This window comes from Paractinoplanes globisporus DSM 43857 (assembly GCF_000379645.1).
Lineage (GTDB): Bacteria > Actinomycetota > Actinomycetes > Mycobacteriales > Micromonosporaceae > Actinoplanes > Actinoplanes globisporus.
The window spans coordinates 341,987-398,387 of the sequence record NZ_KB903328.1; the positions used below are offsets into that span (position 1 = coordinate 341,987).

Below are 56,401 nucleotides of genomic sequence, written 5' to 3' on the forward strand. Positions count from 1 at the left end.
GACGACGATCGCAACCACGTGGCGCTGTTCGTCCGGTGGGCGGACGGCGCGCAGACGCAGCCCGTGGTCATGGAGCAGGCCGGGTCGGTCGGCACGGCCCGGCGCACCTGGAGCACCGAGACGGCCGCCCTCTACACGCCCATCCGCTACGACCGGATCCGCGAGAACGCGGCGCCGGTGGTGCATTCGCGGCCGGGGGTGGTCTACGAGGACGATTCGACGTTCACCCAGGCGTTCGGTCGCGGGGTGAACGGCGATCTCATCAATACGTATCGGCTGACGAATGGTTCGTGGTCGGCGTGGCGGACGATCGGGGATTGGAAGATCGCCGGTGATCCGGTGCCGGTGTACGAGCCGAACACAAAGTCGACCGAGGTGTTCGGCCGGGGTAATGACGGCCGGTTGATTCATACGTGGCAGGCGGCCGGCGGGGCGTGGTCGGCGTGGGCCGGGATCGGCACCTGGAAGATTTCGAGTGATCCGGTCGCGGTGTATGAGCCGAATGCCGGGGTGACCGAGGTTTTCGCGCGGGGTCTGGACGGCACGCTGGTGCATACCTGGCGTAATCCGAATGGGACCTGGGGTGCGTGGGATTCGATCGGCACGTGGCAGATCGACGGGGAGCCGGCCGCGGTCTATGAGCCGAACACCGGAGCGACCGAGGTGTTTGCGAAGGGCAACGATGGCCGGCTGATCCGTACCTGGCGTAATCCGGACGGGACGTGGGGTGCCTGGGGCGGTATCGGGACCTGGCACCTGACGAGTGATCCGGTGGCGGTGTATCAGCCGAATACGCAGGTCGCCGAGGTGTTCGCCCGGGGCAGCGGAGACGAGTTGATTCACACCTGGCGTAATCCGAACGGGACGTGGGGCGCCTGGGACGTGGTCGGTGAATGGGATATCGACGGGAAGCCGGCCGCCGTTTATCAGCCGAACACGCAGACGACCGAGGTGTTCGCCAAGGGCACTGACGACCGGCTGATTCACACCTGGCGTAATCCGAACGGCACCTGGGGCGCTTGGGGTGCGATCGGCGACTGGAAACTCAGCGGTGATCCGGTGGCCGTCTATCAACCGAATACGCAGTCCACCGAGGTATTTGCCCGCGGCAACAGCGGCATGCTGATCCACACCTGGCGCATGCCGAACGGCACGTGGGGCACCTGGGCCAATATCGGCTCCTATCAGATGAGCTGACCCAGGGCCCGCACCTACCAGGGCGCGGGGCCGGCCGACCCCCCCGGCCGCCTCGCGCCCTCCCTATCGGACGGCTTTTGAGCCGTGCCCATTCTTCCCGCTTTTCTCGTGCGCTGAAGCGCGCCCATTTTTCACCGCGCCGAAAGGGCGCCGAATTACAGGAGGCTCCATGAGACGACGACATCTTCGAGGACTGTCGGCGGGCTTGATGTTCGCCCTGCTCGGTTCGGCGGTCTCCGTCGCCGCCTTCGCCGGGCCGGCGATGGCCGAGACCACCGAACCCTGCGACCCGAAGGGAAGCACCAGCGCCGACGCGCAGGTGGCCCGGGATCTCAACGACCAGATGACCGGCTCGATGCGCGGCGCGATGACGGCCTATCGGGTGTCCTGCGCCCGCGTCGTGGCGGCCGCGATCCGTGCACGCGGGCTCGAGCGGCGCGCCGCCGAGATCGCGATCACGACCACCATCGTGGAGAGCACGATCCGCAACCTGAACTACGGCGACCGCGACAGCCTCGGCCTCTTTCAGCAGCGGCCCTCGCAGGGCTGGGGCACACCCGAGCAGATCATGAATCCGCAATACGCCACCAACCGGTTCATCGACAAGATGCTCAACGTCGACGCCGGCTCCTGGAAGACCGACGCGATCGGCAAGGTCTGCCAGGACGTGCAGGTGTCGGCCTTTCCCCAGCGGTACTACGACGCGACGGCCGACGGAACAGCCATCGCCGCCGCCGTGTGGACCCCCGTGGCGCCGGTCGTGCATTCGCGGCCGGGGGTGGTCTACGAGGACGATTCGACGTTCACCCAGGCGTTCGGTCGCGGGGTGAACGGTGAACTGATCAATACGTATCGGCTGACGAATGGTTCGTGGTCGGCGTGGCGGACGATCGGGGATTGGAAGATCGCCGGTGATCCGGTGCCGGTGTACGAGCCGAATTCGAAGACGACCGAGGTGTTCGGCCGGGGCAATGACGGCCGGTTGATTCATACGTGGCAGGCGGCGGGCGGGGCGTGGTCGGCGTGGGCGGCGATCGGTTCGTGGAAGATTTCGAGTGATCCGGTCGCGGTGTACGAGCCGAATGTCGGTGTCACCGAGGTCTTCGCCCGCGGCATGGACGGCACGCTGGTGCATACCTGGCGTAATCCGAATGGCACGTGGGATGCGTGGGATTCGATCGGCACGTGGCAGATCGACGGGGAACCGGCGGCGGTGTACGAGCCGAATACCGGGGCGACCGAGTTGTTCGCGAAGGGCAATGACGATCGGCTGATCCACACCTGGCGCAATCCGGACGGGACCTGGGGTGCCTGGGGCGGTATCGGGACCTGGCACATGACCAGCGATCCGGTGGCGGTGTATCAGCCGAACACGCAGGTCACCGAGGTGTTCGCGCGGGGCAGTGGAGACGAGCTCATCCACACCTGGCGCAACCCGAACGGCACGTGGGGAACCTGGGATGTGGTCGGTGAATGGGATATCGACGGCAAGCCCGCCGCGGTTTATCAGCCGAACACGCAGACGACCGAGGTGTTCGCGAAGGGCAATGACGATCGGCTGATCCACGCCTGGCGCAGCCCGAACGGTACCTGGAGCAACTGGGGCGCAATCGGCGACTGGAAACTGAGCGGTGATCCGGTGGCGGTGTATCAGCCGAACACGCAGACCACCGAGGTATTCGCCCGCGGTAACAGCGGCATGCTGATTCACACCTGGCGCATGCCGAACGGCACGTGGGACGCCTGGGCCAATATCGGCGCCTACCAGATGAGCTGACTTTCTGTTCCAGCCAATTCCCTTTTTGTCCGAGGAGGACGCATGCCCGTAACAACCGGCCCACCTCGGCGGCGCACCGCGCTGCTGACGGCTCTTCTGTTCGCCGCCGCCCTGTTCGCCGTGCCATTCATGGCGACGCCGGCGTCGGCGGCCACCATCCGGCAGAACATCGTCTCCGCGGCCACCGGCCAGCTCGGCGGCAAAGGGTGCAGCCCCGGCTACTTCGACAGTTGCGGGATGGACTGGTGCGCCGAGTTCGCCCGCTGGGCGTGGGACCGCGGCGGAGTGGAGGACATCAGCGGCCTGAACGGCTGGGCGCAGTCGTTCAAGAAGTACGGCGAGGACCGTGGCCTGTTCCACAGCCGCGGTAGCGGATACACGCCCCAGCCGGGCGATGCGATCGTCTTCGACTGGGACCACGACTCCGGCGACGACCATCCGATCGACCACGTCGCCATCGTCACCAGCGCCACCGACGACCGGGTCTACCTGATCGGAGGCAACCAGGGCGACGGCGGCATCTACAACACGACGGTCAGCCGCCGCGACTACTCGCGGTCGGCCGCCGACATCATCGGCTACTCGGAACCCAAGGTTCCGTCGGTACCCGGTCCGCCCGCCGCGCACTCCGAGCCGGCCGCCGTCTACGAGGACGACTCCACGTTCACCCAGGCGTTCGGTCGCGGCCTGAACGGCGAGCTGCTCAACACGTACCGGTTGACGAGCGGCTCGTGGTCGGCGTGGCGCACGATCGGGGACTGGAAGATGGCCGGGAACCCGGTCCCGGTGTACGAGCCCAACACGAAGACCACCGAGGTGTTCGCGAAGGGCAACGACGGCCGGTTGATCCACACGTGGCAGACCGCCGGCGGCGCGTGGGCGGCGTGGGCCGCCATCGGCACCTGGCAGATCACCACGGACCCGGTGGCGGTGTACCAGCCGAACATCGGGGTGACCGAGGTGTTCGCCCGCGGCGTGGACGGCACCCTGGTGCACACGTGGCGCAACCCGAACGGGACCTGGGGCGCCTGGGACTCGATCGGCGACTGGAAGCTCAACGGCAAGCCGTTCGCGATCTACCAGCCCAACACCGGGGCGATCGAGGTGTTCGCTCGCGGCAACGACCACCGGCTCATCCACACGTGGCGCAACCCGAACGGCACGTGGGCCGCGTGGGGCGGAATCGGACAATGGCACGTGACCAGCGACCCGGTCGCCGTGTACCAGCCGAACCTGCAGGTCACCGAGGTGTTCGTGCGCGGCACCATGGGCGAGCTGGTGCACACCTGGCGGAACCCGGACGGGACCTGGGGCAGCTGGGACGTGGTCGGCACCTGGGAGATCGACGGCACCCCGTCCGCGGTCTATCAGCCGAACACGCAGACGACCGAGGTGTTCGCGAAGGGCAACGACGACCGGCTGATCCACACGTGGCGCAACCCGAACGGCACGTGGGGGGCGTGGGGCGGGATCGGCGACTGGAAACTCAGCGGTGATCCGGTGGCGGTGTACCAGCCGAACACGCAGACCACCGAGGTGTTCGCCCGCGGCAACAGCGGCATGCTGATCCACACCTGGCGCATGCCGAACGGCACCTGGGACGCCTGGGCCAACATCGGCGCCTACCAGATGAGCTGACGCACACCGTGCCGAAGCGGCGGCCCGTCCGGTTCCAGCCGAACCGGACGGGCCGTCGGGCCATCAGGCGAGCAGCTCCGCGAGCGCGTCCGCGAAGACGGTGTGGTGGCGCTCCACGTCGTCGAGGGTGGTCACCGGGGACATCAGGGCCATGTTGTGGAACGGGGTCAGGAGGATGCCGCGGTTGGCCAGATAGAGGTGGAGGAAGTCTTCCAGCTCCGCGTCGGCCGAGGCGGCCGAGTCGGTGCCGTTCAGCGGGGCCGGGTCGGCGAAGCGGTACTCGACCCGGGCGCCGAGCTGGGAGACGGACCAGGGCAGGTTGTGGGTCTCGATGAGCTTGCGGATGCCGCCGGCGAAGGCGGTGGCTGTCGAGATCATCGTGGCGAAGGCGTCGGCGGTGAGGACCTCGGTGAGGGTGGCGCGGGTGGCGGCCATCGACACCGGGTTGCCGGCCAGGGTGCCGCCCACTCCGCCCATGTCGACCAGGTCCAGGTCGCCGCGCCCGAGCAGGGAGTCGGCCAGCTCGGCCGACAATCCGTACGCCCCGACCGGGATGCCGCCGCCGATGGCCTTGCCGATCGTCAGGACGTCGGGGGACAGGCCCCACGCGGCGGTCGCGCCGCCCGGGCCGGCCGAGAATGTGTGGGTCTCGTCGTTGATCAGGTAGGTGCCGTACTTGCGGGTCAGGTCCCGGACTCCGGCCAGATAGCCGGGCGTGGGCAGGACGATGCCGATGTTGGTGAGCGCCGGCTCCATCAGGACGGCGGCGACGTCGCCGTGTGCCAGCTGGCGCTCGAGGCCCGCGAGATCGTTGAACTCGGCGACCCGGCTGGTCGTGGTGACGTCGGTGGGAGCGCCGACATTGCCGTCGCGGCTGAGGCCGTTGCCGTCCGGTCCCACCACGATCAGGGACTCGTCGACCGAGCCGTGGTAGCAGTAGCTGTTGAACAGGATCTTCGGGCGGCCCGAGACGGCGCGCAGCAGGCGGATCGCCCACCGATTGGCGTCGGTCGCGGTCAGGGCGAAGCTCCAGTACGGCAGCCCGAACCGGGCGGCCAGCTCGGCGCCGACGGCCGACGCGTCCTCGGTGGGCAGCATGGTGCTCGCGCCACCCAGCTCGGCCAGCCGGCGGGTCACGGCCGACACCACCGGCTCCGGGGAGTGGCCGGCCATCGCTCCGGTGTCGCCCAGGCAGAAGTCGACGTACGAGTGGCCGTCGATGTCGGTCACCCGCGCGCCCTGGGCCGTGGCCACATAGACCGGGAAGCCGCCCGCCGTCTTGTTCATCCAGGTCATCGGAACCCGGCCGAACAGGTGGCCGGCTCCGGCGTAGGCCGCCGCCGACCGCGGATGCCGGTCGGCGAACAGCGCCCGTTCGCGGGCGGCGAGCTGGGACAAACGGGCGCGATCGACTCCGGAATCCGTCGGCATGGCGCGACGCTACCAACGATCACGACACCGCGGGAGGGGGAGCGCTACTGATTCCGTGTCAGGAGCCGGCGCAGAATGACCGGGCCGCCCGGCGAACCGAGCGCGAGCACCACGCGTACGCGGGAAACTGCGGAAGCATCCTCACGCACCTCGCCCACCGGGTCGACCCGCAGCGGCAGCTGCGGGGCGTCGGACGGCGTCAGCTCGCCCACCGCGATGGCGGCGGCCAGCGGATCGTGCAGCGGAATCTCGCGGACGCCGAGCTCGGGCTCGTACCAGTCGAAGTAGCTCTGGGTCATGTCGGCGAGCGCCTCGTGCAGGGCGGTTCCGCCGGCGCGCAACGCGGCCTGGTCGGCCTGGGTCCAGCGGTGCTGCATGGTCACGTCGAGCGGGACCAGGGTGACCGGCCAGGGCGCGGTGAGCACGGCGTCGGCCGCGGCCGGGTTGTCGTGGATGTTGGCCTCGGCGCGCGGCGTGACGTTGCCGGGCGCGCGGACGGCGCCGCCCATGACGGTCACGCCGGCGACAAGTCCCGAAATCTCGGGCATCTCGGTCAAGGCCGTCGCGAGGTTCGTGCACGGCCCGGTGGCGAGGATGTGCAGCTCGCCCGGATTGTCCCGCACGAGATCCCGCAGCAGCTGGGTCGCCGTCCGGGGATCGGGTTCGCCGCCGTGGGGCAGCGCCACGCCGCCCACACCGTTGTCCCCGTGAACCTCCGCCGCTCCGCGCCGGATCTCCCCCTCGCCGATCGCAACCGGAATGTCCGGAACATGCGACAAATCCAGCAGGCCGAGGGTGTTGCGGGCGGCCTGAACGGCGGACGTGTTCCCGTTGCAGGTCCCGATGCCCAGCAGGGAAACGGACGGGGTGGCGAGGAGATAGGCGATGGCCAGGGCGTCGTCGACCCCGGTGTCGCAGTCGAGATAGAGCTTCAGGACGCCGCCGCCTTCGTGCCGAACGCCGTGAAGAACCGATCGCGGAACGCGTTCATCGGCCACTCCGGCGTATCCCCGTGGGGCCGCAGCCCCTCCGCCCACTGCCAGTCGGCGATGTGCTCCATGACCGCCTTGTCCTTGCTCACGATCGTGATCGGGACGTCGTGGCTCGCGCCGGCGCCCGAGGCGATCGGCGACGGCTGGTGGTCGCCCAGGAAGACCATCACCAGGTTGTCGTCCCCGTACTTCGTGATCCAGTTCACCAGCGAGGTCACCGAGTACACGATCGATTTACCGTACTCCGGACGGACCTGTTTGGGGTCCGCCCACAGGGCCTTCGGCTTCTTGCCGTCGGCCGCCATCGGAGCGTAGATCGAGCCGTCGCCGATCGAGTCCCAGTCGTCGAGATAGTCCGGGATCGGCGCCCACGGCGTGTGGCTGGAGACCAGCGGCATCTCGATCATCAGGTTCTTGCGGTCCGGCTTCTTGTACTCGATGGTGTTCAGCTGCTTGAGCGTGTACTGGTCGGGCATCGGCGCCCAGCTGAACTTCGGGCCCTGGTAGCCGAGATTCCGCGAGTCCCACACCTGGTCGTAGCCGTAGAAGGCGCCCTCCGGCCAGGCGGCGGTCGCCCCGGGCATGACACTCACCGTACGGAAATCCTGGTTGTGGAATGCCCGGGTCAGGGTCAGCCGGTTGCTCGACACCAGGTTCCGGTACCGCTGCTGGTTGTTGATCCACAGGCCGGACTCGAAGGTGGAGTGGGCGAGCCAGCTGCCGCCGCCGAAGGTCGGCGAGGCCAGCCAGCCGCTGCGCTCGTTGTAGCCGGCGGCGTTCAGCTGCGCGGTGAGCTTGTCGAGGACCGGGTCGATCATCGGGGCCAGGGCGGGGTGCTCGATCGCGCTGCGCCCGTAGCTCTCCACGAACGTGAAGATGACGTCCTTGCCCTTGAGCGCGGTGAGCATCTGGTCGGCGGGCACGTTCGCGAACGCGTCCTGCTTGACCTCCTTGGCGAACTCGGCCTCGTCGCGCAGCCCGGCCCGCGCCTGGTGAGCCCGATCCCACGCGTACGTCGCCGTGCTGCGCGCCGCAACGGGAACGGCGCCCGTGATCGAGGCGCCGAGGGCGAACGTCGCCGCCCAGGCCACCGCGATGCCGCCGGCCGCGATCAGCGAGCGGCGCTGGTTGCGGCCGATCAAGCCGCCGATCCGCAGCACCGCCCAGGTGGTCAGCGCGAGGATGCCTGCGACCAGCGCGAGGATCGCCACGATCGCGCCGATGGCCGCCGCCCGGCCGTACGAGTCGACGACGAAGTGGTAGGCGTCGTCGAACAGCACCCAGTCCAGCACCGGGTCGAACGGCCGGTTCAGCTCCGCGAAGAAACCCATGTCCAGGCACTTCTCGATGACCAGCAGACCGAGGACGACGCCGGACACGATGCCGGCGATCCGGCGCGGCCTCGGCGGGACGAGCAGCAGGGCTATCAGGAACGCGCCCTCGACCGGGATCCGCAGGAAACCGGTCGGCGTCAGGCGCTCGATCACGTTCGGGAAGATCAGCGCGGCGAAGACGATGAATCCGGCGAGAACGTTCAGGAAACGGGCGATGGCGGGGCGGGCGAAGAACCGTTGCACGCCCGGTGACACGGAAACGGAAGCACGACGGTTCAAGTTATCCACAGGGTCAAAAGACTCTTACACCGCCGGTACCTGGGCACCTTAGGTTGGTCCTAGCCGACGAACCGCGAAAGGACATCGCCGTGAGTCCCGATCTCGCCCGCACTCTCGCCGAGCCCGACCAGGCCGACCTGGAGAGGCTCGACGCCTGGTGGCGCGCCGCGAACTACCTGACCATCGGTCAGATCTACCTGCAGGCCAACCCGCTGCTGCGCGAGCCGCTCACCGCCGAGCACATCAAACCGCGGCTGCTCGGTCACTGGGGCACCAGCCCGGGACTGTCCTTCGTCTACGCGCACGTGTCCCGGCTCATCCGCCACACCGGGCAGGAGGCCATCTACCTGGCCGGCCCCGGACACGGCGGCCCGGCCCTGGTCGCCGCCGGCTACCTCGAAGGCACCTACACCGACATCTACCCCCGGGCCACGCTGGACGAGGCGGGGATGAAGCACCTGTTCCGCCAGTTCTCCAGCCCCGGCGGCATTCCCAGCCACGTGTCGGTGACCACGCCCGGCTCGATCCACGAGGGCGGCGAGCTCGGGTACGTGCTGGTCCACGCCTTCGGCGCGGTCATGGACAACCCCGGCCTGCTCGCGATCGCGGTGGTCGGCGACGGCGAGGCCGAGACCGGCCCGCTCGAGGGCTCGTGGAAGGGCATCTCCTTCCTCAACCCGGCCCGCGACGGCGCGGTCCTGCCGATCCTGCACCTCAACGACGCCAAGATCTCCGGCCCGACCGTGCTCGGCCGGAAGGACCCGGCGCTGGTCCGCTCTCTCCTGCAGGGCCACGGGTACCACGTCATCGAGGTCGAGGGCCACGACCTGCCCGGCATGCACCACCGCTTCGCCGCCGCGCTCGCCGAGGCGTACCGGCGGATCCAGGCCAAGAAGGAGGGCGCCGACGAGCCCTGGCCGATGATCGTGCTGCGCAGCCCGAAGGGGTGGACCGGGCCGCACGAGGTCGACGGGGTCGTGGTCGAGGGCACGTGGCGGGCGCACCAGGTGCCGCTGTCCGGCGTGCGCGACAACCCCGAGCACCTCGCGATGCTGGAGCGCTGGCTCAAGTCGTACCGGCCGGAGGAGCTTTTCGATGACGAAGGCGCACCGGTCGAGCTGATCCGCGCGCAGGCGCCCCGGGGCGATCTGCGGATGAGCGCGTCGCCGCACGCGAACGGCGGCCTCGTCACGCAGGACCTCGACCTGGCCGACTTCCGCGACTACCAGATCGAGGTCAAGTCGCCCGGCACCGAGCGCGCCGAGTCGACCCGCAAGCTGGGCGAGCTCATGCGCGACATCTACCGCTCCAGCCCCGACCGGTTCCGCCTGTTCTGCCCCGACGAGACCAACAGCAACCGGCTCGGCGCCGTCTTCGAGGCCTCCGACCGCGCCTTCATGGAACCGACCGTCCCCGGCGACGTCAAGATCGGCCCCGACGGCCGCGTCATGGAGGTGCTGAGCGAGCACAACTGCCACGGCTGGCTCGAGGGGTACACGCTGACCGGCCGGCACGGGCTGTTCGCCACGTACGAGGCGTTCGCCATGGTCAGCGCCTCACAGACGGTCCAGCACGGTAAGTGGCTGCAGGAGGCGAACAATCTCGCGTGGCGGGCGAAGGTGCCCAGCCTCAACATCCTGCTGACCTCCACCGCCTGGCGCAACGACCACAACGGCTTCTCCCACCAGGGCCCCGGCCTCATCCAGGTGGTGCTCAACCAGCGCGGCCCGGTCGCCCGCGTCTACCTCCCGCCGGACGCGAACTGCCTGCTGTCGGTGGCCGACCACTGCTTCCGGTCGCGCTCCTACGTCAACCTGATCGTGCAGGACAAACAGCCCCAGCTGCAGTACCTCACGATGGACCAGGCGATCGAGCACTGCTCGCGCGGCGCCGGTATCTGGGAGTGGGCCGGCACCGACGACGGCAGCACCGATCCCGACATCGTGCTGGCGTCGGCCGGCGACATCGTCACGATGGAAACGGTCGCGGCCGCTCAGCTGCTGCGCGACCGGCTACCCGGCTTCAAGGTCCGCGTGGTCAACGTCGTCGACCTGATGACGCTGATCCGCCCCAAGGACCACCCGCACGGCATGAACGACACCCTGTTCACCGAGCTGTTCACCGACACGGTCGACGTGGTCTTCGCCTTCCACGGCTACCCCGGCGCGATCCACCAGCTGGTGCACGGCCGGCCCGACGCCGACCGCTTCCGCGTCCGCGGCTTCATCGAGCAGGGCACCACCACGACCCCGTTCGACATGACGGTCCGCAACAAGGCCTCGCGCTACCACCTGGTCATGGACGCCATCAACAACGCCAAGCGCCTGCCCCGGGGAGCCGCCGACCTCAAGGCCTGGTGCGAGTCCCAACTGGCCCGCCACGAGTCGTACGTGGTCGAGCACCTGGAGGACATGCCGGAGGTGCGGGACTGGGTGCTGCCTTCCTGAGTCACGCGCCGGCGAAAAACTCGGCGAGCGCGTCGACGAGGTGGTGCGGGGCACGGTTGAGGGCGTCGTGTCCCGCGCGCGGCACCACCAGGGTGCGAGCACGCGGCATCACCCGGGCCAGGGCCTCGATGGTCGGCGGGTAGTAGGGCGGTCCGTCGGCGCCGCAGGCCAGCAGCACCTCGGCGCCGACGCCGGCCCACTGCTCCGGCGGGCCGTCGTGGCGATGGATCAGCGCGGTCTCGTCGAGCGTGCTCGGCAGCAGGTCACCCATCGTGCGGCCGATGGGCGTCCGGAGGAACAGCCGGCAGAGGGCGACCTGCAGGCCCAGCGGCAGGCGCGACGCGGCCGACTGGGTGTTGATGCCGGCGCTGGTGAGTGCCAGGGCGCGGGCGATGTCGCCGGCGCGGGCCGCCTCCTGCGCGGCCGGCAGCCACCCGGCCGGGGTCAGCCCGTCGACCTGGACCGCCGGGTCGTAGAGGGCGAGCCGGCCGATCGGCAGCCCGCGCGCGGCGGCGCGCAGGGCGATGAAACCGCCACCGCTGTGGCCGATCACGTTGCGGGCTCCGGTGTGGGCCAGCAGCGCCGCGAGGTCGCCGATGTCCTGCTCGCCGTCGTAGGGCTCGGCGCGGGCGGCCGCGCCGGCCCGCCCGCGGCGGTTGTAGAGGTGCACGGTGAAAGGGCCGGCCAGCCGGACGGCAAGGCGCCGGTACATCTCGATGGTGACCCCGCCGCCGTGCACGACGACGATGCCCGGCCCGGTGCCGGTGGAGTGGAGCACGATCTCGGCGCCGTCGGCCGCCGGCACCCGTTGCACGGTCCAGTCCTGGTCCATCTCACCCGTCCGGCCCGCGGGATGCGTGGCCCGGCGCCGTCGCAGTCCCGGGACGAGATCGTGGACGCGGCGATCGCCATGGCCGACGCCGGTGGCATCGGTGCCGTCTCCATGCGGGCGGTCGCCGCCGCGCTCGACACCGGCGCCGGCTCGCTCTACCGCTACCTGTCCTCCCGCGACGACCTGCTCGACCTGATGGCCGACCGGGCGGCGGGGGAGTTGCGCCCGTACCCGGACGTCACCGGCGACTGGCCGGACGCCATGCTGGTGATCGCCCGCCGGCAGCTGGACCTGTACCGCGCGCACCCGTGGCTGGTGGAGATCCTGGCCCGGCCGGCTGCTCTCGGCCCGAACAGCCTGGCCTGGTTCGACCATTGCCTGGCGGTTCTGCGGCCGGTGCCCGCACCGGCCACCGCCAAGTTCGAGGCGATCGCGATGATGACCGGTGTGGTGTCGCTGTTCGCGCGCAGCGAGTCGGCCGGCCCGCCGCCCGGCTTCGACGGGATCGACCTGGCCGCGTTCCCGGACCTGGTCGCTGCGCTGACCGCGCCGCCGGCGCCGGCCGCACGGCGCGATCTCTTCGCGGTGACCGTACGGGGCGTCCTGCGCGGTCTGCTCGACGACGCCGGGTGAGGCCGTGACCGGTCGGCTCGTCTGGGCGTTCGTTGGGCGCTTCGGGACGGGAGGGCGGTGACCGGTTGCGGCCGCGGGACTACGTTGTGGTCATGCTGGAGAACGCCGAAGAGATCGCCGCGCTGCAGCTTCTGCTTGATCGGTCGCATGCGGGGGCCACCAGCCATCTGCGCAACATCGTGCACGCCGGGCGGACCCTCACCGCGGAGGATCTGGCCGGGCTGCTCACCGGCATGAAGGTGCTCAGCGTCGCCACCGTGACGGCCCGCGGCGAGCCGCGGATCAGCGCGCTGGACGGCCACTTCCTCCACGCCACCTGGACCTTCAGCACCTCGGGCACGGCCGCCAAGGCCCGGCACCTCGAAACCCGCCCGGCCGTCAGCGTCGCGCACATCGACGGCGAGGAGCTGGCCGTGTTCAGCCACGGGCGGGCCGAGCAGATGCTGCCCGGCGACGACGACTGGAAAGAGACCCTCGAGCATTGGACGAACCATTACGACAGCTCGCCGCTGAGCTGGGGTGAGGACGTCCGCATGTACCGGCTGAGCCCGCATTGGATGGTCGGCTACGCGGCCGACCGCCTCGAGGTGCTCAGCCGCCGCGGCATCGCCCCGTGAACCGGCGGCCTTCCGCCGGCCGCCCGCCCGGCCGGCCTTCCGAAGGCCGGCTGTGAGAAGCCTATGGACCTTCGTTGATCTAGTGCAGTAATCTCCGCTCGCCTGGTGATCGCGGGAGGGCGCAGATGGCGGAGAAACTCGGCGTTCGTGCGCCCCAACGAGGCCCGGCGCTCCGCCGATTCCGGGCGCGCGTCTATGCGTACACATCGGTGGTTTGTCTCATCGCGGCCGTGCAGGTCGTCATCGTGCTCGCCGTCGACGGCGCCGAGAATCCGTTGTGGCTCTGGGTGACCGGCCCGCTCGTGCTGGCCGCGGCCGGTGTCACCCTGGCCTACAAGTCGATCCCGTTCGAGCATGTGCAGTTCCGGGACTAGGTAGCTGTCCTGGCCGTGCCGTGGGCCGCGAACGAGCGGCGGTCACCGGTCCACGCCTCCCGGGGCGCGGCGGCCTCGAGCGCGGCCAGATCGGCGGGAGAGAGCACGATGTCCGCGGCCGCCGCATTCTCCGTCACCCGGGCGCTGTTGCGAGTGCCCGGGATCGGCACCACCTCTGGGCCCTGTGCCAGCAGCCAGGCGAGCGCGAGCTGCCCCGTGGTCACCCCGAGCCGGCGGGCGATGCGGGTCAGCTCGGCGACCAGGGTGAGGTTGCGGTCGAGCGCCTCGCCGGCGAACCGGCCGTCCGCCGCCCGGAAGTCGCCGGCCTCGAACGGCCCGGCCGGCAGCTTGCCGGTGAGGAGGCCCCGGCCGAGCGGGCTGTAGGGCACCAGCCCCGCCCCGGCCGTGCGCGCCGCCGGCACCACGTCGTCCTCCGGCTCCCGCCACGACAGCGACCACTCGAACTCGACCGCCGCGATCGGATGCACGGCCGCCGCCTCGGCGATCTGCTCAGGACTGACCTCAGACAGTCCGATGAACCGAACCTTTCCGGAATCGACGAGTAAGGCCATTGCGCCGATCGTGTCGGCGAGCGGGACCGACGGATCGACCCTGTGCAGGTAATACAGATCGATCACGTCCACACCGAGCCGCTTCAGCGAGGCGTCGCAGTAGCCGGCCACCCGATCGGGGTGGGCGTCCAGGCGTACCCCCTCATCGCCCCGCACGATGCCGAACTTCGTCGCCAGCGTGACCTCGTCGCGGCGCCCCTCGATCGCGCGGCCGACGAGCCGCTCGTTGTGCCCACCGCCGTAGCTCATCGCCGTGTCCAGCAGCGTCACGCCCGCGTCGATCGCCGCGCGGATCGCCGCCACCGACGCGTCGTCGTCGGCCGGCCCGTAGGCCTGCGACAGCCCCATGCACCCGAACCCGATCGCCGAGCACGCCAAACCACCAAGATTCCGTCGCTCCATGAATCCCAGCCTCGCCGCGGCGGGCGGCAGGGTCCAAAACAATTTCGCGTACGCATTCAGCGTGGCGCACGATGAATCCATGGAATTGCGCCAGCTGGACACGTTCGCCGCGGTGGCCCGCCAGGGCGGCTTCACGAGGGCCGCCGAACACCTGAGACTGGCCCAGTCGGCCGTCTCCGCCCAGGTGCGCGCGCTGGAGGCCGAGCTGGGCGTGGCGCTCTTCGCCCGCACCACCCGCCGCGTGACGCTGACCGAGGCCGGTTCGCTGCTGCTGGCCCGGTACGACCGCATCCAGTCCGAAGTGGCCGGCGCCCGGACGGACCTGACCGAGCTCACCTCGGTCCTGCGCGGCCGCGTCACCGTGGGCGCCACCGCCGTGCTCGGGCACCTCTCCCTGCCCGCGGCCCTCGCCGGCTTCCACTCCCTCTATCCCGGGGTCGACCTGTCGCTGCGCTCCGGCCTGATCGCCACCCTGGTCGCGGCGCTCGACGCCGGCGAGACCGATCTGGTGATCGGCCCCCGCCACGACGACCTGCCGCCCCGCTTCACCGCCCGCCGCATCGCCGACGAGCACCTGGTGCTGGCCCTCCCGCCCGGCCACCGCTCGGCCACGTCGCTGGCCGCGCTGCGCGACGAGCCCTTCATCTGCCTGCCCACCGGCAGCGGCCTGCACGGCATCCTGGTCGCGGCGGCTTCGGCGGCCGGCTTCACCCCGCGCATCCCGTTCGAGACCCACAGCGCCGCCGCGATCCGCGACCTGGTCTCGGCCGGCCTCGGCGTGGCCCTCCTGGCCGAGTCGGCCGCGACCCGCCCCGGCCCGGCGATCGACATCCACAAACCGCACCCGGCGATCCCGCACCCGCCGATCGCCGTGATCCACCGCCGGGACCGTCCGCTGTCGCCGGCCGCCCAGGCCCTGCGCCGCCACGTGATCGACCGGGCCGCTACTCCAGATAGCCGCGCAGTTCGCTGAGAGCGTCCGCGGCGTCGCCGCCCGGCGTGTGCGGGCGGCGAAGGTAGGACAGGTAGGCCGCGATGTCGTCGAGCTCCCACATGCGGCGGTAGAACTCCAGGGCGGCGGACGAGACCCGGTGGCCGGTCGCTGCGGCGTACCGGATCATCGCCTCGTCGTCCGGCGAGGTCTCGGCGAACGGATCGGCGGTCAGGTGCCACAGGTCGCGCTCGGGCGGCCCGATCCGGACCGTGTCCCAGTCGATGAGCAGCGGCCCGCCCGGGGTGCGCAGGATGTTCGCCGGATGAGGCTCGCCGTGGGTCACCACCAGCGGCCCGCCACCGATCTCGGCCGCCAGCCGCTCCAGCCCGGCCAGCCGCCGCCCGATCGCGACGGCCTGGGCGGCCAGGAGGGCGCGGGCCGCCTCGGCATAGGGCCCGGACGTCCAGGGAGTGCCGAGGTCGTCAAGAGCCGCGTTCAGCTCGTCGAGGCCGGGCAGCCGCAGGTCGACCGGCGGCGCGAGCCCGTCGGCGGCCGGGGTGGCCCGGTGCAGGGCGGCGATCAGGTCGACCACGGCGGCCCGGTCGGCGGAGTGCGGCCCGAAGTCCCCCGACTCGCCGTCGACCAGCGGAAACAGCGACAGGTTGTGCCGCACCCCGAGCGGCCGCAGCGGCGACCCGTCCACGGCCGGCACCGCGGCCAGGACGAAGGTGAGCCCGGCGTCGCGCAGCGCCCGGGCGGTCCGCAGCGCCCGCTCCAGCGGGCCGAATCGGGCATCCGTGACCGTGAGGAACCACCGGCCGTCGGCGGACCAGTGATAGCCGCCGGCACCCACCGGCAGGTAGCGGATCTCGCCCGCTTCGATGTCCCAGCCCGACTTCAAGGCCGTGACCAGGTCCGTCTCGGTTACGCCCGCAGGCCAGTCGCGCACAATCGGCGATTCTGTCGCCCGCAGACGCGTACCTCCATCCCTTTTCCTCGATGCGGGAGGGTGGCACCGCTCTCGCGCCCCATGGGAAGGTGCTGCCGTGGCGACCGAATGGGAACCGGCCGTGTCGAAGGCGGTCGGCCGAGTCATCGGCGGGCTGTCCGCCGAAGGGGCGGCGGCCCTGGCTCGCTATCTGGCCTCGCCCGACTTCGACCAGGTGGCTCGGCAGGTCCTTTTTGCCCGGGCATACGTCTCGGCCCGACTCCGGGCGGACCATTTCTCGGCCGTACGCGAGCAGATCCGGCAAGGGCTGCGGCTTGCGGGCGGCCGGCCCGAGGATCGCCTGCCCGGCCTGGCCGATGTCGTTCTCGACGCACTGCTGGTAGCGATCAAGGCCACCGGCAGGGAATCCATGCCGGTATCCGGGGCGGACGTCGCGCAACGACATGTCACGGGCGCGGCCGCTCGCAACGGCGCGCTCCTGGGCCGCCTCGCCGACCTTGGCGAGACGCACGACGAACTGCAGCTGCTGCGGTCACAGGTCGCGCGGCTGCACGCCGTCATGCGGATGGCGCACCTCGGCCAGGCGCGGAGCGTCCCGCTGGAGCAGTTGTACGTCGAGCCGCAGCTCCGTCCGGAGGCACGCGAGGACGCCACGATCGCCCCCGGCGCGCTGGCCGAGCCCGGCGCGAGGCACATCGTTCTCGGTGACCCGGGCACCGGCAAATCGACGCTCGCTCAGAAGCTGTGTCATGACCTCGCGGCCGATCGGGACGGCATGATCGTGCCGTTCCTGGTCGTGCTCCGTCACTTCTCGGACGCGCTGGAGGCGGGCGGCCGCACGCTGGCCGAGTACCTGGCGATCTCCGCCAAGGATCCCTACAACGTCGTGCTCGCGCCCGAGACCATCGAGTACCTGCTCCTCAACGGCCGGGGAATGATCATTCTGGACGGCCTCGACGAGCTGACCGACGTCGCGCTCCGCCGCCGGGTCGCTGACCTGATCGGGAGCTTCGTCCAGCTGTACCCGCTCGTGCCGGTGGTCGCCACGTCTCAGCGGGTCGGCTACGCGGACGCCGGTCTCGACCAGAGCCTCTTCCGGACGCTCGTTCTGGCGCCGTTCGATCGGGAGCGGGTCGAGGCGTACGTGAAAGGCTGGTTTGCCCTGGAGAGCGAGTCGTCACCCGCCGAACAGGACCGGCTCGCGAAGTCGTTTCTGCGGGAGAGCGCGTCGATCGAGGATCTTCGCGGCAACCTGCTGCTGCTCAGCGTGCTGTGCGCGATGTACTCGACGGATCATTACATCCCGCGGAACCGAGGGCAGATCTACGAACGCTGCGCTCTCATGGTCTTCGACCGGTGGGACCGGATGCGCGGTATCGGCCGGCGGCTGGGCTTCGAGGGCAGGGTCCGTGGCGCCGTGCAGTACTTGGCCTGGCACCTGCTCACCGGGCACCAGGCTCCGGAGCGGCCGCTGCGCGAGGTTCTGCGGATCCTCCAGTCGTACCTGATCGAGAAGGGTTTCGACGACGACAGCGCGGCGGAGGCGGCCGGCGAGTTCCTGGACTACTGCGCCGGGCGGGCCTGGATCCTCACCGACGTGGGGTCGACCGCGATCGAGCCGGTCTTCGGGTTCACGCACCGCACGTTTCTCGAGTACTTCGGTGCGGAGTACCTGGTTCGGAGTGCGAGGACGCCGGAGGGCGTGTGGGCGGCGCTGGCCGCGCACGTGCGGAACAACGAGTGGGAGGTCGTCGCCCGGCTGTCCCTGCAGCTCATCGACCGGAACGTGGAGGACGGCGCCGAGGTCGTGCTGCGCCTCGCGCTCGATGAGATCGCAGGCTCCCCGCCGGGGGACCGGGACGCTCTGCTCGCCTTCTGTGCCCGCTCGCTCGGCGACGTCAGCGTCTTGCCCGAGACCGCAATGCGGATCATCAGCGCCGCGCTGGAACGTGCTTTCGCCTTCGGCGCCGCGGAGCGCTTCCGCGTCGCACCCAAGGATGAGGACTTCGCTGCCTTGCGCGTGTCGGACGGCCCGCTCTACGAGGCGATGTATCACGCCCTCCCGAGCAACTTGCCGTTCGTGCACCGCGCCGTCACCGGAGCGCTGGCCGGACCGGTCGAGGCGGGTGACACCGTCGCGCGGGTTCTCGCCGCGAGCCTGGGACGTGCCGGCCCCACCGAGGACAAGGAACGGCTGGTGTTCTGGGAAAGGGTGCGTGCCGAACTGGAGCGCTAGTCATCTCGCGCGGGCGAGGCGGTGGGCAGGGGAGGCGTCGATGCTGGGGCGATGACCCGTGTGCGGTGGCTTGCCCTGCTCGTCGTGCCGATGGTGCTGGCCGGGTGCGGGGGCGGCGACGATCTGCCGGCCATGTCGCAGAAGGACGCGACCACGAAGGTCGAGAACTACGCGGGCATCACCCTCGCCGCCTCCGGGATCGCCGTGTTCAGTGAGTCGGCGGCCAACGTCACCGGGTGTCCGCGGGACAACGGGCGGGGGATCTCGGACCCGGACGACATGTTCTACGTGCAGGGGATCTACCGGCTTACGGTGCCGGCCGGGCAGGAGGCGGCCACGCTGGGGAAGGTGCGGGGCGAGTGGCAGCGCAACGGGTACACGCTCGAGTCCGCCGGAACGTCGGCCGAGGTCGGTGCCACGACCGGCGACACCTATCGGCTCGAGCTGAGCGCCGGCCAGCCGCCGGGCGTACGCCTGCTGATCTCGTCGCCTTGTTACCGGCCGGACTAGCGCGCGATCAGGACCGGGCACTCGGCCCGGCGGAGCAGGCCCGAGCCGATAGCGCCCAGCATGACGCCCTCGTAGCCGTGGCGGCGGGGGCCGACCACGACCAGCTGGGCCTGCTGGCAGCGCTGGACCAGGATCTTGTCGGGGCGGCCGGAGGCGTACTCGCGGTCGCACTGGACCATGGGGAACTTCTCGCGCCAGGGATCGAGCTGGGGGTCCAGCTCGGCGCCGAGGGCCTCGGCGGCGGGCGAGGGCGTGCCGTGGCCGTTGGCCTTCGCGGTCACGGCCAGCAACGTGGCCTTGCGCAGCGCGGCCTCCTCGAAGGCGCGGCCGATGATCGTCGCCGCGGTGGGACCGTCGTCCACACCGACCACCACCGGGCCCGAGTTGTCGGTGGCGCGGCCGCGGACCACGACGACCGACGCCTTCGCGTGGGTGGCCACCTGGCTGCCGACCGAGCCGAGCGGCTGGCCGGGCAGGCTGCCCCGGCGGCGGTCGCCGACGACCAGGAGCACGGCCTCCTCGGCGGCGTGCAGGAGCATCGGGGCCGCGTAGCCGGGCAGGGCGATGCCGCGCACCTCCACCCCGGGGGCGATGGTCCTGGCCTGCGTGACCGCCTCGTGCACGACGGCGCTGGCCGCGTCGTCGCCGTGCCGGCCCGGATCTCGGCGATGGTACGCGGTGAGCACCCGCAACTCCGCCTGGCGGAGCTGCGCCTCGGCGGCGGCCCACCGGACCGCGGCTGTCGCGCCGGGGGAACCGTCGGCGCCGACCACTATTCGCACCTTGAGCATGGCCGCCTCCTCGTCAACTGTGTGACGGATGCCGGGGCACAAACCCGCCGGGGCACAACCCCACAGTTGCTCGCCGCGGTGGCGGTTGGCAACACCGATTCGGGCGGTCAGTGAAGCAGATCGAGGACCTCGGCGGTGGGCCGCACGTCGCCGTACGTCCGGTAGATCGTGTACAGCGTCGCGTTGTGGTCCTCGTCACGGCGGGCCGCATTCGCGTCGGCGACCATCACGACCCGGTAGCCGAGGGTGCTGGCGTCGCGGGCGGACGCCTCGCAGCAGACGTTGGTGACCGTCCCGGTGATCAGCACCGTGTCGATGCCGCGCCCGGGCAGCAGCTCCGGCAGCGGGGAGCGGCCGGGGAAGAACGCGCTGGTGGCGGTCTTCTCCACGATCAGGTCGGCGTCGTCCACCTCGAACTCGTGCCACAGCCGGGACCGCGGCGAGCCCTCGCCGCCGCTGCGCCGGAACACCTCGGCCTGCTCCGGGCCGTAGAACTCCTGGGCCACCGCGGACGGCTCGGCGAGTCCGGGCAGCACCCACACGACGAGCCCGCCGGCGTTCCGCAGCGCGGTGGCGATCGTGGCGATGTTCGGCACGATCGCGCGGACGTAGGCGTTCTCCGTGCGAAGAACGGCACCATGTCGACCACGATCAGCGCCGTCCGGGCGGGGGCGAGCCGGGTGTACGCGTGTCGCCGGCCGCGACGCCCCTCCTGCCGGCGGTACTCACGGTCCTCGATGCGCCAGGCGTGGGTCATCCGCGCATCAAAGCGTCTTTGCCGATCGCGATCAAGGCGACATCCTCCTGCGGCGCGTGCACCAGGGCCGACTGCACGTCCCGGAAATGGCGCTCGAGCGGGTTGTCGCGGCTCAGCCCGGGGTTGCCGAGCAGCCGGGTGGCGAGGGTGACGGCGGCGACGGCGTGCCGGTTGGCGATGATCCGGGCGGAGAGCGCGTCGGGGACGGCCAGCCCGGCGTCGAAGCGGGTGGCGGCGTCCAGGAGCAGACGCTCGGCCGTGGACAGCAGGACCTCGATCTCGCCGGCCGCCGCGCGGAACCGGTCGGTCTCGGCGACCGGCCGGCCCAGGTTGGACGGCACGCGCTCGCGGGCGAAGCGGTGGAAATGCTCCTGGGCGGCCCGCCCGACACCGAGGTAGATGGCGGCCGGCGGCACGTGCAGGGCGGCCCCGGCGAGCGGGTCGCCGCCGGGCGGCCCGAGATCGACGACGTCGCCGGCCGGGACCGTGACGCCGGTGAGGATCACGTCGTGGCTGCCGCTGGCGCGCAGGCCCAGCTGGTTCCACGTGGGCACGATCTTGACGCCCGCGGCATCGGCCGGGACCACGAAATTACCGACCCTAGGTGACGGCTCGTCGGTGGTCGCGAAGACCAGGAGGTACGCGAGGCCGGCCGCCCCGGTCACGAAGCGCTTGTGCCCGTCGATCGTCCACCCTTCCGCCGTACGCCGGGCCGTGGTGGCCGGCAATCCGCCCCGGCTCGGAGAACCCAGGTCCGGTTCCACGCGCAGCGTGTTCAGCAGGGTCCGGGACACGGCCGACTCGGCGAGCACCCGCTCGTAGAGCGCCGCCGGCCAGGCCGGCCGGTGCGCCTGCAGCAGATGCGGGAGCTGCGTCATCGAGGCGATCAGCGCGACCGACGGGTCCCCGCGGCCGAGGGCGAGCAGGATGCGGGTCAGGTCGGCCACCCCGGCTCCCGGGCCGCCGTGCGACGTGCCGACCGTGGCGGTGAGCAGACCCGCCTCGTGGACGATCTCCAGCCCGGCACGCGGGAACGCGCCGCTCTCGTCGTACGCCCGCGCATGTGAGGCCAACGCCTGCGTGACGGACGGCAATGGGGCGAGGTCCACGGGTTTCATGTCTCAGAGCGCCTCGGCGATGACCGGTAGGGACGGGCCGAGCCGGAGGCGCTCGAGGAAGAGCACGATCGTGGCGGCGACGGTGCGGTGGCTGACGTCGTTGAGGACATCGTGCCGGCCGCCGGCGACGGCGACGAGGGTGCCGGGGTACAGCGGCCGCGCCTCGTCGAGCGGGCTGATCGGGTCGGCGTCGCCGTGCAGCCCGAGAGTGGGCAGGCTCGTCTGTTCCACGGCAGCGCTGAGAGCGGGCGGGATCGGGGCGAGCAGCGTCGACGCGCCGTCACCGAGCACGCGGCGGTGGTTCGGGCAGGCCGTGCGGGCCTCGATCTCGGCCTCCCAGCCGCCGAGCAGATTGATCCCCTCGGGACGGGCGACCGGCAGTCCGGCCAGGATCAGGGCGTCGGGGCGGGGACCCAGCGCCAGGGCGAACAGCGCGCCGGTGTCGGAGCCGGCGATCACCTTCGGCCCGGGCAGGGCGTCGTCGGCCAGCAGCTTTCCGGCGGTGTCGAACGCGGCGTCCAGGTCGGCGGTCACGTCCGGGAGGACCCGGACCCGGTAGCCGTCGGCGGAGATCCGCTTGCCGAACCGGGCGTACGCGCCGGCGTGCTCGCCCCGGCCCGCGGCCACGATCACGGTGCCGCGCGGGGCGATCCCGGCCGGCTCGTCGTAGACGTCAGTCATGGTCATCAGCATTCCGCCGGGCGGGAGACCGCGTCCAACGACGATCCGTGATCGGAACTGATGAGGCTCTAGAAAAATGGACGCTCGTTCATTATTCTCCGGGGTATGCAGAACAGGGCCAGCCGCACCGCCGAGCAGGTGGCGTTGTTCCGGGCGCTCGAGACGGCGCGCGGGCACGACCGGGTCTTCGACGACCCCCTCGCCGTGCGGTTCCTGCACGGGGGTTACCGGCTGCTCGCCCGGGCCGCGCGGGTCCGGCCGGTCGGGCTGCGCCTGTCGCGGTTCATCGACCGCCGGTGGCCGGGGCCGCGGCCGTCGGCGGTGGCGCGCACCCGGCTCATCGACGACCTGGTGATCGAGGCGCTGGGCCGGGGGGCGCGGCAGGTGCTGCTGCTCGGCGCGGGCTACGACAGCCGTGCCTACCGGCTGCCCGGCATCGCGCGGGTCGCGGTCTACGAGGCCGATCATCCGGCGACGCAGGCGGTGAAGCGGCGGCTCGTGCGCGGCGCGGTGCGGCCCGAGCGCCGCCGGCACGTCCGGTACGTGCCCGTCGACCTGCTCACCGAGGATCTCGGCGACGCGCTGTTCGCGGCCGGTTTCGGGGCGCTCGAGCCGACCGTGGTGGTCTGGGAGGGTGTCACCAACTATCTGTCCGAGCCCGCGGTGGACGCGACCCTGCGGCGGCTCGCGTCACTCACCGCCACCGGGAGCTCATTGATTTTCACGTACGTCGACCGGCGCGTCCTCGACGGCGAAGTGGACGCCGGCAGCTGGGCCGAGGCCGTGCGCCGCCAGGGCGAGCCGTGGACGTTCGGCTTCGACCCGGCCGCGCTGCCCGGCTATCTCGCGGCGCGCGGCATGCGCCTGGCGCTCGACCTGTCCACCCGGGACGCGGCCGAACGCTACCTCCAGCCGCTGGGCCGGATCGAGGACGCGGCACCCTTCTACCGCGTCGCCGAGGCGGAGATCCAGTAGTGCCGAAGGTCAGCGACGCCCATCTGGCCGCCCGGCGCCGGCAGATCCTCGACGCGGCGGCGGCCTGCTTCGCCCGCGACGGCTTCCACCGTACGAGCATGCAGGACATCGTGCGCGAGTCCGGGATCAGCGCGGGCCTGGTCTACCGGTACTTCGAGGGCAAGGACGACGTGATCGCCGCGATCGTCACCGAGTGGCACGACCAGCGCCAGGTCTTGGCCACGGGCACGGTCGACTCGCGCGTCGCGGCCTACCTCGACTACCTGCGCTCGGCCGGCGATCCCGCGGCGGCGGCCCGGCTGCGGCTCGGGGTGCAGATCTGGGCCGAGGCGGTGCGCAACCCGCGGATCCGCGAGCTGGCCCGGCGCAACGTGGACGATCCGCGGACGGCCGTGGCCGCGGCGCTGGCCGGCGTGCCGCTGGCCGCGGGCATCGACCCCGGCGCGCTGGCCCGGGTGCTGATCTCGATCTACCAGGGTCTGCAGCTGCAGACCACCTGGGACGAGACTCTCGACAACGAGGCGTACGTGTCGACCGTCGCCGCCGTCCTCATGGCAGTGGTCGATCCCGCACCACCTGCTTCATGACCAGGGTCGAGGTCAGCCGCCGTACGCCGGGAAGGGTGGCCAGCCGCTCGTCGTAGAGCCGCTGGAACGCGGGCAGGTCGGCGCTGACCACCCGCAGCAGGTAATCGGGATCGCCGAACAGCCGCTGGGCCAGCACCACGTGCGGGATGGCCGCGACCGCCTCCTCGAACGCCGCGACCGTGTCCCGGTCGCCCTGCTGCATCGTCGCGAACACGACCGCCTCGAAACCGAGCCCCAGCGCCTCCGGGTCGACGACGGCCCGGTAGCCGCGGATCGCCCCCGACCGCTCCAGATCGCGCAGCCGCCGGTGGCAGGGGGAGAGGCTGAGCCGCACCCGCGCGGCCAACTCGGTGACCGTCAGCCGGCCGTCCTGCTGCAGCTCGGCAAGAATCTTCCGATCTACGTCATCCACGAAGAAGATTCTTCCCCCGTACGCCCCGGACGGGGCAAGACTTGGAAGCACCTTTCGCCCCGATGAGCCTAATCTGCCGGGTATGGCGTTCGGTCTCGCCCTCGGCTTCTGGGCCATGTCGGCCCTGCTGGTGCTCGTTCCGGGCGCCGACTGGGCGTACGTGATCGCCGCGGGTCTCCGCGACCGCGCGGTGTGGCCGGCGGTGACCGGCATCCTGCTGGGCTACGTGGTCCTGACCGCCGTCGTGGCCGCGGGCGTGGCGGCGCTCGTGGCCCGCACTCCGGTCGTGCTGACCGCGCTGACCTTCGCCGGCGCGGCCTACCTGGTCTGGCTCGGCGCCGGGATCCTGGCCCGCCCGCCGGCCCTTCCGGCGGTGGCTGGCCGCGCAGTGGCCGGCCCCGCGGTGGCCGGCCCCGCGGCCTCTGGCCCCATGGCAGGCGGCTCGGTCGCGGCGACCCCCGGCCGGGCCCTGGTCCGCGGCTTCGGCGTCAGCGGGCTCAACCCCAAGGGCCTGCTGCTGTTCCTGGCCCTGCTGCCGCAGTTCACCGACCCCGGCGGCACCTGGCCGGCCGCCCTGCAGATCGCCCTCCTCGGCGCCCTGCACACCGCCAACTGCGGCGCCGGCTACCTGGGCGTCGGCGTCCTGGCCCGCTCGGTGCTCCGCGCCCGCCCCACCGCCGCCCGCCTGACCACGCGCTTCTCCGGCGCCGCCATGGTCATCCTCGGCGTCGCCCTGCTGGCCGAACACTGGGTCTAGACCCCTTTCCGGGTCCGCGTCCCCACCGGCCGCGACGGGCGGCACCGCGCGCGACCAGGCAGCGGCCCGGGCCATGGCACGCCGGCCCAGCCGCCGGCCGTGCGTGACCGGCGCGGAACGGCGGTTCAGCGGGTGGGACCAGCGCCGGGGGTGCAGCAGCCGCCCGCGCAACCGGCGCCCGGCTGCCGCGCCGTCGGCGCGCAGCAGGCATCGCCTCTCCACGCCGAACGGCCTTCCCTGACCGCGACGGCGGCGATGACCAGCGCGGCGAGCGGGTCGGCCCACCACCAGCCGAACATCCAGTTCACCGCGAGCCCGGCCAGCAGCACGGCGGACAGGTACGTGCAGAGCAGGGTCTGCTTGGAGTCGGCCACCGCCGACGCGGAGCCGAGCTCCCGCCCGGCCCGGCGCTGCGCGGCCGAGAGCACCGGCATCACCACCAGCGAGACGGCCGCCAGCACCAGCCCGGCCGGCGCGTGTCCCGCGTGCTCCCCGCCGAGCAGCGCCCGGACCGACTCCACCGAAACGTAAGCGGCGAGCGCGAAGAACGACACGGCGATGATCCGCAGGGCGGTCCGTTCCCGTCGCTCGTGGTCGGGGCCGGAGAACTGCCAGGCGACCGCCGCGGCCGAGGACACCTCGATGACCGAGTCCAGCCCGAAGCCGACCAGCGCCGTCGACGACGCGACGGTGCCGGCCGTGATCGCGACGACCGCCTCGACGACGTTGTAGGTGATCGTCGCGGCGACCAGCCACCGCACCCGCCGCATCAGGACGGCCCGCCGTCGCGCCGGCGGTCCGCCGAGGATCGGCAGCGCGGTCATCAGCAGCACCCGTCCTCGGCCGCGGACGGGCAGGCGGCCGGATCGACCGCCAGCACCAGGCCGAGCAGATCGCCGAGAGCGTGCGCGAGGCGGGGGTCGGCCAGCTCGTACCGGCTGCGGCGGCCCTCCGGCACCGCCACGACCAGACCGCAGCCCCGCAGGCAGGCCAGGTGGTTGGAGAGGTTCTGCCGGCTCGTGCCGAGCAGGTCGGCCAGCTGCGCCGGATAGCCGGGGCCGTCCCGCAGCGCCATCAGCAACCGGGCTCGCACCGGGTCGGACAGGGCGTGGCCGAACCGGGCCAGCACCTGGCCGTGCGTCAACGTCTCCACGCCGCGAAAGTACAGCGTCCGCTGAATAAAGGAAAGACTGAACTGTCAGCCGGCGAGCACGGATTTGAGGGCGGCCGTCAGCTCGGCGCTGGTGAAGGGCTTGGCGAGGATGGTCCGCCCCGGCTCCAGCGACCGCCCCTGATCGTCGATCAGCGCCTCGGCGTACCCGGAGATGAAGACGACCTTGGTGTCCGGGCGGTCGGAGAGGAAGCGGTGGGCCAGCTGGCGCCCGTCCATCCCCGGCATCATCACGTCGGTGACCAGGCAGTCGATGGCGTCCGCGTGCTGCTCGGCAACCCGCAGGGCCTCGTTCCCGTTGGCGGCGGTCAGCACCTGGTAACCGGCCTTCGCGATGAACCGGGCGGTCACCTCGCGCAGATCGCGCTCGTCGTCGACGAGCAGGACGGTCTGCGTCCCCCGCACGGCCGGCGCCGCCCCCGGCTTGGTCGCGTCGGCGGCCGTTCCGGTCGCGGCGGGCGCCGCCGGCAGCGTGATCAGCACGGTGGTGCCCTGCCCGGGGGCCGAGGTCAGCGTGAGCTCGCCGCCGGCCTGGGTGACGACCCCGTGGGCCGTGGCCAGCCCGAGCCCGGCCGTGCGGCTGCCGGCCTTCGTCGAGAAGAAAGGCTCGAAGGCCCGCGCCCGTACGTCGGCCGGCATCCCGCGCCCGTCGTCGGCGACGCTGATGGTGGCGTGGCCGGTGGCGGGGACCCGGCCGGTGGTCACGGTGATCGTCCCGCCGTCCGGCATGGCGTCGCGAGCATTGTGTACGAGGATGTGCAGCAGCCGTTCGAGCAGGCGCGGGTCGATCATGACCGGCGGGACGTCGCCCGGCCGGAGGTCGAGCTTGATGCCGGGGCCCGCCGCCTCGGCCAGCGCTCCGGCCGCGTCGGCCAGGAACTTGTCGACGTCGACGACCGCGGGCTGGCTGATCTCGCGGCGGCCGAACGCCAGCAGCTGTTCGGTCAGCTTGGTGGCCCGCTCGCCGCCCTTGGTCACCTGCCCGAGGTCGCCCAGCAGCGCCGCGCCCGCCGCCGGGGAGAGGCGGCCCGCCTCCATCTCCTCGGTGATCTGCTCGATGGCCAGCGTCAGGAAGCCGAGCATCGCGCCGAGCAGGTTGTTGAAATCGTGCGCCATGCCGCCGGCCATCCGCCGCAGGCTGTCGAGGCGCTCAGCGTCGCGCCGGCGGGCCTCGTCCTGCCGCTGGCGCATCTCCCGCGCCGCCCGTTCCTCGGCCGCGACCAGGTCGGTCACGTCGTCGACCATGACGACCGCGCCGGCCAGCCCGGTCTCGGCGTCGCCGATCGGGCGCAGGTGCACGCGCAGCCAGCGGGCGTCGCCGTCGTCGCGGACGAACCGGTTGCGGTAGCGGTGCTCGACCGCGTCGGCGGCGTGCGCCGGGCCGGCCCGTACGACCTCGACCGCCTCGGCGTGGGTGTCCGGCTCGAGGCAGGCCAGCCAGCCCCGCTCCAGCAGCCGGTCGGCGGGCAGGCCGGTGATCTCGGAGAGGCGGGGATTGGCGTACGTGGCGAAGCCGTCCGCGTCGAGCAGGACGATCCCGACCGGGGAGGAGGCGGCCATCGCCTCGAACCGGCGCTCGGTGTGCCGCAGCGCGCGCACCTTCTCGACGAGCTTGGCGTTGATGGCGCGGGCGTGCACGGCCGCGAACTCGTCGGCCGGCCGCGGGGTGATCTCGACCGGGCCGTTGCGCAGCGCGACGTCGACGGCGTCGAGCAGCTCGCGCGGGTCGGCGCTGCGCAGCACCACCTGTGAGACGCCGCAGGCCTCGGCGATCGGCCGGGTCTCGGGCTCGAGGTAGTTCGCGGTGTAGAAGATGACCGGGGCGTGCGCGGCCCGCTCGTCGGGGGCCGACCGCAGCCGGTGCACCAGCTCGAGGCCGTCGATGCCGGGCATGAGCACGTCGGAGACGACGACGTCGGGGTGGCGGCTCTGGGCGAGCGCGAGCGCGTCGGCGCCGTCCGAGGCCTCGATCACCTCGTGCCCCCGGTAGCCGAGCAGCATGGCCATGAGCTCCCGGTTGGCCGCCACATCGTCCACGACGAGCACCGTCGCCACGGCATCCCTCCTTCGGCCCGTGCGTCACCTCCTACAAAATTACCGCCACAAATCAGCAATCCAAGTGATATTCCGGATATATGTCATCGTCCCCGGCGGCAGGTGAGCGGCCGGCATCCCGGCTCGCCCGGTTCTTCTCGCAGGCCCTGGGTTCGCTGACGGTCGCGCTCGGCGTCGCGCTGCTCGCCGCGCCGGTCCTGGTCCCCGCGCTCTGCCTGATCCTGCTCGGGGCGGGCACGTTCCTGCGGCGCCGGGGGTCCGTCGCCGTGTTTCCGCTGCTGGCGGCCGTCACGGCGGTCGCCGGGATGTTCGACGACCGGTTCGGCGACGGGCTCGCGCCGCGGACCATGATCCTGCCGCTGATCACCCAGGCCGGCGAGATGCACCCGACCCCGGGCGCGATCACCGGGTTTCTCGTGCTCGCGGTGGCGCAGCTGCTGACGGAGCGCGGCCGGCCGCCGTGGATCGCGGCCGGGCAGGCGGCGGCCATCTGCGGCGGCGTGATCGGCCTGCTCGCCGTGTACGGCCTGGCCTTCCAGGCGCCCGCGCTGACCGGCTCGACCGGGTACCGGGCGCTGTCGCTCGCCACCGCGGCCGGCATCGTGGCGACCGCGGCCGCGGCGCTGGCCCCGTGGGGTCCCGGGTTCGCGGGTCCCGGGTTCCCGGCGGCGGGGGACGGGCCGCCCGGGGCCGGGCTGGTGTGGGTGCTCGCCGACCACACGGTGAGCGCCATGCAGACGCGGCGGATGCTTGCCGCCGCGCTGATCGTGCTGCCGATGACCGGCTGGCTGGTCGCCGCCGGCTGGTACGACGCGCAGCTGGAGGCCGCGTTCCTGGTCGCCGCGAACGTCGGGATCGTCTCGATCGTCAGCCTGGTCACCGGCTCGCGGGCGGCCCGGATGGAGAAGGCGACCATCGCCGCGCGTGTCGATCTCGGCCGGCACGTCCAGATGGAGACGATCCTGCGCAACACCCCGACCGCGTTCTCGATCAAGGGGCTGGACGGCTGCTACCGGATGGCCAGCGCGGCGTTCGAGGAGCTCTACGGCATCCCCCCGGGAACGACGACCGGCCGCTTCGACCGGGACGTGCACACGCCGGAGAGGCTGGCCGAGATGCGGCGCCGCGACCGGCTCGTGGTCGAGGCGGACGGGCCGCTGGTCTTCGAGGACGAGATGACCGGCGAGCACGGCACGCGGACGTTCATCACCACGCTCTTCGCGCTGCGGGAGGAGGGCGGTCAGGCGTACGCGGTCTGCGGTGTGACCACCGAGATCACCCGGCTGCGGATCGCGGAGAGCAAGTTCAAGGCCCTGCTGGACGCCTCGCCGGAGGCGATGCTCTGTATCGACACCGACGGCTCGGTGCTGCTCGCCAACGCGCGTGCCGGCCAGGTCTTCCGGCGCCGCCGGGACCAGCTCATCGGCATGCCGGTGGACGCGCTGGTCCCGCTGCCGCTGGACGAGCCACCCCCGCGGCCGGTACAGCTGACCGCACACTGCGGCGACGGCACCGAGTGCCCGGTGGAGATCAACCTGTCGGCGGTCGAGGGCGAGGGCGGCACCGTCGTGTTCGCCACCGTGCAGGACATCACCGAGCGGCTCGCGCAGGCCCAGTCCGACGCCCAGCTCGCCGGGATCGTGGCCGCCTCCAGCGACGCGATCGTCAGCAAGACCCTCGACGGCACGATCCTGACCTGGAACCCGGGCGCCGAGCGGCTCTACGGCTACACCGCCGAGGAGATGATCGGCCGGGACGTGACCGTGATCCTGCCGCTCGACCGGCCGGACGAGGAGAAGCGGCTGCTGGCCCGGGTCCGCTCCGGCGAGCTGATCAAGCACCACGAGACCCGGCGGATGCGGCACGACGGGAGCACGATCTACGTCTCGCTGAGCATGGCGCCGATCCGCGACCCGGACGGCACGATCGTCGGCGCGTCGACCATCTCGCACGACATCACCGCCGAGGTCGAGGCCGAGCGGCGGCTGCGCTTCGAGCGCGAGCAGTTCCAGACGATCATGACGGCGGCCAGCGACCCGTTCGTCAGCATGGACTACCGCGGCCTGATCACCGAGTGGAACCGGCAGGCCGAGCAGGTCTTCGGCTGGACCCGGGAGCAGGTGCTCGGCCGGCACGTGGTCGACACGATCCTGCCCCGCCGGTACGCCGCCGCGCTCGACCGGGTCCTCGAGGGACGATGGGCCTGGCTGCTCGACCGGCCGACCGAGATGGGCGCGGTGCGCGCCGACGGCACCGAGCTGCCGATCGAGCTGACCATGTGGCGGATCCGCCGGGACGGCCCGTCCACCTTCCACGCGTTCGCCCGCGACATCAGCGCCCGCCGGCAGACCGAGCTGGCCCTGGCCCAGGCCCGCGACCAGGCGGTGGAGACCGCCCGGCTCAAGTCTCAGTTCCTGGCCTCGATGAGCCACGAGATCCGGACCCCGATGAACGGGGTGATCGGCCTGAGCGGCCTGCTGCTGGGCACCGAGCTGACCGAGACCCAGCGGCGGTACGCGCAGGGCATCAACAGCGCCGGCGTCGCCCTGCTCGCGGTCATCAACGACGTGCTGGACTTCTCCAAGCTGGAGGCGGGCAAGGTCGTCCTCGAACGGGCGAACTTCGAGATCTGGCGGCTGCTCGACGAGGTGGTCGGTCTGGTCGCCGACGCCTCCGGCGCCAAGGAACTGACCGTGTCGTCGCGCTGCCACCCGGACCTGTCCGCCCTGGTCAGCGGCGACGCCGGCAAGCTGCGCCAGGTGCTGCTCAACCTGGCCGGCAACGCGGTGAAGTTCACCGCCAGCGGCACCGTCGCGGTGACCGCCGAGCCCGCGGTGGGCGACTTCCCGCCGGGCAGCGTCCCGGTGCGGTTCGAGGTGTCCGACACCGGCATCGGCATCGACGCCGACCAGCAGGCCGGGCTGTTCGAGCCGTTCATCCAGGCCGACGCCGGCACGACCCGGCGCTTCGGCGGCACCGGGCTGGGCCTGGCGATCAGCCGGGAGCTGGTCGGGGCGCTCGGCGGCGAGATCGGATTGCGCAGCGAGGCCGGGACGGGCAGCACGTTCTGGTTCACGGTGGCACTGTGGCCGGCCGTCGAGGACGCCGAGTCACCGCGCCGGCACGCTCTCGACGGGCTGCGGGTGCTGCTGATGGCCGGCGCCGAGACGGCCGCGATCGCCGACCAGCTGGGCGCCTGGGTGGTCGAGACCTCGGCCGTGCCCGACGAGGCGTCCGCGATCGGCTCGCTGGTGGTGGCGGCGGAGGCGGGCCGGCCGTTCGACGTGGCCATCCTGGACAGCGCCGACCTGCCGCCGATGATCGTCGGCGACCCGGTCATCCCCACGCCCAAGCTGGTGCTGGTCGGCGGCGAGCCGTCGCCGCCCGGGCGGGCCCGGTCGGCCGGCTTCAACGCGGTGCTCACCCGCCCGGTCCGGCAGTCCCAGCTGTACGACGCGCTGGTCGGCCTGTTCGCCCCGCCGGCCGAGGACCGCGCCCTGCGCATCACCCCCGCGTCGCCGCTGGGGCGCGGGCACGTGCTGCTGGTCGAGGACAACGACATCAACCAGACCGTGGCCCTCGGCATCCTGGCCAACCTCGGGTACAGCGCCGACGTGGCCGCCAACGGCCGCGAGGCGGTCGAGAAGGCCGCCATGCAGGACTACCAGGCGATCTTCATGGACTGCCTGATGCCGGAGATGGACGGCTACGAGGCGACCGCCGCGATCCGCCGCGCGGAGGGCACCAGCCCGCATGTGCCGATCATCGCGATGACCGCCGGGGCGCTGCCCGAGGACCGGGCGCGATGCCTGGGCGCGGGCATGGACGACCACCTGGCCAAGCCGCTGATGCCGGCGACCGTCGGCCTGGCACTGGAGCGGTGGGCGCGGCCGGTCGGCCCCCACCGGCAGATCGAGCGACGGCTGGACCAGCTGCGTGGCGCGGGCGCCGCGCTCGGGCCGGCCGAGCTGGCCGGGCTGCTGCGGCGGCTCAGCGCGCACGCCCCCGGCCACGTCGAGGAGATCCACCAGGCGGTGGCGGCCGATGACGCCGACCGCCTCCGCGAGCAGGCCCACCAGCTCAAGGGGGTGGCGGCCAACCTCGGCGTGCCGGATCTCGCCGCGGTCTGCGAGCGCCTCGAGCAGGTGGCCCGCGACGGCGACCTGGACGCCGCGATCGAGCCGCTCTCCCGGCTGCGCCCCCGCACCCGGGAGATGCTGGCCGCCATCGACGCGATCCTGGCCGGTCTGGAGGAGTCGAACGCCCTATCTCACCCATAGGATATCTGGGTAGGGTGTGGCCATGGAGTTCCACTGGTTCCTGCCCACCAACGGCGACAGCCGCGACATCGTCGGCGGCGGGCACGGCGTCCCGGTCGGTGCCGCCGGCGGCGTGCGCCCGGCCTCCGTCGGCTATCTCGGGCAGGTCGCCCGCTCGGCCGAGCAGCTCGGTTTTGCGGGGGCGCTCACGCCAACCGGGGCCTGGTGCGAGGACGCCTGGCTGACGACGGCGATGCTCAGCCAGGTCACCGAGCGGCTGAAGTTCCTGGTCGCGTTCCGGCCGGGACTGCTCTCGCCGACGCTGGCGGCGCAGATGGCGTCCACGTTCCAGCGGCTGTCCGGCGGGCGCCTGCTGCTCAACGTCGTGACCGGGGGCGAGTCCGCCGAGCAGCGCCAGTTCGGCGACTTCCTCGACAAGGACGCGCGCTATGCGCGCACGGGTGAGTTCCTCGGCATCGTCCGGGGCCTTCTTCAGGGCCAGACCATTTCGTACGAGGGTGAGCACCTGCACGTCGAGGGGGCGCGGCTCGCCCACGTGCCGGAGACGTCGCCGGCCATCTACTTCGGTGGCTCGTCGAAGGCGGCCGGCCCGGTCGCCGCCGCCCACGCCGACGTCTATCTCACCTGGGGCGAGCCGCCGGCTCAGGTCGCCGAGAAGCTGGCCTGGATCCGCACGCTGCGGCCGGACATGCGCTTCGGCATCCGGCTGCACGTCATCACCCGGGACACCGCCGGGCAGGCCTGGGCCGAGGCCGAGCGGCTGCTGCGCGGCGTGTCGGAGGAGGACATCGCCGCCGTCCAGGCGGGTCTGCGGCGCAGCGAGTCGGTCGGCCAGCGGCGCATGCTCGACCTCAACGGCGGCACCCGCGACGGGCTGGTCGTCGCGCCCAACCTGTGGGCCGGTGTCGGCCTGGTGCGCGGCGGCGCGGGCACCGCCCTGGTCGGCAGCCACCGGGAGGTCGCCGACCGCATCGAGGAGTACGCGTCGCTGGGCATCGACGAGTTCATCCTCTCCGGCTACCCGCATCTCGAGGAGGCGTACTGGTTCGGTGAGGGTGTGCTGCCCGAGCTCGCCCGGCGTGGCCGCTGGTCGCACCCGGCCGGCGTGACGGCCGGGCCGGCTCAGGTGCCGTTCGCGGGCGCTCCCCGGCCCTAGGGCCCGTATCAAAGTGGGAGACGGGCTGCGGCGTGGCCCAGCCGCCGTCTGGCCGCACGCCGCGAACACCCGAATACAACCCCGGTATTCGGGCGCCCGCGGCGCACACCCAGACGACACCTGAACCTCGCCTCGCTCCGGCCCCCACTTTGATACGGGCCCTAGCAGAAACGGCCGGTCCTGGGGGGACCGGCCGTTTCGGGGAGCTACTTCTTCTTTTTGCCCTTCTTGCCGCCGGCGTCGGGGGCCGGGGGCGGGTACTTCTGGTTGAACTCGCGGATCACCGGGAGGCCCACGCGGACCAGGTCGCGGGTGCGGTGCGCCACGTCGTCGGGGGTCAGGTGGTGCTTGGGCTGCGGGAACTGGGCGGCGATCGTGCCGGTGAAGATCAGCAGGTCGTCGACCGAGCCGGGGAAGGTGGCGCACATGCCGGCCGCCGCCTGCAGCTGGGACTCGGGCAGGAAGGCGACGTGCTCGGCCATGCCGGCGTTCCAGGCGCCCGGGTGGACCAGGTAGCCGGCCGGCAGGCGGCCGGGGCCGCCCATCGGGGCCAGGGCCTTGGCCCGCTGGACCGGGACCGGCTTGGCCTTGCTGATCATGTAGAGGGCGCCGGCCGCGAACAGGGCCGCCGGGATCAGGATGGCCACGGTGGCGGACTGGCCGGCCAGCAGCATCAGGACGGCCAGGACTATCAGGATCATCGCGCCGGCCATGTACTCGCGGACGCCGTCGCGGGAGGCGCCGGCCTCCGCGTCGGCGATGCAGCGCTTGATGATCGCCTCGAGGACCGGGTCGGTGGGCCGCCAACCGTCGGCCCGGACCGGCATCTCCCGGGTGGTCTGCGCCATCGGGGTCCTTTCTCGCGGGGGAAGTCGGGGTCGCCCAGCGGTATCGGCAATTGGCGCGCCCGGCTGAGGGATCGGCGGCGAGCGGGAGGCGGCGCGGTTACGCGGCCAGGGCGGCGTAGCGGCCGCCGGCGCCGACCAGGGCGTCGTGGGTGCCGGACTCGAGGACGCGGCCGTGGTCGACGACGACGATCTGGTCGGCGTCGCGGATGGTGGACAGGCGGTGGGCGATGGTGACCGTGGTGCGGCCGCGGGCCAGTTCGTCGAAGGCCCGCTGCACGGCCCGCTCGGTCTCGTTGTCCAGCGCGCTGGTGGCCTCGTCCAGCACCAGGATGCGGGGGTCGCGCAGCAGCGTGCGGGCGATCGCGATCCGCTGCTTCTCGCCGCCGGAGAAGCGGTGACCGCGGGAGCCGACCATGGTGTCGTAGCCGTCGGGCAGGCCGGCGATCATGTCGTGGATCTGGGCGGCGCGGGCCGCGGCCTCGATCTGCTCGTCGGTGGCGCCGGGGCGCGCGTACCGCAGGTTCTCCCGGACGGTGGTGTGCAGCAGGTACGTCTCCTGGCTGACCACGCCGACGATCGACGCGAGGTCGGCCAGCGACAGGTCGCGCACGTCGACCCCGTCGATCGTGACCCGGCCCGCGGTGGGGTCGTACAGGCGGGCGATCAGGGCCGCGATCGTGCTCTTGCCCGAGCCGGTCTCGCCGACCAGCGCCAGGGACGTCCCGGCGGGCACGTCGAGGGTGACGCCCGCGACGGCGGCCGCCTCGCTCCCCGCGTACGCGAAAGTCACATCCTCGAAGCGCAAGTGGCCGCGCGGAGCCGGAATGTGCACGGGCCGGGCCGGCTCCTCGATCTCGACCGGCAGGTCGAGGTACTCGAAGATGCGCGCGAACAGCGCGAGCGAGCTGGTCAGCTGGACCCCGACGTTGAGCAGGCCGAGCAGCGGGCGGAACAGGCCGGCCTGCAGGGCGGTGAACGCGACCAGCGTGCCGATGCTCAGCGTGCCGGCGGTGAACGGCATGCCGGCGGCCAGGTAGATCACGGCGGGGATGCCGGCGAAGACGATGGTCATCGCGGCCATCCGCCAGCGGCCGGCCAGCTCGGAGCGCAGCTCGAGGTCGATGAGGCGGCGCGACGACGCGGTGAAGCGGTCGATCAGGGCGGGCGCGGTGCCCATGGTCTTGGCGAGCTGGACGCCGCTGATCGACAGGCCCTCGTCGATGGTGACGTTGAGGTCGGCCAGCTCGCGCTGGCGCTGCGCGGTGATCTCGCGGCGCATGCGGGCGACCCGGCGGGAGAGCCAGACGGCCGGCGGCAGCACGACGAGCGACACCAGCGACAGCTGCCAGGACAGCGCGGCCATGGCGGCGAGCGTGGCGATCGCGGTGGTGAGGTTGGCGGCGATCGAGGTGGCGGTGGAGGTGACGACCGACTCCATGCCGCCGATGTCGTTGGTGATGCGCGACTGCACCTCGCCGGTGCGGGTGCGGGTGAAGAAGCCGATGGACTGGCGCTGCAGGTGGGTGAAGACGTCGGTGCGCAGGCGGTGCATGACCCTCTGCCCGACGGCGGTGGAGATCCAGGTCTGCACGACGCCGAGCGCGGCGGTCACGGCGGCGACGGCGACCATGCCGGTGACCAGCCAGACCAGCAGCGTGAGGTCGGCGTGGGGGAGCGCGACGTCGATGACCTCGCGCAGCAGGAACGGGGAGGCCATGCCGACGATCGACGAGATCACGATGATCAGGACGACGACGGTCAGGGACCAGGTGTGCTCGCGGAACAGTCCGCCGATGCGGCGCAGCGAGACCTCGCGCGCCTGCTTCTTCTCGGTGGCGGTGACTTTGCGCTCGGGCCTCGGCAAGGGCGCCTTCTCTCGGTAGGGGTTTACTGAGGTTACCTCATCATGAGGTAAGAACAGCAACCCCTGCTACCGTATTCCGCGTGGACGCGGCGGGCCTCTCGGAGGCGTTCTGGTCGGTGGCGCACGATCTGCGGCACCGCCAGCGGGTCGCGCTCGAGCCGTGGGACCTTTCCCCGTCGCTGGCCCGGGCGCTGAGCGTGCTGTCGAGGCACGGCGACATCCGGCTCAGCGGGCTCGCCGACCACCTGCGCATCGCGGCCCGGTCGGCGACCGAGGTGGCCGACGACCTCGCCCGGATGGGCCTGGCCGAGCGCCATCCCGACCCCGACGACCGCCGGGCCACGCTGCTGTCGCTGACCGGGAAGGGCCGGGAGACGGCCACCGCGATCAAGGCGGCCCGGCAGGCGGAGAGCGAGCGCTTCTTCGCCTCGCTCACCGATGCCGACCGTGCGGACCTGACCCGGCTGCTCCGGAAACTGCGGGAAGAGTAGAGCGGCGTGCCGGGCCGCCACCCGGCACGCCGCCGTCTCCCTGTATCTCTCCAGGTTTCTCTAGAGGTGATGCGCCACGTACGTGCCCGCCGCGGACCCGGCCGCGAAGGCTTCCGTGGCCGTGCCGGGCACCGAGCCGATGCCCTTCAGCAGCGGCGCGCCGGGGACCGTCTCGGTCGTCCAGCTCGTGCCGTTGAAGCGCAGGATCGCCCCGTCGCCGTCCGCCCAGACCGTGCCGGACGAGTTGGCGGTGACCGCGGCCAGCCTGGTGGTGACCCCGGCCGGCACGGTCGCCAGTGACCATGCCGTGCCGTTCCAGTGCATCGCGATCGGGCCGTTCGGCTGGAAGCTGCCGCTGACCGTGTCGACGGTGTTGCCGACCGCCCACGCGTCGTTCGCGGAGATCTCGACGACGCCGTTCAGCTGCTGCCGTACGCCGTTGATCGCGCTGCGGACGGCCGGGTTCGGGCTCGGCACGATCGACCAGGCCGTGCCGTTGTAGTGCATGGTCAGCGTGTAGCTGTTGGCGGCCGTGCCCTTGCCGGACTGGGTGTAGCCGGCCGCCCAGATGTCGGTCGCGGACCGCGCCGAGATCGCGTTGAGCGTGGTGCCGACGAACGTCTCGCCGGCCGGCACCGCCGGGACCGGCGCCGTCACGATCGACCAGGCCGTGCCGTTCCAGTGCTCGATCAGCGCCCGGTTGCCCTCGCTGCGGCCCACCGCCCAGGCGTTGGTGCTGCTCAGGTCCGCGACCCCGAAGAGGATCGACTTGGACCCGCCGGTGGTGGCCGGGGTCGGCACGATCGTCCAGCCGGTGCCGTCGTAGTGCGCGGCGATCGGGTCGGTGTGCTTGAACCCGGTCATGTTCTGCGAGCCGACGGCCCAGACGTCGGTGGCCGAGGACGCCGACACCGCGTTCAGCTTCTCGTCGACGCGGAAGATGTTCGGCGTGGGCGTCTGCGACCAGGCCGTGCCGTTCCAGTGCTCGGCCAGCATGACCAGGCCGTCGTCGTCGTTCGGGCCCAGGAAGTCGCCGACCGCCCAGGCGTCGGTCGTGGTGCGTGCCGACACCGCGTTGAACTCGTTGGTGACCGGCGACGGGTTGACGGTGGGAGTGATGGCCCAGGCCGGCGCGACCGGGGCCGCGAAGACCAGTGCCATCGCGATTTTGATCATGGGGTGCTCCTCAGACCCGGGCCGACGCCGTCGCCGGCGGCGAGCTGCCGGCGCTGTTGGTCAGGCTCACGGTGACCGTGCAGGTCGTGGTGCCGGACGGCACGCTGCCGAACCAGACGCTCGCGTACGAGTTGCTCTTCACGGTGCCGCAGCCGCTGCTGGTCACGGTCGAGCCGGACGCGATCGGCTGCCCGGCCGCCGGCGGATCCCAGCCCACGATGATGACCGGCAGGCCACCGGCCACGTCCCGGTGGAAGGTGAAGTGCGCCGGGGCGGCCGGAACCGCGCTCACCGACGCGACGGTGTGGTACGCCCAGCCCGAGGCGACCAGCTGGGACTGCAGGTCGACCAGCGCGAACTCGTTGGCCGGCAGGAAGCTGATGTCCATGCGGTAGTCGACCGCCTTGCCCGCGGGCAGGGTGATGTCGGCGCGGTACTGGGTGTTGGTGGCGGTGCCGCCGACCTGCACGAGGTGCCCGGCCGGGTTGTAGCCGCGTTTCGGGCCGTGCGCGATGACGTCACCGGTGCCGACGCCGGTGGCGTCGGGGTCGGAGACCGACATGGTCACGGTGATGTGCGCGTCCCCGTAGGTGACGTCGACGGCCGACGCGGACACCGAGAAGGCGGTGAGCTTCGGCACGGCGTCGGCGTGGGCCGGCCCCGCGGTCATGGCCAGCGCGGCGGCCACGGCGAAGCCGCACGCCGCCGTTCTGAGCATGGTGAATCTGCGCATGCGCGTGTTCCCCCCTTGCGGCACGGCGGAGTGTCGTGCCGTCGCGGGCAGCATGAGCGCGGGGTCTGACGTGAACCTGGAATCCGGCTGGAACGGGTCCAGTCTTCAGCCTGTACGCCTGGTCAGCGCCGTCGCGCAGGCCGCCGAGCCCGCGGCGCAGAGGACGGCGAGCATCAGCGCGGGCGGTACGTCGAGCGGGGTGAGCCGGTCGAGCACGCCGAGCACCAGCAGCGCGGCCAGGCAGACGGCGAACGCCACCGAGGTGAGGTGGGCCAGTGCCCCGCGCCCGTCCGGCTCGGGCCGGCGGCCACCGGCCGGGATCCGCAGCAGCTCGGCGAACTCGTCGGTCACCCGCAGCAGGCTCTCGGCGTCGACGATGCGCTGCTCGGCCGCGGCGAGGCGGCGCAGCTCGGCCTCCGCCTGCCGGTGGCCGGGGTCGAGCGCGAGGGCCCGCCCGTAGGCCTCCCGGGCGCTCAGCGGCCGGCCCGCCGCGAACAGCGCCACCCCGTGCGCGACCTGCAGGTCCGCGTCGTAGTGCGCGTACTCGGCGCCGGCCGCGAGGACCCGCTCGGCCTCGGCCAGGCGGCCGGCGGCGAGCAGGGCCCGGCCGTGCCGCTCGACCAGGCGCGGGTTGCCCGGGTCCTCGTTCCCGGCGGTGACCGCGGCCGCGACGGCCAGGTCGTGCCGCCCGTACGCGGTGTAGGCGGCGCTCACCCAGTACAGGGCCTCGAGCCCGTGCGGGTCGAGCCGCAGGGCGCACCGGGCCGCCTCCAGCGCGTCGGCGGGACGGCGCAGCGCCAGGTGGGCCCGGGCCAGCAGCAGCCAGGCGTCGACGTTGCCGGGCTCCTCGCCGACCACGGGCGCGAGCAGCGTGGCGGCCCGGCCGGCCCGGCCGGTGGTCAGCAGGTCGTCGGCCTGGCCGAGGAGGAGGTCGGTTCGCACCCCGGCCCATTCGGCCGCGCACCCGGCGACTTGTGAAAGCCGCCGGGTGCAACTCAGTCGTTGCGGGCTTGCTGAGGGCCGGTGACCCGGCGCAGCAACGGCATGGTCGAGGCGATCAGCCCCAGCGACACCGCCAGACCCAGACCGACCAGCACGTAGTACGACAACCCGGGCGGCTTGAGGTCGTAGTCGAGCTGGGAGCGCAGGAACAGCGCGGCCGCGGTGAACCCGGCCGCGATGGCCACGGCCGAGACCGCCAGCAGCGGCACCGCGCTCTCCAGGGTGATCACCCGGCGCAGCTCGGCCAGCCGCACCCCGGTCAGCCGCAGCAGGGCGAACGGCCGTTTCCGCTCGTTGATCCCGCCGGCCAGGCTGACCGCGAGGCTGCACCCGGCGATCACCAGGCTCGCCACGATCACCACGTCGGCCAGGCGCTGGAACTGCACCAGCGTGCGGGCGAAGTCGCTGCGCCACTCGTTCTCGGTGGACGGGAACCGGCCGTCGGGGAAGGTGGACTCGAGCAGCGTGCGGGAGTGTTCGAGCGCCGCCCGCGACCCGTCGGTGAGCACCACGAACGAGTTCACCGGCAGGCTCGGCAGCTGGGCGAGGGTCATCGGCGACGCCTCGTAGACGTCCGACCCGAAGTCCGGGCGCGACAGATCGGCGTAGACCGCACCCACCTGCGCTCCCGGCGGGCACTGGCCCAGGTCGGGGTGGCGGGTCAGGTCGGCGCAGCCGATCGCGCCGGTCGGCAGATTGCCGACGATCCCCTGGTAGCGAACCACCAGCACGTCCCGCACCCCGGGCGTAGTGGTCAGCCCGGCCGGGATCGGCGTGTCCGCGGCCGGCAGCTTCCCGCCGTGGTCCGGGTACCAGCCGATCGACAGATTGTCGTAGGTCGCGGTGCCGACCGGCGTCTCGCCGCGGTACGCCACGATCGAGGTGATCACGCCGGTCGCGACACTGGTCACGAACAGCGCGAGCATCAGGCCGCTGACCGCCCGGAACCCGGCTCGCGGATCGTCGGCGAGCCGTCGCCCGGCGATCAGGGTCGCGGGGCGCCGGGCGAGGCGGGCCAGCACCCGGGAACCGGCCATGGTCAGGTACGGCCCGGCGACGACCAGCCCGATCATGGTGAGGAAGATCCCGCCGAGGTACGCCTCGGTCTGCCCGTTCGTGGTCCGCGGGCGCCGGTCGATGAACCAGGCCAGCTCGCACAGCCCGGCCGCGACCGGCAGCAGCCGCCAGGCGCGCGGCGGTCGCGGGGTGACCCGCCGGGCGACGCCGAGCGGGGTGATCCGCACCCGGCGCAGCGCGGCCCGGGCGGCCACCGCCGCCCCCAGCGGCACCCCGGCCCCGACCAGCAGCACGTTGAACCAGGTCAGCGAGAGGTCGCCGAGGAAGAACCGCTCCCCGGTGAAGGTGATCCGGTCGAGCCCGAGCCGCAGCAGCGGGAACAGCGCGAAACCGAGCAGCGTGCCGGCGGCCGCCGCGAGCGTCGACTCGACGGTGGCGATCAGCGTGATCTGCCGGGGGGTCGCACCGACCAGGCGCATCGCGGCGAACCGCTGCTCCCGCCGGGCGGCGGCCAGCCGGGTGGCAGTGCCGATGAACATCAGCAGGGGGAACAGCAGGGCGGCCGCGACCACGGACAGGATCAGGGTGATCCCGTCGCTGCCGACGCCCACGTAACAGCCGCTGCAGTCCTGCGGCGAGACACTGACGATCCGGGTGATCTTCGTGGCGCCGATGATGCCGGCGACCTCCTGCGGCGTGCGCCCGACCACGGCGATGAGCGAGTCGGGCGAGGCGAGCCCGGCGTCGCCGATGACACCCACCTGGCGCCCCGGGAAGCGATCGCCGAGCTGGTCGGCGGGCGTCGACGCCAGCAACGAGGCCAGCGCCGGCGAGACGTAGTACTCCCCGGGCGCGGGCAGCCGGGTCATGCCGGGTGGCACCGGCGAGTCGGGGCCGGTGACCGCGACGTCGACGCGGGCCATGCGCCTGCCCGCGAAGTAGTCCTCGCGCAGTGCCCAGCCGGCCGCGTCGGCGGCTTCCGTCCCGGTGGCCGCCTCGGTGACGGCGCTGTTCAGCCACGCGTACCGCAGATTCTGGCTCTGTACGGCGTTGATGCCCGCGAACACGGCGAGAAGCAGGGCGACACCGAGCGCGACCGCGCCGCCGACCAGGGCGAGCCGGGCGATCGCGGCCCGCCCGCCGGTCACCGCGAGCCGCAGCCCCAGGCGGATCACGACGCCACCGCGGGCGAGGTGACCCGGCCGTCACGGACCATGATTTCCCGATCCGCGTACGCGGCGACGCGCGCCTCATGCGTCACGAGCACGACCGTCGCGCCCTGCCGGCGGGCGGAGTCGACCAGCAGGTCCATGACCTGCTCGCCGGTGAACGAGTCGAGCGCGCCGGTCGGCTCGTCGGCGAACAGCACGGCCGGCTCGCCGACCAGCCCGCGGGCCAGCGCGACCCGCTGGGCCTGACCGCCGGAGAGCTCGCCCGACCGCCGCCGCTCGAGACCGTCGATGCCGAGCCGGCCGAACCACTCCCGGGCGCGCCGCAGCGCCGGCTCCCGGCGCACGCCGCCGAGCAGCAGCGGCAGGGCGACGTTCTCCTCGGCGGTGAGCTCGGGCACGAGCTGGCCGAACTGGAAGACGAAGCCGAACCGGTCGCGGCGCAGCTCGCTCCGCTCGGCCTCGTTCAGGTTGTCGATGCGGCGGCCGAGCGCGTGGATCTCGCCGGCGTCGGGCACGAGGATGCCGGCCAGGCAGTGCAGCAGTGTCGACTTGCCGGAGCCGCTCGGCCCCATGACCGCCACGATCTCGCCGGTCTCGACGATGAGGTCGGCCCCGCGCAGCGCCGGCGTCTCGCCGAACGACAGCGCGACCCCGCGCGCCTCCAGCGCGGCACTCACGGTTTCACCCGCGCGACTCGCGGCTTCACCGGCGCGACTCACGGTTTCACCTGCGCGCGCAGCGCGTCGAGCCGGGCCGAGGTGGTGTCGATCCAGCGCAGGTCGGCCTCGAGGTGGAACAGGCCGTGGTCGGCGAGCAGGCCCTCGACCAGGCCGCCGGTGCGCTTGGCCTCGGTGAGCTCCCGCATCCGGGCCAGGTGGGCGCGGCGCTGGGTGTCGAGGTACTCCTCGGCCGGGCGGTCGAGCATCAGCGCGAGCACGACCTTGGCGAACAGCACCGTCTGCTGGTGAGGCTCGGGGGCGACCGGCTCGGTGAGCCAGGTGTCGACCTCGGTGGCGCCGCGGTCGGTGATCACGTACCGCTTGCGCTCGGGGCCCTCGCCCGGGGTGACCTCGTCCATCACCACCTTGCCGTCGCGGGCCAGCCGGGCGAGCGTCGAGTAGACCTGGCCGAACGGCAGGGCGCGGCCGTGGCCGAACCAGAGGTCGTAGTCGCGCTTGAGGTCGTACCCGTGGCTGGGCTGCCGTTCGAGCAGGCCGAGCAGGGTGAGAGGAACGCTCATGCCGCCACCATACCCCGGAGGTATACACCGCGTATATATCTCCGGGGGAGTGACCCAGGTCACGGTTGAGCGGCTCATGGTTGCGGAACGGTCGCCGATTATCGCGGTCGCATCACCCAAGAAGGGAGTTCAGGATGAGCATGCGAATCGGTGGCGCGGCCGGCGCCCAGTGGGAGAGCCACATCGCCGGCGTGCACCTGCGCACGGACTACCAGAGGCTCAACGCGGACCTCCAGGCCGGCGCCCCCGTCCAGGTCATCGCCGCGGACAAGGCCGCCGTCCTGGAAAGCCGCCGCGACGCCGCCGGCCGCCGCGGCCTGGTCGACGTCACCGTCTAGATCCGCGGCGGGTGCGGTCGCCGCCACGCCCGCCGCGTGCCGTACGTCGTTGATCCGACGGCGGTTCCGTCCGCCGCGTCGCTCGCGTCGGCCTCGCGGCCGCCGGCGGCTGAGATGCCACCGCCCGCGCGCACACCGGAGCCGGCCGCCGAGGGCTCGCACGACAGCGCGACCACCTCGACGCTGGGGCGGCTGCTGGCCGACGTCGGTGTGACGGTCGGGGCGGCCACCGCGGCTCTGTACTACTTCGGCTGGGTCCGCACCCGGTTCCAAGCTCGCCAGCTGGGCTTCGACGTCTCGGCGATGAACCTGACGACCACCGACTACCTGCTCAAAAGTCTCAACGTCCTGTTCCTGCCGCTGACCCTGACCGTGTCGGTCCTGCTCGCCGGTTACGGACGGGTGATCCGCCGAGCGGCGACCGGGATCGACCCGTGGCCGGTGTCCGTGCGGACAACCGTGGCCGCGCTGCTCACCCCGGCGATCTTCTGGAGCACCGAACGGGTCGCCCGCACGATGGGCGCAGCCTTCGGTGCCGACTTCGCCGCCGATCCCGGCCAGCTGCCGGCGGTCGTGGTGGTTCATCCGCTGGCTGCACAACTTCGCTCCGACCGGCGGAGGCGGAGGCACCGCGGAGGCCGCCTACACCAACTTCATGCAGGGGGACTGCTGGGCGACGCTCGAACTGGCTCGCGTGGCGCGGGCGGCCGAGGGCGTCGAGCCGTTGGAAGAACCGTTACGCAGCACCTACGAGGGGGCCGCGGCCGCCTGCCTGGCGGCTTTCCATGGGCGAGCCGATCTGTGGGGGCTGGCGGGGCGACGGCACGACCGAGTCACCGTGTCCGGTCTGGACTGCTGGGATCGCTCCGTCTACGCGATCCTGCACCAGTTGGTGACCGCGCACCGGGCGGATCCGGACGCGACCTTTGCGGTGGCGAAAGGTACGGCCTCCGCTTGTCCCCAGCTTGCGGAATGGACCTTCCCGCGCCAAGGCCCGCGCACCGGCGGATACTCGATCGAGATCCGCGGCCGGAACCTCCCGATGACGTTGGAGCTGCTGTGGAACTACGACCGTGTCGTGACGGCCAAGCGCGCGGGCCCTGGCCGTCCGATGAAGGTCGTCGTGCCGGCAGCCCGCTCCGACGATCACGACGTGACGATCAAGATTGCGAATGCTCCCCGGGATCGGGGCGTCGCACCCGTGATCGCACTGGTTCGTACCCTGGTCTGGGCATCGGCCTCTGTCGTTCTTGGAGATCCGCGTCGACACTGGGACGTGAGACGGGATCTCTAAGTCCGAGAGGAGATCGGCCATGACAACTGCGGATCCGGCGGATGCGTTGCGGGACAGCGCTCGGGCCGGCACGCGTGCCGTAACCGGGGCATGGTGGTGGTTCCTGATCCTGGGAATTCTGTGGACGATTCTGGGCCTGTACGTCCTGTCCTACCGGCCCGGAACCCTGGGCGTGGTGGCCGCGCTGGTCGGCGTGGCCTTCCTGTTCGGCGGGGTCGCCCAGCTGGTGGTGGCCAGCCGGGTGCGGGACTGGCGCTGGCTGTACATCGTGGCCGGCGTCCTCGGCGTGATCGCCGGCATTCTCACGTTCGTCTGGCCCGGGATCACGTTGTACGTGGTGTCCATCTTCGTGGCCTGGTACCTGGTCTTCTTCGGCATCTTCCACGTGATCGCGGCGCTGGCGGGGCCCAAGGTCTCGTGGTGGTGGACCGGGCTGCTGCTGGGCATCGCGGAGCTGGTGCTCGGCATCTGGGCGGTGCACTCCTGGCAGCGGTCGCTGTTCACGCTGCTGACGCTGGTCGGGGTGTGGGCCATCTTCCACGGGGTCAACGAGATCTTCGCCGCCTTCACGTTGCGCGAGGTCGGCAAGCGGGCGGAGCGTGTGCTGAGCTGAACGCCTGGCCGGGCGCGGAAACCGGTCGACGGAGGGCGGCCGGGCGCTGAGAATGAGGCGATGGCGACCTATGTCAAGAGCGTGACCTTCGACTGCCGGGATGCGCTCGTGGTCGGCCGGTTCTGGGCCGCGGCGCTCGGTGGTGAGCTGGAGGAGGACTCCACCTCCGGCAAGGCGTTCGTCGAGGCGGCCGGGTGGGGCGGGCCCAACCTGTGGTTCCAGCGGGTGCCCGAGCCCCGGACGGCCAAGCTGCGGATGCATTTCGACCTGCGCGCGCCGGACGGGGTGGCGGCCGAGGTGAAGCGGCTCGAGGCGCTGGGCGCGACCGTGTTCGACGACCAGGGTGATCTCGTCGTCATGCAGGACCCGGAGGGCAACGAGTTCTGCGTCGAGCTCTGAGGGTGAGTGGGCAGCTCAGCCCGGCGGCGGCGGCAAAGGCGTGAGCAACGACGGCGCCGGGCCTGAACCACGGGTACTTCGCGTCCCCCCGTACGGCTAAGGGGCCTGGAATTTGTCGTTGAACACGACCTCGTCGAGCGGGCGGCGTCTCGGCTCGGTCCAGCGGCCGCGGCTGGGGTAGCCGAGCGGGACCAGGGCCATGGTCAGCGCGTCCTCGGGGAGGCCCAGCAGGGCCTTCGTCTCCTCCTCGTGGCCGGAGTAGAGCGTGGTCAGGGTGGAGCCGATGCCGTAGGCGCGGGCCGCCAGCATCAGCTGCTGGACGGCGCCGTAGACGGAGGCGCCCAGGCGGGGATTGGTGGATTTCGCGGCGCCCAGCAGGACCGGGAAGATCCAGACCGGGGCCTCCTCGATGTGTGCGGCCAGGTAGTCGCCGGCGCGGAAGTTGGCGGGACCGCGGCCGTCGGTGGACTCGGGCTGGGCCAGCATCACGTCGCGGTGGACGCCGTAGAGCTTCTCCCAGCCCTCGCGGTAGAACGCGGCGATCTGCGCCTTCACCGCGGGGTCGCGCAGCACGATCCAGGCCCAGCGCTGCGTGTTGCCGCCGTTGGGACCGCGGATGGCGGCGTCGAGGAGCTTGCGGACGATGTCGTCGCCGATCGGCTGGGGCGACAGATAGCGGCGGGCCGGCGTGGAGTGCAGCGCCTCCAGGACCGTGATCTCCGGATCGGGCATGCCGCATACCCTATGCCGTCACATCCGGTGGCCGTGACATGACCTCGAGTGTTGTCTATGCTCGCAGGCGTGGAAAAAACGCCCAGGACGCCGCTCGACGAGGCCCGCACCGCGCCGATCGACCGCATCGACCGCGCCGCTTCCGCGCAGGTCGTGCGGCGGATCGTGCGCCGCGATCGCGGTGGGGTGACGCCGTTCTCCTCGGGAATCTGACGGGGAGTGAGTCAGCCGTGGCGCCCGCTGCGCCACTTCGTGCTGAAGGTCGCGAGCCGGTGCGACCTCGCGTGTGATCACTGCTATGTCTACGAGCACGCCGACCAGTCCTGGCGGGCGCGGCCGGCGTTGATGTCGGCCGAGACCGTGCGGGCCGCGGCTTCCCGCATCGCCGAGCACGCGGCGGCGCACGGGCTGTCGTCGGTGAGCGTGATCCTGCACGGCGGGGAGCCGCTGCTGCTCGGGCCCGCTCGCCTCCGCTCGCATCTGGCCTCGCTCACCGCAACGGTGACGGCTGTGTGCGGGCTCGATCTCCGGATGCAGACCAATGGGGTACGCCTCGACGCCGCGCATGCGTCGGTGTTGCTGTCGTTCGGCGTGAAGGTGGGCGTGTCGCTCGACGGGGATCGGTCCTCCAACGACCGTCATCGGATCTTCCGGAACGGGGCGTCGAGTCATCAGCGGACGCTCGGTGGGGTCGGTCTCCTGCGGTCGGACCGATATCGGCCGATCTATGCGGGATTGCTGTGCACCATCGACCTCGCCAATGACCCGATCGACGTGTACGAGGCGCTGATCGCCCAGGAGCCGCCGCGGATCGACCTGCTGCTGCCGCACGCCACCTGGGAGCATCCGCCGGCGCCGGGCTATGCGGCCTGGCTGCTGGCGGTTCACGACCGGTGGGTGGCGGACGGGCGGCCGGTGCCGATCCGGCTGTTCGACTCGGTGCGGTCCCTGGCGCTGGGCGGGCCGAGCGGCACCGAGGCCCTCGGGATCGACGCCGGCGACCTCGTGGTGATCGAGACGGACGGGTCGTGGGAGGAGCCCGACTCGATGAAGACCACCTGGGACGGCGCCGCGGCCACCGGGCTGGACGTCTTCGGCCACAGCGCGGACGAGGTGCTCGCGCAACCGGCGATGCGCCGGCGGCAGGGCGGGCTGGCCGTGCTTTCGGCGACCTGCCGGGCGTGCGAGGTGGTGCGGCAGTGCGGGGGAGGGCTGACCGCGCACCGCTACCGGCCGGGGAACGGCTTCGACAACCCGTCCGCGTACTGCGACGACCTGAAGGAGCTCATCATCGGGATCAACTCGCGGCCCGCGCCGCCCTCCGAAATAGGATCGTTGCCGCCGGAGGTCTTCGATTCGCTCGCGTACGGGGCGGGGAGCGCGGCGGCCGTCGGGGCGCTCGCCGCGGAGGAACTGGCGATCAACCGGGCGCTGGTGGGGGAGGTGATCGCCCGGTTCGGCGGGCGGGGGCTTCCGGAGCTGGAAAGTTCCAGCCTGGCGGCCTTCAACACGGCTCTCGGGCAGCCCTATGTGCGGGCGTGGGCCGTTCGCTGCCTGCAGGACCCCGAGCCCGACCTCCACCGCATGGACGACATCTCCGAAATATATGGACGTAAGACCTCGCTGGGTGGAGCGGCCGTGATGATCGACGACGTCGATCCCTACCGGGACGTCTACGGCTTCCCGGTCGCGGCGGCCGACTCGCCGTGGGAAGCGGCGCTCGCCGCCGCCTGGGAAGTGGTCCTCACGGATGCGCCGGAGTACGCCGCCGGTCTGCGCGCCGGGGTCAGGACCATCACGCCGCTGATGCCGCCCGCCGACGGCACCCGGCGCAGCGCCACCTCCCGCGACGCCTTCGGCGCGCTCGGCATCGCCTTCACGCCCGACCCCGAAGACCTGGCCGTCCTGCTCGTGCATGAGTTCCAGCATTCGAAGATGGGCGCCGTCCTGGATCTGATCGACCTCGTGGACCCGTCCTGCGACGCGGTGCTTCCGGTCGGGTGGCGGCCCGATCCACGCCCGATCGAGTTGGTGCTTCAGGGCGCGTACGCCCATCTGGCGATCGCCGACATCTGGCGGCGCCGCAGCGAGCGCGACCCGGCGCTGAGGCCGCGCTATGTGATGTATCGAGAGTGGACCGCCGCGGCCGTGGCTGCGTTGCTGGATGGGGAATGGCTGACGCCCGCCGGCCGGCACTTCACCGGGAGGATGGCCGAGACCCTCGACGGCTGGGCCTGACCGAAACACTGGGCCTGACCGGAAACAGCGGGGCTGACCGATAGTCTGGGCGCCGCCTCGGGGGACAGCGGGAGAGGGCAGCACATGATGGATCGCGCCGGCAAGGTGGTCACGTTCTACTCCTACAAGGGTGGGACGGGCCGCACGATGGCGCTGGCCAACGTGGCCTGGATCCTGGCCGCGAACGGCAAGCGGGTCCTGGTCGCCGACTGGGACCTCGAGTCGCCGGGCCTGCACCGCTTCTTCCGCCCGTTCGTCGACCCCGCGCGGTACGACACGGCCGGCGGCATCATCGAGCTGGTCCGCCGGTACGAGCAGGCCACGATGGTCGACGGGCCCCGGCCGGACGACTGGCCGATGGAGTACGCGCGGGTGGGCCGGCACTCGTTCCGCCTCTCCTGGGAGCATTTCCCGGGCGGCGGCGTCCTCGACTTCCTCCCGGCCGGCAACCAGAACCAGGACTACGCCCGCAGCGTCTACGAGCGTGACTGGGACGAGTTCTACACCCGCTACGGCGGCGGGCAGCTCTTCGACGCCATGCGCGAGGACATGAAGCAGAACTACGACTACGCCCTGCTCGACAGCCGCACCGGCTGGAGCGACGTGGCCGGCATCTGCACCGTCCACATGCCCGACGTGCTCGTCGACTGCTTCACGTTCAGCGAGCAGGGCATCGACGGCGCCGCCACGGTCGCGGCCGGGGTGGCCCGGCAGAAGGGGCGCCGCCCGATCCGGATCCTGCCGGTGCCGATGCGCGTCGACCTGGCCGAGAAGAAGCGCGCCGACGCGGGACGGCTGGCCGCGCGGCAGCGGTTCACCGGCCTGCCCAGCGGCATGACTCCGGTCGAGCGCGAGGCCTACTGGTCCACGGTCGAGGTTCCTTACCAACCCTTCTACGCGTACGAGGAGACTCTGGCGACCTTCGGGGACCGGCCCGGGTCGCGCACGTCGATGCTGGCCGCCTATGAGACGCTCGTCGGATACCTCACGGACGGCGAGGTCGGGTCGATGCCGCCGATGGAGGAGTCGCTGCGGGAGAGCACCGCGGCCCGCTTCGTCCGCCCGGCCGTGCTGCCCGAGACCGCCGTCGCGCTGCGCTTCGCCCCCGACGACCGGCTCTGGGCGGAGTGGATCTCCCGGGTGCTGCGGGCGGTCGGCGTCACGGTCAACCCGGTGCCGACCGGGCTCGACGCGGACAGCGCGCCGATGCCCGACGGCCGGCCGCTGACCATCGTGTCGCCGGCCAATGTGGACGCCGAGGAGGCGCGGGTGCCGCGCGACCGCGGTGACGCCCGCACCCCGCTGGTCGTGTACGTGGCCGACGTGCGCCCGCTGCGCGGCCAGACCGAGGCCGACTCGGTGTTCCTGGTCGGGCAGACCGAGGAGGTCGCGGTCGCCCGGCTGCTGCAGCTGCTCGGCCATCACGCCACGTTCGACCGGGAGCGGATCGGGCTGCGCTTCCCCGGCCGCAACACGCTGATCTTCAACGCGCCGATCCGGAACGTGCAGTTCACCGGCCGCGAGGACGACCTCGACGACCTGCGCACGCGGCTGCAGACCAGCGGCAGCCCGGTGGTGCTCTCCGGCGCGTCCCCGGTCGCCCTGCAAGGCATGGGCGGCATCGGCAAGACGCAGGTCGCGATGGAGTACGCGCACCGGTTCCGCAACGCGTACGACTTCGTCTGGTGGATCAACTCGGACCCGGTCACGTTCATCGACACCCAGCTCGCCGAGCTCGGCCGGGAGCTGGGCCTCACCGGCGGCGGCACGATCGCCGACCAGGCCCGCGCGACGCTGTCCACGCTCGGCCGCGGCGCCACCCTGCCCCGCTGGCTGGTGATCTTCGACAACGCCGAGGACATCGAGGCGGTCACCCGGTTCCTGCCGAAGGGGCCCGGCGGCCACGTCGTGATCACCTCGCGGGACGCGCAGTGGAGCGACCGCGCCGAGACCATCCAGGTCGACGTCTTCGACCGGCGGGAGAGCATCGCGCACCTGCGCCGCCGGGTCCCGGCCATGCGGCTCGACGACGCGGCCCGCCTCGGCGAGGCGCTCGGCGACCTGCCGATCGCGGTGGCGGCGGCGGGCGCGTGGCTCGCCGACACGGGCACGCCGGTGGGCGAGTACCTGACGCACATCGAGCAGTTCGTCCCGGACAACCTCGAACCGGTCTGGGACCTGTCGCTGCGGCGGCTCGGGGAGCGCTCGCCCGGGGCGTACCGGCTGCTGCAGCTGTGCTCGGTGCTGGCCCCGGAGGTGGCGCTCGACCTGGTCTACGGCGACCGGATGGCCTCGCTGCTGGAGCCGCTCGACTCGATGGTCAGCGAGCCGATGTACCGCGGCCGGCTGGTGCAGGACATCAACCGGCTCGCCCTGCTCAAGCTGGACGTCGGCACCGGCACGATCCGGGTGCACCGGATCATCCAGAGCGTGGTCCGGCAGCGGATGACCGCCGAGCAGCGCGACCAGGCCCGCCGGGAGGCGCACCTGGTGCTCGCCGCGGCCCGGCCGGCCGGCGAGGTCGACGATCCGGCGAACTGGCCGCAGTTCCAGCGGATCTGGCCGCACCTGGAGGTGTCGCGGGCCTGGCAGTCGCGCGAGGAGGCCGTCCGGAAGCTGATCATCGACCGGCTGCGGTACCTGTGGACCTCCGGCGGCCTGGCCGAGGGGCAGCGCGCGGGCGAGGAGTTCGAGGAGCGCTGGGTGCGGATGCTGGCCGAGGTCACCGACCCCTCTCTCACCGGCCGCGCCGAGCGGCTCGCCCTGCATCGGCAGCTGCTGCAGCTGCGGTACAACCTGGCGAACATCCTCTGCGACCGGGCCGACTTCGAGCGGGCGCTGCGGATCGACGAGGAGACCGTCGCGGCCCAGCGGGAGCTGCTCGGCGAGCACCACCCGCACACGCTGATCACGGCGGCGGGGCTCGGGCGGGACCTGCGGGCGCTGGGCCGGTACGCGGACGCGCGCAAGCTCGACGAGCAGACCACGGCGGCGTGGATCGAGTACTTCGGGGAGGACTATCCGCGCACGCTCAACGCGCAGAACAACCTCGCCACCTCGCTGCGGATGGCCGGCGAGATCCGGGCCGCCCGGGACCGGTCCCGGCAGGTCTACGACCGGGCGATGCTGATCGTCGGGCGGACGCACACGCTGACGCTGACGGCGGGCTCGAACTTCGGGCGGGACCTGCGCGAGGCGGGGGAGTACGACGAGTCGATCACGCTGCTGCGGGACATCCTGCAACGGCACCGGGAGGTGCTCGGGGACGCGGCGCCCCGGACGTACGGCGCGATGACCAACCTGGCGGTGTCCGAGCGCAGCGCCGGGCGGGCGGCCGAGGCAGCCACGCGGCTGGAGACGGCGTACGAGAACCTCAACCAGTTGCTCGGGCCGGAGGCGCCGGAGACGCTGTTCTGCCGCCTCTCGCGGGCGGTGAACCTGCTCGCGATCGGGGAGCCGCGCAGCGCGGGCAACGAGCTGGCCGAGGTGGAGCGGCACTACCGGGCGCGGTTCGGCGATCTGCACCCGTACACGGAGGTCTGCGTGGTGAACCGCTCGGCGGTGGTCCGGGCGATGGGCGATCCGCTCGCGGCGGGGGAGCTGGCGCGTCAGGGGGCGGCCGGGTTCGAGATGGCGCTGGGGGAGAACCATCCGTACTCGCTCGCGGCCCGGATGAACCAGGCCATCTGCCTGGCCGAGGCGGGGGACGTGGCGGGCGGGCTCGAGCTGCTGGAGCCGGTGGCTGCGCGGACCGAGCGCGTGCTGGGTGTGGAGCATCCGGACGCGGCGCGGTCGGTGGCCAACCTCGTGCTGATGCGGCGGAGGCTGCTTCAGTCGGGCTCGGCCGGCTCGGCGGGCTCGTCTCGCGCGTCGGGCTCGTCCGGTACGTCGGGCTCGTCCGGTACGTCGGAGGAGGAGCAGGAGGCGGTGCGGCGGCTGGCCGGGGCGCTGGGGGCCACTCACCCGGCGGTGGAGGCCATGCGGGAGCGGCGGTTCCTGCACCGGACGCTGGATCCGCACGCTTTCTGATCCTCATTTCGCTACGGCGCGGCGATACCGGTCGGCGAGGACGGTCAGTGCCTCGGCGAGCTCGGTGCCCTCCTCCACGGTGAAGTCGGCGTCGAGCAGGCCCAGGTTGAGGGCGAGCATCAGCGGGTGGTCGGAGCCGGGCGTGAACTCGCAGCGGTCCGGGCCGTGCTCGATGACCTCGACCGGGATCGGCATGTGGTCGCGGACGTGCTGGGCGGGGGCGTGGACCACGACCCGCGCCTGATAGCGCCAGGGGCCGCGGGTCGCCATCGCGGTGATCTGCGGCTCGGGCGGCAGTGGGCGCGGGGTGAATCGGGGGCCGCCGGGGACCCGCGGGGTGATGCGGTCGGCGCGGAACGTGCGCCAGTCCGCGCGGCCGGTGTCCCAGGCGAGCAGGTACCAGCGGCGGCGGTCGTGGACGAGGCGGTAGGGCTCGACGTCGCGCCGGGTCTCGCCGCCGTCGTGCGCGCGGTAGTCGAACCGGAGGCGCTCGTGGTCCCTGCAGGCGGCGGCGATGGTGGTCAGCACATCGGCGTCGACGGTCGGATCGGGGGAGGGGGTCGGCATCGCGTACGCCTGAATGGCCTGGACGCGGCGTCGCAGCCGCGAGGGAAGCACCTGCAGGACCTTTGCCAGGGCCCTGATCGAGGTCTCCTCGATGCCGGTCACCGAGCCGGAGGCGGCCGTGCGCAGCCCGACGGCGACGGCGACCGCTTCCTCGTCGTCGAGCAGGAGGGGAGGGAGGGTGCCGCCGCTGCCGAGGCGGTAGCCGCCGGAGACGCCGGGGCGCGCGGTGACCGGGTAGCCGAGGCGGCGGAGGCGGTCGATGTCCTTGCGGACGGTCCGGGTGGTGACGCCGAGCTTGTCCGACAGGTCGGCGGAGGTCCAGTCGCGGCGGCTCTGCAGCAGGGAGAGCAGGCGTAGCAGGCGCGCGGAGGTCTCGAGCATCCGTCCATCGTGGCCGTCAATGCGGAACGAAACTGTCCGCGATCGGTCCTAGCGTCCGGTGGTATGAGCATTCTTCCCTTCCGCATCGAGATTCCTTCGTCCGACGTCGCCCGCCTTCGTGATCAGCTGGCGGCGGCTCGCTGGCCCGTTTTCTCCGACTCCTCCGCCGGCTTTCGGGGCATATCGGACGCTCGCCTTCGTGCTCTGGCCGCCCGCTGGCAGGGCTTCGACTGGCCCGCGGCCGAGGCGCGGCTCAACTCGTATCCGCAGTTCACCACCGTGATCGACGGGCAGACCGTGCATTTCCTGCACGTGCGGTCGGCGCGGGACGACGCTCCGGCGCTGATCCTCACGCACGGCTATCCGAGCTCGCCGGCCGAGTTCCTGGGCCTGTTGCCACTGCTCGACGACTTCCATCTGGTGGTGCCGTCGCTGCCGGGGTACGCCTTCTCGACGCCGCTCTCGTCGCCCGGCTGGACCATGACGCGGACGGCCCGGGCCTGGGTGGAGCTCATGGAGCGGCTCGGCTACGACCGCTACGGGGTGCACGGCGGCGACATCGGCGCCGGCGTGTCGGGCGGAGTCGCCTCGCTGGCGCCTTCCCACGTGACCGGCGTGCACGTCGTGGCCGATCCGATGACGGCCGCGGCCACCGCCACCTTCCTGCCCGGCATGGCCGACCGCCTCGACGCCAACGACCCGGTCGACAAGCTGATCCTCGACCGGATGGAGGCGTTCCGCCGCGAAGGGTCCGGCTATCTGGCCATTCAACAATCCAGACCACAGACCATTTCGTACGGCCTGACCGACTCACCGTTGTTCCAATTGGCCTGGATAGCCGAGAAGTTCGACGAGTGGACCCGCCTCCCGTTCGACGACGACCAGCTGCTGACGACCGTGAGCCTTTACTGGTTCACGGCCTCGGGCGGGACGGCCGCGCACACCCTTTACGACCAGGCACACTCGATGGACTGGGGCGGCCCGGTAACGGTGCCGCAGGCCTTCGCAGTCTTCGGCGCCGACGAAACCGTCCGCCGCCTCGTGCCGGCGCCCGCTTCCGCTCGATGGACGGAGTTTCCGGCCGGCGGTCATTTCCCGGCCATGGAGGCGCCGGCCGAGCTCGCGTCCGACCTGCGAGCCTTCTTCGGCGCCCTCTGAGCCCCCGCGGACGGCTTGCAGCGCCGCGGGCCTTGCGGCGCGGCGGGCCTGCGGGACGGCGCGCTTTGAGGTGGCGTGCGGGCCTTGCGGCGCGGCGGGCCTGCGGGACGGCGCGTCCTGAAGCGGGGCGGGGTGCCTTGTGGCGCGGCGAGTTTGTGGCGCGGCGCGGTCTGAGGCGGCGCGGCGGGGCCCGCCCCCGGCGAGTGGCGGGACTTAGGCGTGGGCCATCGCGAGGAGGTGGGCGCTTGCGTTGATCAGCAGCGGGTCCTGCTCGACGAGCCGGGCGCAGCGCAGCGCGCCGTCCACCAGGTCGTCGAAAGCGTCCAGGCCGGCGGCGTCCAGGGCCGGCCAGGCGGGGCCTTCGATGCCGTAGACGGCCACGTTGTCCAGGCCGGTGGCGGACACCTCGGCCCTCAGTTCGTCGGCGGTGTGGAAGTGGGTGCGCATGAAACCCACGTGGCCGTCGTAGTCGCCGGTCGCGATCAGTTGCCGGATGGCCGGCTCGAGCTCGTTCGTCAGCTGCCCGTCGCTGCCGGCCTCCAGCAGCGACAGGTAGCGGCTGATTCCGGCCGCGGCCAGCAGCCCGCCCGGGCGCAGCACGCGCACGGCCTCGGCCAGGGCGCGCGCCCGGTCCTCCGCGATGGTCAGATGGTAGAGCGGCCCGAACATCAGCACGACGTCGACGCTGCCGTCCGGGACGTGGAGCTGTCGCGCGTCGCCGACCTCGGCCGTGACGCCGGGCAGGGCCGCGGACGCATCGACGTGAGCCGGCACCGGGTCGACGACGTGAACATGATGGCCGTCCGCGGCGAGCCAGGCGGCATGAATGCCGGTGGCACCGCCGACATCGAGCACACTGGCGCTGGATTCCGGAAGCCGGCGGCGGAGCAGCTCCCGCGTCCGGAGGAACTCCAGCCGGCCGTGCGCCGACCGCCGCAGCCGCGTGTCCTCGGCCCGCTCGGCGCCGTAGTGATCGACAAGCTCGCTGTCCATCGGGCCAGCATGATCAAGAACGGCCGTGCCCGCCACCCCATTTCGGGAGACCGGCCGGAACGGCTGGGCGGAGCGGGTGATACCGCGGGTGGCCGGCACGGTCCACGATGGAGTGGTGGCGGCAGGTGATCGTGTGGGCAAGTGGGCGGTGGCGTTCGCCGGTGGGGTGCTGGTCGCCGGGCTGGGTGTGTTCCTGGCGGTGCAGGGGCTGGACAAGGCCGA

At 72.1% G+C, this 56,401-nt stretch carries 51 protein-coding genes and 1 pseudogene (2 of these 52 cut by a window edge); 25 read left to right on the forward strand and 27 right to left on the reverse strand.

Annotation, left to right across the window (positions count from 1 at the left end; genetic code table 11):
* The 3 genes from A3CQ_RS0138660 to A3CQ_RS0138670 form a co-directional block, all read left to right on the forward strand.
* On the forward strand, nt 1–1,197 hold the 3' portion of the coding sequence (locus A3CQ_RS0138660; RefSeq protein ID WP_245577536.1) for a DUF8189 domain-containing protein. The gene continues 123 nt to the left of window position 1, outside the view; 1,197 of the gene's 1,320 nt are visible here — the last part of the coding sequence; its start codon lies off the left edge, out of view; its stop codon occupies nt 1,195–1,197.
* 208 nt (nt 1,198–1,405) lie between these two features.
* Nucleotides 1,406–2,974: a PLL family lectin gene (locus A3CQ_RS58145; RefSeq protein ID WP_020516336.1), complete on the forward strand. Its 1,569-nt coding sequence runs from the start codon at nt 1,406–1,408 to the stop codon at nt 2,972–2,974.
* 42 nt (nt 2,975–3,016) lie between these two features.
* Nucleotides 3,017–4,612, forward strand: a complete 1,596-nt coding sequence (locus A3CQ_RS0138670) for a DUF8189 domain-containing protein (RefSeq protein ID WP_020516337.1) — start codon at nt 3,017–3,019, stop codon at nt 4,610–4,612.
* A gap of 63 nt (nt 4,613–4,675) precedes the next feature.
* Here the strand turns inward: A3CQ_RS0138670 and A3CQ_RS0138675 are convergent, their stop codons facing one another.
* Genes A3CQ_RS0138675 through A3CQ_RS0138685 form a run of 3 tightly spaced genes read right to left on the reverse strand, consistent with a single transcriptional unit; the run spans nt 4,676 to nt 8,612 of the window.
* The gene (locus A3CQ_RS0138675) at nt 4,676–6,043 is read right to left on the reverse strand and encodes a transaminase (protein WP_020516338.1); all 1,368 of its coding nucleotides are present in this window, start codon (nt 6,041–6,043) and stop codon (nt 4,676–4,678) included.
* A gap of 44 nt (nt 6,044–6,087) precedes the next feature.
* Complete coding sequence (locus A3CQ_RS0138680) at nt 6,088–7,041, reverse strand: nucleoside hydrolase (protein WP_020516339.1); 954 nt, start codon at nt 7,039–7,041, stop codon at nt 6,088–6,090.
* Nucleotides 6,975–8,612, reverse strand: a complete 1,638-nt coding sequence (locus A3CQ_RS0138685) for a sulfatase-like hydrolase/transferase (protein WP_245577537.1) — start codon at nt 8,610–8,612, stop codon at nt 6,975–6,977. The genes A3CQ_RS0138680 and A3CQ_RS0138685 overlap by 67 nt, the downstream gene beginning before the upstream one ends.
* A 125-nt stretch (nt 8,613–8,737) precedes the next feature.
* On the opposite strand from A3CQ_RS0138685, the gene A3CQ_RS0138690 reads away from it, so the two are divergent.
* Entirely contained in the window at nt 8,738–11,095 is a 2,358-nt protein-coding gene (locus A3CQ_RS0138690; RefSeq protein ID WP_020516341.1) for a phosphoketolase family protein, read from the forward strand.
* A 1-nt stretch (nt 11,096) separates the two neighbouring features.
* Here the strand turns inward: A3CQ_RS0138690 and A3CQ_RS0138695 are convergent, their stop codons facing one another.
* Nucleotides 11,097–11,927, reverse strand: a complete 831-nt coding sequence (locus tag A3CQ_RS0138695) for an alpha/beta fold hydrolase (protein ID WP_020516342.1) — start codon at nt 11,925–11,927, stop codon at nt 11,097–11,099.
* 21 nt (nt 11,928–11,948) lie between these two features.
* On the opposite strand from A3CQ_RS0138695, the gene A3CQ_RS0138700 reads away from it, so the two are divergent.
* The 3 genes from A3CQ_RS0138700 to A3CQ_RS61345 all read left to right on the forward strand — a co-directional run bounded on the left by A3CQ_RS0138700 (nt 11,949) and on the right by A3CQ_RS61345 (nt 13,551).
* Complete coding sequence (locus A3CQ_RS0138700) at nt 11,949–12,560, forward strand: TetR/AcrR family transcriptional regulator (RefSeq protein WP_020516343.1); 612 nt, start codon at nt 11,949–11,951, stop codon at nt 12,558–12,560.
* 92 nt (nt 12,561–12,652) lie between these two features.
* Nucleotides 12,653–13,177: a pyridoxamine 5'-phosphate oxidase family protein gene (locus tag A3CQ_RS0138705; RefSeq protein WP_026206685.1), complete on the forward strand. Its 525-nt coding sequence runs from the start codon at nt 12,653–12,655 to the stop codon at nt 13,175–13,177.
* 230 nt (nt 13,178–13,407) lie between these two features.
* A complete protein-coding gene (locus A3CQ_RS61345; protein ID WP_020516345.1) occupies nt 13,408–13,551 on the forward strand; it encodes a hypothetical protein in 144 nt (47 codons plus the stop codon).
* Here the strand turns inward: A3CQ_RS61345 and A3CQ_RS0138715 are convergent.
* Nucleotides 13,548–14,525, reverse strand: coding sequence for an aldo/keto reductase (locus A3CQ_RS0138715; protein WP_040433792.1), 978 nt, complete (start codon nt 14,523–14,525; stop codon nt 13,548–13,550). The genes A3CQ_RS61345 and A3CQ_RS0138715 overlap by 4 nt on opposite strands.
* Nucleotides 14,526–14,604: 79 nt before the next feature.
* On the opposite strand from A3CQ_RS0138715, the gene A3CQ_RS55595 reads away from it, so the two are divergent.
* Complete coding sequence (locus A3CQ_RS55595; RefSeq protein WP_020516347.1) at nt 14,605–15,498, forward strand: LysR family transcriptional regulator; 894 nt, start codon at nt 14,605–14,607, stop codon at nt 15,496–15,498.
* Here A3CQ_RS55595 and A3CQ_RS0138725 read toward each other — a convergent pair.
* Nucleotides 15,470–16,408, reverse strand: coding sequence for a phosphotransferase (locus tag A3CQ_RS0138725; RefSeq protein WP_020516348.1), 939 nt, complete (start codon nt 16,406–16,408; stop codon nt 15,470–15,472). The two genes, A3CQ_RS55595 and A3CQ_RS0138725, sit on opposite strands and share 29 nt — an antisense overlap.
* A 97-nt stretch (nt 16,409–16,505) precedes the next feature.
* On the opposite strand from A3CQ_RS0138725, the gene A3CQ_RS0138730 reads away from it, so the two are divergent.
* Nucleotides 16,506–18,644, forward strand: coding sequence for an NACHT domain-containing protein (locus A3CQ_RS0138730; protein ID WP_020516349.1), 2,139 nt, complete (start codon nt 16,506–16,508; stop codon nt 18,642–18,644).
* 51 nt (nt 18,645–18,695) lie between these two features.
* A complete protein-coding gene (locus A3CQ_RS0138735; RefSeq protein WP_020516350.1) occupies nt 18,696–19,154 on the forward strand; it encodes a hypothetical protein in 459 nt (152 codons plus the stop codon).
* Here A3CQ_RS0138735 and A3CQ_RS0138740 read toward each other — a convergent pair.
* From A3CQ_RS0138740 to A3CQ_RS0138755, 4 genes and pseudogenes are all read right to left on the reverse strand, one after another.
* Nucleotides 19,151–19,945, reverse strand: a complete 795-nt coding sequence (locus A3CQ_RS0138740; RefSeq protein ID WP_020516351.1) for a universal stress protein — start codon at nt 19,943–19,945, stop codon at nt 19,151–19,153. The two genes, A3CQ_RS0138735 and A3CQ_RS0138740, sit on opposite strands and share 4 nt — an antisense overlap.
* Nucleotides 19,946–20,052: 107 nt before the next feature.
* A pseudogene (locus A3CQ_RS55600) lies at nt 20,053–20,547 on the reverse strand (isochorismatase family protein); the annotation flags it as partial.
* A gap of 151 nt (nt 20,548–20,698) precedes the next feature.
* Complete coding sequence (locus tag A3CQ_RS0138750) at nt 20,699–21,820, reverse strand: acyl-CoA dehydrogenase family protein (protein WP_040433794.1); 1,122 nt, start codon at nt 21,818–21,820, stop codon at nt 20,699–20,701.
* A gap of 3 nt (nt 21,821–21,823) precedes the next feature.
* Entirely contained in the window at nt 21,824–22,501 is a 678-nt protein-coding gene (locus tag A3CQ_RS0138755; RefSeq protein WP_211216757.1) for an alpha/beta hydrolase, read from the reverse strand.
* A 105-nt stretch (nt 22,502–22,606) separates the two neighbouring features.
* Between A3CQ_RS0138755 and A3CQ_RS0138760 the strand changes: the two genes are divergently transcribed.
* A complete protein-coding gene (locus A3CQ_RS0138760) occupies nt 22,607–23,476 on the forward strand; it encodes a class I SAM-dependent methyltransferase (RefSeq protein WP_020516355.1) in 870 nt (289 codons plus the stop codon).
* Nucleotides 23,476–24,063, forward strand: coding sequence for a TetR/AcrR family transcriptional regulator (locus A3CQ_RS0138765; protein ID WP_020516356.1), 588 nt, complete (start codon nt 23,476–23,478; stop codon nt 24,061–24,063). The genes A3CQ_RS0138760 and A3CQ_RS0138765 overlap by 1 nt, the downstream gene beginning before the upstream one ends.
* Here A3CQ_RS0138765 and A3CQ_RS0138770 read toward each other — a convergent pair.
* Entirely contained in the window at nt 24,026–24,475 is a 450-nt protein-coding gene (locus A3CQ_RS0138770; protein WP_020516357.1) for an Lrp/AsnC family transcriptional regulator, read from the reverse strand. The two genes, A3CQ_RS0138765 and A3CQ_RS0138770, sit on opposite strands and share 38 nt — an antisense overlap.
* An 82-nt stretch (nt 24,476–24,557) precedes the next feature.
* Between A3CQ_RS0138770 and A3CQ_RS0138775 the strand changes: the two genes are divergently transcribed.
* Nucleotides 24,558–25,232, forward strand: coding sequence for a LysE family translocator (locus A3CQ_RS0138775; protein WP_020516358.1), 675 nt, complete (start codon nt 24,558–24,560; stop codon nt 25,230–25,232).
* A 125-nt stretch (nt 25,233–25,357) separates the two neighbouring features.
* Here A3CQ_RS0138775 and A3CQ_RS0138780 read toward each other — a convergent pair whose 3' ends face one another.
* From A3CQ_RS0138780 to A3CQ_RS0138790, 3 genes are read right to left on the reverse strand one after another with little or no spacing between them, the layout of a single operon-like run.
* A complete protein-coding gene (locus A3CQ_RS0138780; protein WP_040433880.1) occupies nt 25,358–26,056 on the reverse strand; it encodes a cation efflux transmembrane domain-containing protein in 699 nt (232 codons plus the stop codon).
* Nucleotides 26,056–26,385 (reverse strand): ArsR/SmtB family transcription factor, encoded by a 330-nt coding sequence (locus A3CQ_RS0138785; RefSeq protein ID WP_026206687.1) that lies wholly within the window; start codon nt 26,383–26,385, stop codon nt 26,056–26,058. Before A3CQ_RS0138785 ends, A3CQ_RS0138780 begins: the two co-directional genes overlap by 1 nt.
* Before the next feature lie 45 nt (nt 26,386–26,430).
* Nucleotides 26,431–28,458 carry an ATP-binding response regulator gene (locus tag A3CQ_RS0138790; RefSeq protein WP_020516361.1) on the reverse strand — a complete coding sequence of 676 codons (2,028 nt, stop codon included), beginning with the start codon at nt 28,456–28,458 and terminating at the stop codon, nt 26,431–26,433.
* Between the two features lie 80 nt (nt 28,459–28,538).
* On the opposite strand from A3CQ_RS0138790, the gene A3CQ_RS58150 reads away from it, so the two are divergent.
* On the forward strand, nt 28,539–32,738 hold the full coding sequence (locus A3CQ_RS58150; protein WP_020516362.1) for a PAS domain-containing hybrid sensor histidine kinase/response regulator: 4,200 nt from the start codon (nt 28,539–28,541) through the stop codon (nt 32,736–32,738).
* Between the two features lie 16 nt (nt 32,739–32,754).
* Complete coding sequence (locus tag A3CQ_RS0138800; RefSeq protein ID WP_020516363.1) at nt 32,755–33,894, forward strand: LLM class flavin-dependent oxidoreductase; 1,140 nt, start codon at nt 32,755–32,757, stop codon at nt 33,892–33,894.
* A gap of 206 nt (nt 33,895–34,100) precedes the next feature.
* On the opposite strand, the gene A3CQ_RS0138805 is transcribed toward A3CQ_RS0138800, so the two are convergent.
* Together A3CQ_RS0138805 and A3CQ_RS0138810 are read right to left on the reverse strand one after the other, a co-directional pair.
* Complete coding sequence (locus A3CQ_RS0138805) at nt 34,101–34,742, reverse strand: hypothetical protein (RefSeq protein WP_020516364.1); 642 nt, start codon at nt 34,740–34,742, stop codon at nt 34,101–34,103.
* A 97-nt stretch (nt 34,743–34,839) separates the two neighbouring features.
* Nucleotides 34,840–36,606 (reverse strand): ABC transporter ATP-binding protein, encoded by a 1,767-nt coding sequence (locus A3CQ_RS0138810; RefSeq protein ID WP_020516365.1) that lies wholly within the window; start codon nt 36,604–36,606, stop codon nt 34,840–34,842.
* Nucleotides 36,607–36,686: 80 nt separating this feature from the next.
* Here A3CQ_RS0138810 and A3CQ_RS0138815 point away from each other — a divergent pair, with 80 nt between their 5' ends.
* Nucleotides 36,687–37,097 (forward strand): MarR family winged helix-turn-helix transcriptional regulator, encoded by a 411-nt coding sequence (locus tag A3CQ_RS0138815; protein ID WP_020516366.1) that lies wholly within the window; start codon nt 36,687–36,689, stop codon nt 37,095–37,097.
* 60 nt (nt 37,098–37,157) lie between these two features.
* On the opposite strand, the gene A3CQ_RS0138820 is transcribed toward A3CQ_RS0138815, so the two are convergent.
* The 6 genes from A3CQ_RS0138820 to A3CQ_RS0138845 form a co-directional block, all read right to left on the reverse strand.
* Nucleotides 37,158–38,273 carry a hypothetical protein gene (locus A3CQ_RS0138820; RefSeq protein ID WP_020516367.1) on the reverse strand — a complete coding sequence of 372 codons (1,116 nt, stop codon included), beginning with the start codon at nt 38,271–38,273 and terminating at the stop codon, nt 37,158–37,160.
* A 10-nt stretch (nt 38,274–38,283) separates the two neighbouring features.
* Nucleotides 38,284–39,006, reverse strand: coding sequence for a hypothetical protein (locus A3CQ_RS0138825; protein ID WP_020516368.1), 723 nt, complete (start codon nt 39,004–39,006; stop codon nt 38,284–38,286).
* A 105-nt stretch (nt 39,007–39,111) separates the two neighbouring features.
* On the reverse strand, nt 39,112–39,948 hold the full coding sequence (locus A3CQ_RS55610; RefSeq protein ID WP_020516369.1) for a tetratricopeptide repeat protein: 837 nt from the start codon (nt 39,946–39,948) through the stop codon (nt 39,112–39,114).
* Nucleotides 39,949–40,001: 53 nt separating this feature from the next.
* The gene (locus A3CQ_RS0138835) at nt 40,002–42,200 is read right to left on the reverse strand and encodes an FtsX-like permease family protein (protein WP_020516370.1); all 2,199 of its coding nucleotides are present in this window, start codon (nt 42,198–42,200) and stop codon (nt 40,002–40,004) included.
* A complete protein-coding gene (locus A3CQ_RS0138840) occupies nt 42,197–42,874 on the reverse strand; it encodes an ABC transporter ATP-binding protein (protein WP_020516371.1) in 678 nt (225 codons plus the stop codon). The genes A3CQ_RS0138835 and A3CQ_RS0138840 overlap by 4 nt, the downstream gene beginning before the upstream one ends.
* Before the next feature lie 38 nt (nt 42,875–42,912).
* The gene (locus A3CQ_RS0138845; RefSeq protein WP_020516372.1) at nt 42,913–43,437 is read right to left on the reverse strand and encodes a PadR family transcriptional regulator; all 525 of its coding nucleotides are present in this window, start codon (nt 43,435–43,437) and stop codon (nt 42,913–42,915) included.
* Between the two features lie 134 nt (nt 43,438–43,571).
* On the opposite strand from A3CQ_RS0138845, the gene A3CQ_RS0138850 reads away from it, so the two are divergent.
* A complete protein-coding gene (locus tag A3CQ_RS0138850; protein WP_020516373.1) occupies nt 43,572–43,775 on the forward strand; it encodes a hypothetical protein in 204 nt (67 codons plus the stop codon).
* On the opposite strand, the gene A3CQ_RS0138855 is transcribed toward A3CQ_RS0138850, so the two are convergent.
* Both A3CQ_RS0138855 and A3CQ_RS63795 read right to left on the reverse strand, forming a co-directional pair.
* Nucleotides 43,772–44,005: a hypothetical protein gene (locus A3CQ_RS0138855; RefSeq protein WP_020516374.1), complete on the reverse strand. Its 234-nt coding sequence runs from the start codon at nt 44,003–44,005 to the stop codon at nt 43,772–43,774. The two genes, A3CQ_RS0138850 and A3CQ_RS0138855, sit on opposite strands and share 4 nt — an antisense overlap.
* A gap of 162 nt (nt 44,006–44,167) precedes the next feature.
* Nucleotides 44,168–44,290, reverse strand: coding sequence for a hypothetical protein (locus A3CQ_RS63795; RefSeq protein ID WP_020516375.1), 123 nt, complete (start codon nt 44,288–44,290; stop codon nt 44,168–44,170).
* Nucleotides 44,291–44,307: 17 nt separating this feature from the next.
* Between A3CQ_RS63795 and A3CQ_RS0138865 the strand changes: the two genes are divergently transcribed.
* The 3 genes from A3CQ_RS0138865 to A3CQ_RS0138875 are packed head-to-tail and all read left to right on the forward strand — an operon-like array spanning nt 44,308 to nt 46,081.
* Nucleotides 44,308–45,069, forward strand: coding sequence for a hypothetical protein (locus A3CQ_RS0138865; RefSeq protein ID WP_020516376.1), 762 nt, complete (start codon nt 44,308–44,310; stop codon nt 45,067–45,069).
* Between the two features lie 19 nt (nt 45,070–45,088).
* Nucleotides 45,089–45,682 (forward strand): HdeD family acid-resistance protein, encoded by a 594-nt coding sequence (locus A3CQ_RS0138870; protein ID WP_157296835.1) that lies wholly within the window; start codon nt 45,089–45,091, stop codon nt 45,680–45,682.
* A gap of 60 nt (nt 45,683–45,742) precedes the next feature.
* A complete protein-coding gene (locus A3CQ_RS0138875) occupies nt 45,743–46,081 on the forward strand; it encodes a VOC family protein (protein ID WP_020516378.1) in 339 nt (112 codons plus the stop codon).
* Nucleotides 46,082–46,177: 96 nt separating this feature from the next.
* Here the strand turns inward: A3CQ_RS0138875 and A3CQ_RS0138880 are convergent, their stop codons facing one another.
* Nucleotides 46,178–46,813 (reverse strand): nitroreductase family protein, encoded by a 636-nt coding sequence (locus tag A3CQ_RS0138880; protein WP_020516379.1) that lies wholly within the window; start codon nt 46,811–46,813, stop codon nt 46,178–46,180.
* Between the two features lie 69 nt (nt 46,814–46,882).
* Here A3CQ_RS0138880 and A3CQ_RS61350 point away from each other — a divergent pair, with 69 nt between their 5' ends.
* From A3CQ_RS61350 to fxsT, 3 genes are all read left to right on the forward strand, one after another.
* A complete protein-coding gene (locus tag A3CQ_RS61350; RefSeq protein WP_020516380.1) occupies nt 46,883–47,026 on the forward strand; it encodes a hypothetical protein in 144 nt (47 codons plus the stop codon).
* Nucleotides 47,027–47,032: 6 nt separating this feature from the next.
* Nucleotides 47,033–49,051: an FxsB family cyclophane-forming radical SAM/SPASM peptide maturase gene (locus tag A3CQ_RS0138890; RefSeq protein WP_020516381.1), complete on the forward strand. Its 2,019-nt coding sequence runs from the start codon at nt 47,033–47,035 to the stop codon at nt 49,049–49,051.
* Nucleotides 49,052–49,135: 84 nt separating this feature from the next.
* Entirely contained in the window at nt 49,136–53,080 is a 3,945-nt protein-coding gene (gene fxsT, locus A3CQ_RS0138895; protein ID WP_020516382.1) for an FxSxx-COOH system tetratricopeptide repeat protein, read from the forward strand.
* 3 nt (nt 53,081–53,083) lie between these two features.
* Here fxsT and A3CQ_RS0138900 read toward each other — a convergent pair whose 3' ends face one another.
* Nucleotides 53,084–54,028, reverse strand: coding sequence for a helix-turn-helix transcriptional regulator (locus A3CQ_RS0138900; protein ID WP_020516383.1), 945 nt, complete (start codon nt 54,026–54,028; stop codon nt 53,084–53,086).
* A 63-nt stretch (nt 54,029–54,091) separates the two neighbouring features.
* Here A3CQ_RS0138900 and A3CQ_RS0138905 point away from each other — a divergent pair, with 63 nt between their 5' ends.
* Nucleotides 54,092–55,186 carry an epoxide hydrolase family protein gene (locus tag A3CQ_RS0138905; protein ID WP_020516384.1) on the forward strand — a complete coding sequence of 365 codons (1,095 nt, stop codon included), beginning with the start codon at nt 54,092–54,094 and terminating at the stop codon, nt 55,184–55,186.
* Nucleotides 55,187–55,399: 213 nt separating this feature from the next.
* On the opposite strand, the gene A3CQ_RS0138910 is transcribed toward A3CQ_RS0138905, so the two are convergent.
* Nucleotides 55,400–56,179 (reverse strand): class I SAM-dependent methyltransferase, encoded by a 780-nt coding sequence (locus A3CQ_RS0138910; RefSeq protein ID WP_020516385.1) that lies wholly within the window; start codon nt 56,177–56,179, stop codon nt 55,400–55,402.
* Nucleotides 56,180–56,267: 88 nt separating this feature from the next.
* Between A3CQ_RS0138910 and A3CQ_RS0138915 the strand changes: the two genes are divergently transcribed.
* A protein-coding gene (locus A3CQ_RS0138915) for a hypothetical protein (RefSeq protein ID WP_026206689.1) crosses the window boundary here: on the forward strand, nt 56,268–56,401 show its beginning. It continues 406 nt past the right edge of the window; only the first 134 of its 540 coding nucleotides appear in the window; its start codon is at nt 56,268–56,270; its stop codon lies off the right edge, out of view.

Bases quoted from the DNA above. Each gene is read 5' to 3' on its own strand.
- A3CQ_RS58150 (WP_020516362.1), top strand. From the start codon at position 28,539: ATGTCATCGTCCCCGGCGGCAGGTGAGCGGCCGGCATCCCGGCTCGCC.
- A3CQ_RS0138675 (WP_020516338.1), bottom strand. From the start codon at position 6,043: ATGCCGACGGATTCCGGAGTCGATCGCGCCCGTTTGTCCCAGCTCGCC.
- A3CQ_RS0138910 (WP_020516385.1), bottom strand. From the start codon at position 56,179: ATGGACAGCGAGCTTGTCGATCACTACGGCGCCGAGCGGGCCGAGGAC.
- A3CQ_RS0138715 (WP_040433792.1), bottom strand. From the start codon at position 14,525: ATGGAGCGACGGAATCTTGGTGGTTTGGCGTGCTCGGCGATCGGGTTC.
- A3CQ_RS0138870 (WP_157296835.1), top strand. From the start codon at position 45,089: ATGACAACTGCGGATCCGGCGGATGCGTTGCGGGACAGCGCTCGGGCC.
- A3CQ_RS58145 (WP_020516336.1), top strand. From the start codon at position 1,406: ATGTTCGCCCTGCTCGGTTCGGCGGTCTCCGTCGCCGCCTTCGCCGGG.
- A3CQ_RS0138820 (WP_020516367.1), bottom strand. From the start codon at position 38,273: ATGATCAAAATCGCGATGGCACTGGTCTTCGCGGCCCCGGTCGCGCCG.
- A3CQ_RS55595 (WP_020516347.1), top strand. From the start codon at position 14,605: ATGGAATTGCGCCAGCTGGACACGTTCGCCGCGGTGGCCCGCCAGGGC.
- A3CQ_RS0138880 (WP_020516379.1), bottom strand. From the start codon at position 46,813: ATGCCCGATCCGGAGATCACGGTCCTGGAGGCGCTGCACTCCACGCCG.
- A3CQ_RS0138705 (WP_026206685.1), top strand. From the start codon at position 12,653: ATGCTGGAGAACGCCGAAGAGATCGCCGCGCTGCAGCTTCTGCTTGAT.
- A3CQ_RS0138900 (WP_020516383.1), bottom strand. From the start codon at position 54,028: ATGCTCGAGACCTCCGCGCGCCTGCTACGCCTGCTCTCCCTGCTGCAG.
- A3CQ_RS0138805 (WP_020516364.1), bottom strand. From the start codon at position 34,742: ATGGCGCAGACCACCCGGGAGATGCCGGTCCGGGCCGACGGTTGGCGG.
- A3CQ_RS0138695 (WP_020516342.1), bottom strand. From the start codon at position 11,927: ATGGACCAGGACTGGACCGTGCAACGGGTGCCGGCGGCCGACGGCGCC.
- A3CQ_RS0138670 (WP_020516337.1), top strand. From the start codon at position 3,017: ATGCCCGTAACAACCGGCCCACCTCGGCGGCGCACCGCGCTGCTGACG.
- A3CQ_RS0138700 (WP_020516343.1), top strand. From the start codon at position 11,949: ATGCGTGGCCCGGCGCCGTCGCAGTCCCGGGACGAGATCGTGGACGCG.
- A3CQ_RS0138850 (WP_020516373.1), top strand. From the start codon at position 43,572: ATGAGCATGCGAATCGGTGGCGCGGCCGGCGCCCAGTGGGAGAGCCAC.
- A3CQ_RS0138760 (WP_020516355.1), top strand. From the start codon at position 22,607: ATGCAGAACAGGGCCAGCCGCACCGCCGAGCAGGTGGCGTTGTTCCGG.
- A3CQ_RS0138845 (WP_020516372.1), bottom strand. From the start codon at position 43,437: ATGAGCGTTCCTCTCACCCTGCTCGGCCTGCTCGAACGGCAGCCCAGC.
- A3CQ_RS0138905 (WP_020516384.1), top strand. From the start codon at position 54,092: ATGAGCATTCTTCCCTTCCGCATCGAGATTCCTTCGTCCGACGTCGCC.
- A3CQ_RS0138775 (WP_020516358.1), top strand. From the start codon at position 24,558: ATGGCGTTCGGTCTCGCCCTCGGCTTCTGGGCCATGTCGGCCCTGCTG.
- A3CQ_RS0138875 (WP_020516378.1), top strand. From the start codon at position 45,743: ATGGCGACCTATGTCAAGAGCGTGACCTTCGACTGCCGGGATGCGCTC.
- A3CQ_RS0138755 (WP_211216757.1), bottom strand. From the start codon at position 22,501: ATGACTGACGTCTACGACGAGCCGGCCGGGATCGCCCCGCGCGGCACC.
- A3CQ_RS0138825 (WP_020516368.1), bottom strand. From the start codon at position 39,006: ATGCGCAGATTCACCATGCTCAGAACGGCGGCGTGCGGCTTCGCCGTG.
- A3CQ_RS0138780 (WP_040433880.1), bottom strand. From the start codon at position 26,056: ATGACCGCGCTGCCGATCCTCGGCGGACCGCCGGCGCGACGGCGGGCC.
- A3CQ_RS0138750 (WP_040433794.1), bottom strand. From the start codon at position 21,820: ATGAAACCCGTGGACCTCGCCCCATTGCCGTCCGTCACGCAGGCGTTG.
- A3CQ_RS0138740 (WP_020516351.1), bottom strand. From the start codon at position 19,945: ATGCTCAAGGTGCGAATAGTGGTCGGCGCCGACGGTTCCCCCGGCGCG.
- fxsT (WP_020516382.1), top strand. From the start codon at position 49,136: ATGATGGATCGCGCCGGCAAGGTGGTCACGTTCTACTCCTACAAGGGT.
- A3CQ_RS0138735 (WP_020516350.1), top strand. From the start codon at position 18,696: ATGACCCGTGTGCGGTGGCTTGCCCTGCTCGTCGTGCCGATGGTGCTG.